This is a genomic window from Flavobacterium sp. 9 (assembly GCF_002754195.1).
GTDB lineage: Bacteria > Bacteroidota > Bacteroidia > Flavobacteriales > Flavobacteriaceae > Flavobacterium.
On the sequence record NZ_PEEU01000001.1, the window covers coordinates 3,805,003 to 3,862,673 of the forward strand.

At 33.6% G+C, this 57,671-nt stretch carries 55 protein-coding genes and 1 riboswitch (2 of these 56 only partly in view); of the genes, 30 read left to right on the forward strand and 25 right to left on the reverse strand.

Going from position 1 to position 57,671, the window contains the following annotated elements; all coding sequences use genetic code 11:
- The 10 genes from CLU81_RS15690 to bglX all read left to right on the forward strand — a co-directional run.
- On the forward strand, positions 1-2,949 hold the 3' portion of the coding sequence (locus tag CLU81_RS15690) for a TonB-dependent receptor (protein ID WP_099710664.1). The gene continues 162 nt to the left of window position 1, outside the view; the window shows 2,949 of its 3,111 coding nt (coding positions 163-3,111); its start codon lies off the left edge, out of view; the stop codon is at positions 2,947-2,949.
- A 13-nt stretch (positions 2,950-2,962) separates the two neighbouring features.
- Complete coding sequence (locus CLU81_RS15695) at positions 2,963-4,474, forward strand: RagB/SusD family nutrient uptake outer membrane protein (RefSeq protein WP_099710665.1); 1,512 nt, start codon at positions 2,963-2,965, stop codon at positions 4,472-4,474.
- A 25-nt stretch (positions 4,475-4,499) separates the two neighbouring features.
- A complete protein-coding gene (locus CLU81_RS15700) occupies positions 4,500-5,384 on the forward strand; it encodes a hypothetical protein (protein ID WP_144444510.1) in 885 nt (294 codons plus the stop codon).
- A gap of 153 nt (positions 5,385-5,537) precedes the next feature.
- A complete protein-coding gene (locus tag CLU81_RS15705; protein WP_099710667.1) occupies positions 5,538-6,992 on the forward strand; it encodes a glycoside hydrolase family 30 beta sandwich domain-containing protein in 1,455 nt (484 codons plus the stop codon).
- An 88-nt stretch (positions 6,993-7,080) separates the two neighbouring features.
- On the forward strand, positions 7,081-8,538 hold the full coding sequence (locus CLU81_RS15710) for a glycoside hydrolase family 30 beta sandwich domain-containing protein (protein ID WP_099710668.1): 1,458 nt from the start codon (positions 7,081-7,083) through the stop codon (positions 8,536-8,538).
- Between the two features lie 28 nt (positions 8,539-8,566).
- Positions 8,567-10,033, forward strand: a complete 1,467-nt coding sequence (locus CLU81_RS15715) for a glycoside hydrolase family 30 beta sandwich domain-containing protein (protein ID WP_099710669.1) — start codon at positions 8,567-8,569, stop codon at positions 10,031-10,033.
- Positions 10,034-10,071: 38 nt separating this feature from the next.
- The gene (locus tag CLU81_RS15720; protein WP_099710670.1) at positions 10,072-11,814 is read left to right on the forward strand and encodes a cellulase family glycosylhydrolase; all 1,743 of its coding nucleotides are present in this window, start codon (positions 10,072-10,074) and stop codon (positions 11,812-11,814) included.
- Between the two features lie 174 nt (positions 11,815-11,988).
- Positions 11,989-12,828 carry an endonuclease/exonuclease/phosphatase family protein gene (locus CLU81_RS15725; RefSeq protein ID WP_099710671.1) on the forward strand — a complete coding sequence of 280 codons (840 nt, stop codon included), beginning with the start codon at positions 11,989-11,991 and terminating at the stop codon, positions 12,826-12,828.
- Between the two features lie 2 nt (positions 12,829-12,830).
- A complete protein-coding gene (locus CLU81_RS15730; protein ID WP_099710672.1) occupies positions 12,831-14,255 on the forward strand; it encodes a glycoside hydrolase family 30 beta sandwich domain-containing protein in 1,425 nt (474 codons plus the stop codon).
- A gap of 16 nt (positions 14,256-14,271) precedes the next feature.
- Positions 14,272-16,497: a beta-glucosidase BglX gene (bglX, locus tag CLU81_RS15735; RefSeq protein WP_099710673.1), complete on the forward strand. Its 2,226-nt coding sequence runs from the start codon at positions 14,272-14,274 to the stop codon at positions 16,495-16,497.
- A gap of 269 nt (positions 16,498-16,766) precedes the next feature.
- Here bglX and CLU81_RS15740 read toward each other — a convergent pair whose 3' ends face one another.
- Entirely contained in the window at positions 16,767-18,788 is a 2,022-nt protein-coding gene (locus tag CLU81_RS15740; protein ID WP_099710674.1) for a DUF3857 domain-containing protein, read from the reverse strand.
- A 296-nt stretch (positions 18,789-19,084) separates the two neighbouring features.
- A complete protein-coding gene (locus CLU81_RS15745; RefSeq protein ID WP_233209723.1) occupies positions 19,085-19,303 on the reverse strand; it encodes a hypothetical protein in 219 nt (72 codons plus the stop codon).
- 318 nt (positions 19,304-19,621) lie between these two features.
- Here CLU81_RS15745 and CLU81_RS15750 point away from each other — a divergent pair, with 318 nt between their 5' ends.
- From CLU81_RS15750 to CLU81_RS15775, 6 genes are all read left to right on the forward strand, one after another.
- Positions 19,622-20,452, forward strand: coding sequence for an NUDIX domain-containing protein (locus tag CLU81_RS15750; RefSeq protein WP_369804797.1), 831 nt, complete (start codon positions 19,622-19,624; stop codon positions 20,450-20,452).
- A gap of 25 nt (positions 20,453-20,477) precedes the next feature.
- A complete protein-coding gene (locus CLU81_RS15755; protein WP_099710676.1) occupies positions 20,478-20,798 on the forward strand; it encodes an MmcQ/YjbR family DNA-binding protein in 321 nt (106 codons plus the stop codon).
- A 29-nt stretch (positions 20,799-20,827) separates the two neighbouring features.
- Complete coding sequence (locus CLU81_RS15760) at positions 20,828-21,754, forward strand: AraC family transcriptional regulator (RefSeq protein WP_099710677.1); 927 nt, start codon at positions 20,828-20,830, stop codon at positions 21,752-21,754.
- Positions 21,755-21,847: 93 nt separating this feature from the next.
- Positions 21,848-22,588: an SDR family oxidoreductase gene (locus CLU81_RS15765; RefSeq protein ID WP_099710678.1), complete on the forward strand. Its 741-nt coding sequence runs from the start codon at positions 21,848-21,850 to the stop codon at positions 22,586-22,588.
- 64 nt (positions 22,589-22,652) lie between these two features.
- The gene (locus CLU81_RS15770; RefSeq protein WP_099710679.1) at positions 22,653-23,405 is read left to right on the forward strand and encodes an SDR family oxidoreductase; all 753 of its coding nucleotides are present in this window, start codon (positions 22,653-22,655) and stop codon (positions 23,403-23,405) included.
- 67 nt (positions 23,406-23,472) lie between these two features.
- Positions 23,473-23,832, forward strand: coding sequence for a hypothetical protein (locus CLU81_RS15775; RefSeq protein WP_144444511.1), 360 nt, complete (start codon positions 23,473-23,475; stop codon positions 23,830-23,832).
- Between the two features lie 45 nt (positions 23,833-23,877).
- Here CLU81_RS15775 and CLU81_RS15780 read toward each other — a convergent pair whose 3' ends face one another.
- From CLU81_RS15780 to ahcY, 8 genes are all read right to left on the reverse strand, one after another.
- Positions 23,878-24,486, reverse strand: a complete 609-nt coding sequence (locus CLU81_RS15780; protein WP_099710681.1) for an alpha-ketoglutarate-dependent dioxygenase AlkB — start codon at positions 24,484-24,486, stop codon at positions 23,878-23,880.
- Positions 24,473-24,718 (reverse strand): Ada metal-binding domain-containing protein, encoded by a 246-nt coding sequence (locus CLU81_RS15785; RefSeq protein ID WP_099710682.1) that lies wholly within the window; start codon positions 24,716-24,718, stop codon positions 24,473-24,475. The genes CLU81_RS15780 and CLU81_RS15785 overlap by 14 nt, the downstream gene beginning before the upstream one ends.
- A gap of 264 nt (positions 24,719-24,982) precedes the next feature.
- Positions 24,983-25,696, reverse strand: coding sequence for a 2OG-Fe(II) oxygenase (locus CLU81_RS15790; RefSeq protein ID WP_099710683.1), 714 nt, complete (start codon positions 25,694-25,696; stop codon positions 24,983-24,985).
- Between the two features lie 102 nt (positions 25,697-25,798).
- On the reverse strand, positions 25,799-26,650 hold the full coding sequence (locus tag CLU81_RS15795) for a methylated-DNA--[protein]-cysteine S-methyltransferase (protein ID WP_099712784.1): 852 nt from the start codon (positions 26,648-26,650) through the stop codon (positions 25,799-25,801).
- A 217-nt stretch (positions 26,651-26,867) separates the two neighbouring features.
- Complete coding sequence (locus tag CLU81_RS15800) at positions 26,868-27,332, reverse strand: GNAT family N-acetyltransferase (RefSeq protein WP_099710684.1); 465 nt, start codon at positions 27,330-27,332, stop codon at positions 26,868-26,870.
- 18 nt (positions 27,333-27,350) lie between these two features.
- Positions 27,351-27,683, reverse strand: coding sequence for a multidrug efflux SMR transporter (locus tag CLU81_RS15805; RefSeq protein WP_099710685.1), 333 nt, complete (start codon positions 27,681-27,683; stop codon positions 27,351-27,353).
- Between the two features lie 70 nt (positions 27,684-27,753).
- A complete protein-coding gene (locus CLU81_RS15810; RefSeq protein ID WP_099710686.1) occupies positions 27,754-30,072 on the reverse strand; it encodes a patatin-like phospholipase family protein in 2,319 nt (772 codons plus the stop codon).
- Between the two features lie 399 nt (positions 30,073-30,471).
- Positions 30,472-31,788, reverse strand: coding sequence for an adenosylhomocysteinase (gene ahcY, locus CLU81_RS15815; protein WP_099710687.1), 1,317 nt, complete (start codon positions 31,786-31,788; stop codon positions 30,472-30,474).
- Positions 31,789-32,198: 410 nt separating this feature from the next.
- Here ahcY and CLU81_RS15820 point away from each other — a divergent pair, with 410 nt between their 5' ends.
- On the forward strand, positions 32,199-32,861 hold the full coding sequence (locus CLU81_RS15820; protein ID WP_099710688.1) for a 4'-phosphopantetheinyl transferase superfamily protein: 663 nt from the start codon (positions 32,199-32,201) through the stop codon (positions 32,859-32,861).
- Between the two features lie 218 nt (positions 32,862-33,079).
- Here CLU81_RS15820 and CLU81_RS15825 read toward each other — a convergent pair whose 3' ends face one another.
- From CLU81_RS15825 to CLU81_RS15835, 3 genes are all read right to left on the reverse strand, one after another.
- Positions 33,080-33,496 (reverse strand): group III truncated hemoglobin, encoded by a 417-nt coding sequence (locus tag CLU81_RS15825; RefSeq protein ID WP_099710689.1) that lies wholly within the window; start codon positions 33,494-33,496, stop codon positions 33,080-33,082.
- A complete protein-coding gene (locus tag CLU81_RS15830) occupies positions 33,493-33,780 on the reverse strand; it encodes a hypothetical protein (RefSeq protein WP_099710690.1) in 288 nt (95 codons plus the stop codon). The genes CLU81_RS15825 and CLU81_RS15830 overlap by 4 nt, the downstream gene beginning before the upstream one ends.
- Positions 33,781-33,861: 81 nt before the next feature.
- The gene (locus CLU81_RS15835) at positions 33,862-34,458 is read right to left on the reverse strand and encodes a Crp/Fnr family transcriptional regulator (RefSeq protein WP_099710691.1); all 597 of its coding nucleotides are present in this window, start codon (positions 34,456-34,458) and stop codon (positions 33,862-33,864) included.
- Positions 34,459-34,551: 93 nt separating this feature from the next.
- On the opposite strand from CLU81_RS15835, the gene CLU81_RS15840 reads away from it, so the two are divergent.
- From CLU81_RS15840 to CLU81_RS15865, 6 genes are all read left to right on the forward strand, one after another.
- Positions 34,552-35,283 (forward strand): geranylgeranylglyceryl/heptaprenylglyceryl phosphate synthase, encoded by a 732-nt coding sequence (locus tag CLU81_RS15840; RefSeq protein ID WP_099710692.1) that lies wholly within the window; start codon positions 34,552-34,554, stop codon positions 35,281-35,283.
- Positions 35,284-35,313: 30 nt separating this feature from the next.
- Entirely contained in the window at positions 35,314-35,937 is a 624-nt protein-coding gene (gene pnuC / locus CLU81_RS15845; RefSeq protein ID WP_099710693.1) for a nicotinamide riboside transporter PnuC, read from the forward strand.
- A complete protein-coding gene (locus CLU81_RS15850; protein ID WP_099710694.1) occupies positions 35,898-38,012 on the forward strand; it encodes a DUF4301 family protein in 2,115 nt (704 codons plus the stop codon). Before pnuC ends, CLU81_RS15850 begins: the two co-directional genes overlap by 40 nt.
- Positions 38,013-38,417, forward strand: a complete 405-nt coding sequence (gene arfB / locus CLU81_RS15855; RefSeq protein WP_099710695.1) for an alternative ribosome rescue aminoacyl-tRNA hydrolase ArfB — start codon at positions 38,013-38,015, stop codon at positions 38,415-38,417. It begins immediately after the preceding gene.
- 80 nt (positions 38,418-38,497) lie between these two features.
- Positions 38,498-39,094: a hypothetical protein gene (locus CLU81_RS15860; RefSeq protein ID WP_099710696.1), complete on the forward strand. Its 597-nt coding sequence runs from the start codon at positions 38,498-38,500 to the stop codon at positions 39,092-39,094.
- 289 nt (positions 39,095-39,383) lie between these two features.
- Entirely contained in the window at positions 39,384-41,573 is a 2,190-nt protein-coding gene (locus CLU81_RS15865) for a TonB-dependent receptor (protein WP_099710697.1), read from the forward strand.
- 55 nt (positions 41,574-41,628) lie between these two features.
- On the opposite strand, the gene CLU81_RS15870 is transcribed toward CLU81_RS15865, so the two are convergent.
- On the reverse strand, positions 41,629-42,042 hold the full coding sequence (locus CLU81_RS15870; RefSeq protein WP_099710698.1) for a hypothetical protein: 414 nt from the start codon (positions 42,040-42,042) through the stop codon (positions 41,629-41,631).
- Between the two features lie 155 nt (positions 42,043-42,197).
- On the opposite strand from CLU81_RS15870, the gene greA reads away from it, so the two are divergent.
- On the forward strand, positions 42,198-42,674 hold the full coding sequence (greA, locus tag CLU81_RS15875) for a transcription elongation factor GreA (RefSeq protein ID WP_065448058.1): 477 nt from the start codon (positions 42,198-42,200) through the stop codon (positions 42,672-42,674).
- Positions 42,675-42,759: 85 nt separating this feature from the next.
- Positions 42,760-43,149, forward strand: a complete 390-nt coding sequence (locus CLU81_RS15880; RefSeq protein WP_099710699.1) for an HIT family protein — start codon at positions 42,760-42,762, stop codon at positions 43,147-43,149.
- A 50-nt stretch (positions 43,150-43,199) separates the two neighbouring features.
- Here CLU81_RS15880 and CLU81_RS15885 read toward each other — a convergent pair whose 3' ends face one another.
- Positions 43,200-44,357 carry a PAS domain-containing sensor histidine kinase gene (locus tag CLU81_RS15885; RefSeq protein ID WP_099710700.1) on the reverse strand — a complete coding sequence of 386 codons (1,158 nt, stop codon included), beginning with the start codon at positions 44,355-44,357 and terminating at the stop codon, positions 43,200-43,202.
- A 164-nt stretch (positions 44,358-44,521) separates the two neighbouring features.
- Here CLU81_RS15885 and CLU81_RS15890 point away from each other — a divergent pair, with 164 nt between their 5' ends.
- The 4 genes from CLU81_RS15890 (at position 44,522) to CLU81_RS15905 (ending at position 47,527) form a co-directional block, all read left to right on the forward strand.
- Positions 44,522-45,397 carry a flavin reductase family protein gene (locus CLU81_RS15890; RefSeq protein ID WP_099710701.1) on the forward strand — a complete coding sequence of 292 codons (876 nt, stop codon included), beginning with the start codon at positions 44,522-44,524 and terminating at the stop codon, positions 45,395-45,397.
- A 30-nt stretch (positions 45,398-45,427) separates the two neighbouring features.
- The gene (locus tag CLU81_RS15895) at positions 45,428-45,799 is read left to right on the forward strand and encodes a DUF3127 domain-containing protein (RefSeq protein ID WP_026983757.1); all 372 of its coding nucleotides are present in this window, start codon (positions 45,428-45,430) and stop codon (positions 45,797-45,799) included.
- A gap of 292 nt (positions 45,800-46,091) precedes the next feature.
- A complete protein-coding gene (aat, locus tag CLU81_RS15900) occupies positions 46,092-46,730 on the forward strand; it encodes a leucyl/phenylalanyl-tRNA--protein transferase (protein WP_099710702.1) in 639 nt (212 codons plus the stop codon).
- 2 nt (positions 46,731-46,732) lie between these two features.
- The gene (locus tag CLU81_RS15905; RefSeq protein ID WP_099710703.1) at positions 46,733-47,527 is read left to right on the forward strand and encodes an MOSC domain-containing protein; all 795 of its coding nucleotides are present in this window, start codon (positions 46,733-46,735) and stop codon (positions 47,525-47,527) included.
- Here the strand turns inward: CLU81_RS15905 and CLU81_RS15910 are convergent.
- From CLU81_RS15910 to CLU81_RS15955, 10 genes are all read right to left on the reverse strand, one after another.
- Positions 47,524-48,234, reverse strand: coding sequence for a HesA/MoeB/ThiF family protein (locus CLU81_RS15910; RefSeq protein ID WP_099710704.1), 711 nt, complete (start codon positions 48,232-48,234; stop codon positions 47,524-47,526). The two genes, CLU81_RS15905 and CLU81_RS15910, sit on opposite strands and share 4 nt — an antisense overlap.
- Positions 48,235-48,315: 81 nt before the next feature.
- Complete coding sequence (gene thiH / locus CLU81_RS15915; RefSeq protein WP_099710705.1) at positions 48,316-49,452, reverse strand: 2-iminoacetate synthase ThiH; 1,137 nt, start codon at positions 49,450-49,452, stop codon at positions 48,316-48,318.
- A gap of 146 nt (positions 49,453-49,598) precedes the next feature.
- Positions 49,599-50,378, reverse strand: coding sequence for a thiazole synthase (locus tag CLU81_RS15920; RefSeq protein ID WP_099710706.1), 780 nt, complete (start codon positions 50,376-50,378; stop codon positions 49,599-49,601).
- Positions 50,359-50,997 carry a thiamine phosphate synthase gene (locus tag CLU81_RS15925; protein WP_099710707.1) on the reverse strand — a complete coding sequence of 213 codons (639 nt, stop codon included), beginning with the start codon at positions 50,995-50,997 and terminating at the stop codon, positions 50,359-50,361. Before CLU81_RS15925 ends, CLU81_RS15920 begins: the two co-directional genes overlap by 20 nt.
- On the reverse strand, positions 50,987-51,742 hold the full coding sequence (locus CLU81_RS15930; RefSeq protein WP_099710708.1) for a hydroxymethylpyrimidine/phosphomethylpyrimidine kinase: 756 nt from the start codon (positions 51,740-51,742) through the stop codon (positions 50,987-50,989). The genes CLU81_RS15925 and CLU81_RS15930 overlap by 11 nt, the downstream gene beginning before the upstream one ends.
- Positions 51,709-52,308, reverse strand: a complete 600-nt coding sequence (locus CLU81_RS15935) for a thiamine phosphate synthase (RefSeq protein WP_099710709.1) — start codon at positions 52,306-52,308, stop codon at positions 51,709-51,711. The genes CLU81_RS15930 and CLU81_RS15935 overlap by 34 nt, the downstream gene beginning before the upstream one ends.
- Positions 52,309-52,357: 49 nt before the next feature.
- The gene (thiC, locus tag CLU81_RS15940; RefSeq protein ID WP_099710710.1) at positions 52,358-54,181 is read right to left on the reverse strand and encodes a phosphomethylpyrimidine synthase ThiC; all 1,824 of its coding nucleotides are present in this window, start codon (positions 54,179-54,181) and stop codon (positions 52,358-52,360) included.
- Between the two features lie 310 nt (positions 54,182-54,491).
- The gene (gene thiS, locus CLU81_RS15945; RefSeq protein WP_099710711.1) at positions 54,492-54,698 is read right to left on the reverse strand and encodes a sulfur carrier protein ThiS; all 207 of its coding nucleotides are present in this window, start codon (positions 54,696-54,698) and stop codon (positions 54,492-54,494) included.
- A 64-nt stretch (positions 54,699-54,762) separates the two neighbouring features.
- Positions 54,763-54,860, reverse strand: a riboswitch (TPP riboswitch).
- Between the two features lie 87 nt (positions 54,861-54,947).
- Positions 54,948-55,517, reverse strand: coding sequence for a DNA-3-methyladenine glycosylase I (locus CLU81_RS15950; RefSeq protein WP_099710712.1), 570 nt, complete (start codon positions 55,515-55,517; stop codon positions 54,948-54,950).
- Positions 55,517-56,191 carry a queuosine precursor transporter gene (locus CLU81_RS15955; RefSeq protein WP_099710713.1) on the reverse strand — a complete coding sequence of 225 codons (675 nt, stop codon included), beginning with the start codon at positions 56,189-56,191 and terminating at the stop codon, positions 55,517-55,519. The genes CLU81_RS15950 and CLU81_RS15955 overlap by 1 nt, the downstream gene beginning before the upstream one ends.
- Positions 56,192-56,390: 199 nt before the next feature.
- Here CLU81_RS15955 and CLU81_RS15960 point away from each other — a divergent pair, with 199 nt between their 5' ends.
- Positions 56,391-57,671, forward strand: partial view of a M3 family metallopeptidase gene (locus tag CLU81_RS15960; protein ID WP_099710714.1) — the 5' portion only. The gene runs 807 nt beyond the window's last position; the window shows 1,281 of its 2,088 coding nt (coding positions 1-1,281); the start codon lies at positions 56,391-56,393; its stop codon lies beyond the right edge, outside the window.

Consider the following 57,671-nt stretch of genomic DNA (forward strand, 5'->3'; position numbering starts at 1 on the left):
TCAGATTTTGATGGAAAATTCCAAATTCAGTCACCTTCAAATGGTGTTTTAACAGTTACTTTTATTGGATATGCGCCAGTTAGTGAAGCTGTAAATGGGAGAACAAAAATTGCAATTCAATTAAAACCAGAATCACAATCATTAAATGAGGTTGTAGTTGTTGGATATGGTACTCAAAAGAAATCTGTAGTAACTGGAGCTATTTCCAGTGTAAAAGCTGCTGATCTTGAAAAAGTGCCAAATGGAAGAGTTGAACAAACATTACAAGGTAGAGTAGCGGGTGTATCTGTAGCTGCTGTTTCTGGACAACCTGGTGAAAAATCAAAGGTTCGTATTAGAGGTATAACTACTTTTAGAGAAGGTGGAAATGATCCTTTATGGGTTGTTGATGGTATTGCTGTAGACGCAAATGCTATTGGTTTCATCAATCAAAGTGATATCGAATCTATCGAGGTTCTTAAAGATGCTGCTTCTGCTGCAATCTATGGTACTCGTGCTGCAACTGGGGTTATCTTAGTTACAACTAAAAAAGGAAAATCAGGAAAAATCTCTGTAAACTACAACGGTTTTGCAGGTGTTTCTGGTCCAGCTAAAAAATTAGATTTGCTTAATGCTACGCAGTATGGAGCAATCATGAATGAGAAATCTTATGCTGATGGTGGTGGTACTAAATATGCAGACCCATCATTATTAGGAAAAGGTACAAATTGGCAAGATGCAATTTTTAATAATTCTGCTTTTAGATATACTCATGAATTAAGTATTAGTGGTGGTGGAGAAAAATCTACTTTTTATGCTTCTTTCGGAATACAAGATCAAGAAGGTATTGTTGCAACAGAAATTTCAAACTATACAAAGAAAAATTTCCGTTTAAACTCTACACACAAAATTTCTGACTATTTTACTTTCGGACAAACTTTTGGATATACACATCAAGTAACTAAAGGTATTGGAAATACAAACAGTGAATTTGGAGGACCTTTAAGTTCTGCAATTAACTTAGATCCAATTACTCCATTAGTTGTTACAGATCCTGCAGTTGCTAATACAGGTTTCTATACAAATCCAAATATTGTAAGAGATCCAAACGGAAATCCTTACGGAATTTCTTCTTTAGTTCAACAAGAGATGACAAATCCTTTAGCTTATACTCAAACTAGATTGGGTGGATATAGCTGGTCAGATGATTTTGTTGGGAACGCTTATTTAGAGGCTAACATTACTCCTCATTTAAAATTCAGAACTACACTTGGTGGTAAATTAGCTTATTGGGGAGACCAAGGCTTTACTCCGGTTTTCTTCTTAAATCCAAACATGAAAGCGGATAAAAATAACTATGGTCAGAATAATAATAAATCATTTTCATGGACTCTTGAAAACATTTTGACTTACTCTAATAAATTTGGTGATCACAGTATTAATGTTTTAGCAGGTCAAGGTGCTTATGTTGAAAACATTGGAGGTAAAATTGGAGTAACTATGTTTGGTCTGCCAATTACAAGCTACAAAGATGCTTCTTTTAATTTTGATATTCCTCAAGCTGACAGAGTAAACGTTTCAGAGGATTTTGTAGAACACAAATTAGCTTCATTGTTCTTACGTGCTAATTATGATTATATGGAGAAATATCTTTTCACAGGAATTGTTCGTCGTGATGGATCAACTCGTTTTGGTGAAAACAAAAAATTCGGAGTTTTCCCTTCATTCTCTTTAGGATGGGTAATTTCGAAAGAAGGATTTTGGAAAGAAAACAATGTAGTTAATACTTTAAAACTACGTGGAGGTTACGGAGTTGTTGGTAACGATAACATCGATGATTTCAAATACAGAGCTTTAGTTGTTGGTGGATATAATTATTCTGTTGGAAATACTGGTGGAATTACAACTGGTTATGGAAACTCTACTTTACCTAACGCAGATTTAGGATGGGAAGAAACATCACAAACTACAATTGGTCTTGATGCAAAACTTTTCAATGATTTCACTCTTGCATTAGATTACTACAAAAAAACAACAAAAGGAATCTTAAGAAACGTTGTAATTCCTGGATATGTAGGAGTTGTTGATGCACCGTCTGCGAACATTGCAGATATGGACAACAGTGGTTTTGAGGTTGAATTAGGTTACAAGAAAAGACTTGGAGATTTTAACTTAGGTGTTAATGCGAATGTTGCTTACTTGAAAAATGAGATTACTTATGTTGGTTCATCTACAAACTACATTGTTGGAGATGCTAGTTTCCAATCTATGGGACCTGTAACAAGAACACAAGTTGGTCACTCATTCAATGAATTCTATGGTTATAAAACAGCGGGTATTTTTCAAAATGAAGCTGAAGTTGCTGCATACAAAAATGCTGCTGGAGGTTTAATTCAGCCAAATGCTAAACCTGGAGATTTCCGTTGGACAGATTCAAATGGTGATGGTAAAATTACAGATGACGATAAACAATTCTTAGGAACAAATATTCCTAAATATACTTTTGGTCTTACTATTAACTTAGACTACAAAAACTTTGATTTCATGGCATTTACTCAAGGATCTGCAGGAAGTAAAATTTTCCAAGGTCTAAGAAGACTTGATATCCTGAATGCAAACTATCAAACAAAAGCTTTAGAGCGTTGGGTTGGAGAAGGAACATCAAACGATTATCCTAGATTGACTAATAACGATCCAAACAAAAACTTTAGTAATATGTCTGATTTTTATCTTGAAAATGGAAATTACTTACGTTTAAAAATTGTTCAGGTTGGATACACACTTCCAACTAACTTATCATCTAAAATTGGTTCAGATAAAATTCGTTTCTACTTAACAGGAGAGAATTTAATCACTTTTACAAAATACACAGGATATGATCCGGAAATTGGAGGTCAGGTTTACGGTGTAGATAAAGGAGTTTATCCACAAGCAAGATCTATTTTGTTAGGAGCTAACGTTCAATTTTAAAAATTAAAAAATTATGAAAACTATAAAACTTAAATACTTATACTGTGCTGTTGCATTGGCAGCTCTAGGCGGATCTTGTTCTGAAGATTTTGTCACCATTGACCCAAAAGGAAAATTTGACACTAGTACTTATTTTTCTAATGAGCAACAATGTTACTCAGCTTTAATTGGAGTTTATGATCCGTTGAGAAAGAATACTGGTGGTTTCGAAAACTTAGTAGCAATGCTAAATGCAGGATCAGATGATTTTTATGCAGGAGGAGGAAGTGCAACTGATGGAAACGGAATTCAGAATTTCTCTACGCACTCACTTAGTTCAATCAGTATTCCTGGTAGTTACTGGAATGATCACTATCAAGGTGTTTCAAGAGCAAATATCTTGTTAGAAAAACTTCCTGCAGCTTCTATGGATAATACTGTAAGAGCTAGATTTGCTGCTGAAGCTAAAGCATTACGTGCACTTTACTATTTTAATTTAGTAAGATTGTTTAAAAACATTCCATTGGTTTTAGTGCCTTTAAATACTCAGACTATTTATGATCCTGAGCAAGTTAAACCAGAGGTAGTTTATGCTCAAATAGAAAAAGATTTATTAGAAGCTATTCCTAGTTTACCAAATACTGTTGATGCAAAAACAGAATCTGGAAGACTTAACAAAGGAGCAGCACAAGCAATATTAGGAAAAGTATACTTGTTTGAAGGTAAAAATTCTGATGCAGCTACAGTTTTGGCTCAAGTAAATGGAACACCAGGTCAAACAAATCAATACGGAAATAAATTACTTCCTGCATTTAGCGATTTATGGGTGACTTCAAATAAATTTAATGCAGAATCATTATTAGAAGTATCTCATAGTAGTGCAGGTAATACTGACTGGACATTCTGGGGACAAGGTAAAGACGAAGGAAACTCTTTAAACCAAATGGTTGGACCAAGAGGATATTCAAGACCAAAAGACTCTGATGCACCGGATCTTCCTTCAGGATGGGCTTTTAACGTGGCAACTCAAAAATTGTATGATGCAATGGCAGGTGATCCAAGATTAGATGCTACAATTCTTAATATTAAAGCTTTAAAAGCAGCTGGTAAAGCAGATTATATTCCTGCTTATCAGGATACAGGTCTTTTCTTGAATAAATATCTTCCAAGACAATCAGACGTACGTACTGGTGGAGGTAATCAGGAATTGAACTACAAACAAAATTCTTATATCATCAGACTTGCTGATACTTACCTAATGGAAGCAGAAGCTTTAGGTTCAGGAGCAAGAGCACAAGCATTACTTGATGCAGTTAGAGCTAGAGTTGGATTAGCTTCTGTACCAGTAACATTGGCAGCTATCAAAAAAGAAAGAAGAATGGAGTTAGCTGGTGAAGGTCATAGATTTTTTGACTTAGTAAGATGGGGAGATGCTGCTGCAGCATTATCTGATAGAGGTTTTGATGCAGGTACAGACGAGATTTTCCCTATACCTTACACAGAGCTTAATGGTACTAAATTGAAACAAAATCCTAATTATCAGTAAACCTAACTAACCAAAAATAAAGAACATGAATTTAAATATAAATTTAAGAACAAGTAGTGTATACCTAATGTTATTTTTAGCATTAGGAGGGACACTAAATAGTTGTAGTGAGGATGTTAATCCTAATGTTTTAATTGCTTCTGGCGTTGATTCAGCATTCACTATTACTCCTGTTACCGGAGAAGTAAACACGTATATTTTAACATCTAAAGTACCAGGTATTATCGAATCTTACTGGGATATTGGATACGGACCTTATTTGGGTAAAATGACTGAGAAAATTGTATTGCCGGATGCTGGTACTTATACAGTTAAACATATCGCAGTTGCAGCAGGAGGAAAAACAGAAACTACTGCTCATGATATTGTTGTTGCAACTTCAGATCCTGCTAAACCTAATTTAGTAAGAGGAGGATTCTTTAGTACTCCAGCAGACGCTGCTCAATGGACATCTGCAAAGTTAAGCCCTACTGGAGCTGCCTTCTGGTCATTTGCAACAGGAAGTGCAACAATTCACGCAGGCGGTGGTGCACAAGAAGGTATTTACCAGGCAATTGATGTTGTAAAAGATAAAGAATATACAATCGATATGTTAGTTACATCTGCAAGTGGATCTGATGAAACATGGTTTGAAGTATATGCTGGTACAACAGTTCCTGTAGACGGTGTTGAATACAAAGACAACAAAGTAATGGGATTAAGCACTTGGGATGGTTGTGCTAAAAACCCATTCTTAGGTAGATTATCTATTGTTGGATGTGTTAAAAATGAAAAATCAGGTGACGTTTCGAATGTAGTTAAATTCAATACAACCGGTAAAATCTATTTACTTATCAGAAGTGGTGGTAATGGTAACAAATTTACAAAAGACGGAATTACAATCGGAAGGGTTGAAATGAGAGCAAAATAAGAAGATAAAGTTAAGTTTAAGTTTGGTTGTAAATAGCCCATAATCACTATGAGTATGGGCTATTTTTAAATCCTTAAACTACTGGAATGTGTTTTTATAGATAAAGAGTTTCTTTAAAAAAACTTCAATTAGAATTTAAAATAATAAGGAAGAATGAAAAAAAATAGTTCTAAAATTCTATGCTTTCTGTTTTCGCTGGCAGCTTTTGCACAACAGCCAAAGACAAAAAAAGAATTTACAACCAATGGAAAAAAAATAACAGTTTATACTACAGCCGAGAACTCAAATTTAAGATTAACATCTACAGATAATTTAACTTTCTCAGGATCAAAACAACCACTTGAAACAGAGTCGTCAGTTTTTGTAGAACCATCAAAAAAGTTCCAAACCTTTATGGGAATTGGAGGCGCTATTACCGATGCAAGTGCTGAAATTTTTGCTAAACTTTCAAAAGAAAAACAAACAGAATTTTTAAATGCCTACTATGATAAACAAAAAGGTATAGGCTATTCATTGCTAAGAACCACGATACAAAGTTCTGATTTTAGCAGTGGAAGCTATTCTTATATCGAAGAAGGAGACAAAGATTTAAAAACGTTTTCGATTGATCACGATAGACAATTTCGCATTCCATTAATAAAGCAAGCTATAAAAACAGCAGGAGGAAAATTAACCACTTATGTTGCTCCGTGGTCGCCAAATGCTTTTATGAAAAGTAATAAAAACGTCCTGAAAGGCGGAACATTATTACCGGAATATTATCAAACATGGGCAAATTTTTATGCCAAGTTTATAAAAGCATATGAGAAAGAAGGAATTCCAATTTGGGGAACTTCTACTCAAAATGAACCAATGGCAATTCAAACCTGGGAATCTTGTGTTTATACTGCAGAAGCAGAAAGAGATTTTATTAAAAATTTTCTTGGACCAACGCTGAAAAAAGAAAAACTAGGTAATGTAAAAATCATTGTATGGGATCATAACCGTGATTTAATGAACTACAGAGCCAATGTAATTTATTCTGATCCTGAAGCTTCAAAGTATGTTTGGGGAATGGGTTTTCACTGGTATGAAACTTGGTCTGGCGGCGCATCAATGTTTGATAACGTAGGCAAAGTACATGAAGCATATCCAGACAAAGGATTAATGTTTACCGAAGGATGTATCGAAAAATTTGATGCTGCAAAATATCAATTTTGGGGTAACGGAGAAAGATATGGTATTTCTATGATTAATGATTTTAATAATGGAACTGCTGCATGGACAGATTGGAACATTCTTTTAGATCAAAACGGAGGACCAAATCATGTTGGGAACTTCTGTTTTTCACCAATTCATGCTGATACAACTACAGGCGAATTAATTTACACGCCATCATATTATTATATCGGACATTTTTCAAAATTCATTCATTTGAATGCTGTAAGAGTAAGTACAGCAGTAAGCAGAAGCGCTTTATTAAGTACTTCATTTTTGAATACAGACGGAACAATGGCAACAATTGTCATGAACCAATCTGACAAAGAGATTACCTACAATTTAATTATAGCTGCTGAAAAAACAGTAGTAAAAATTCCTGCACATGCCATACAGACATTAGTGTATTAATATTTTGTAATTAGGTAGGAGGGTCGAATTGAATCATCCAATTTGACCCTCAATTTAATTTTAATTTTAAAAGTTTTTTGAAAGTACAATGAAAATCACAAATAGAATTTTAATAGCACCAATACTAGTTCTACAATTAAGTTGTTCTTCATCAAAAGTGGTGAATAATTCAGCGAATTCTGCATCCAAATCAAACAAAAAAGTTGAAGTTTATACTACCGCCGAAAACACAAATTTAAGATTATCGCTATCGAATAATTTAATTTCGAAAGCAACAAATTCAACAGTTTCTATTATTCTGGATCCTGAAAAAACAGATCAGACTTTCTTAGGAATTGGTGGTGCCATAACAGATGCAAGCGCAGAAGTTTTTGCCAAATTATCTCCTAAAAAACAACAAGAATTTCTGACTGCCTATTACGACAAAAACAAAGGAATTGGTTATTCATTAGCCAGAACCAATATACATAGCTGTGATTTTAGCAGCGACAGTTACACTTATGTTGCAGAAGGAGACAAAGATTTAAAAACCTTCAATATTGATCACGATAGGAAATATCGAATTCCATTAATAAAAAAAGCAATTGAAACAGCCGGCGGGAAATTAACCTTATTTGCCAGTCCTTGGAGTCCCCCAGCTTTCATGAAAGACAATAATGATATTTTGCACGGCGGCGTTCTCTTGCCGGAATTTGCACAATCATGGGCAAATTATTATGCTAAGTTTATAAAAGCATATGAAAAAGAAGGCATTCCAATTTGGGGATTAACCATCCAAAATGAGCCAATGGCAAAACAAAGATGGGAATCCTGCATTTATACTCCGGAAGCCGAAAGAGATTTTCTAAAAAACTTTCTTGAACCAACTTTAGAAAAAGAAGGACTTGGTTCTAAAAACATTATCATTTGGGATCACAATCGCGGAGATATGTTAGAAACAAGAGCCAAACTCGTTTTCTCAGATCCTGAAGTTTCAAAATATGCCTGGGGAATTGGATTTCATTGGTATGAAACATGGAATGGCGGAACTCCGAAATTTGAATCAGTAGGGAAAGTTCACGCCGAATTTCCAAACAAAAATTTACTTTTTACAGAAGGCTGCATCGAAAAATTTGACGCCACAAGATTTCAGTTTTGGGGAAATGCAGAACGATACGGAATCAATATGATTAACGATTTCAATAACGGAACTGTAGGCTGGACAGATTGGAATATTCTTCTGGACCAAAACGGAGGGCCAAATCATGTTGGTAATTTTTGCTTTGCACCAATTCATGCAGACACTACAAAAGACGAATTGATATACACTCCAATGTACTATTATATTGGTCATTTCTCAAAATTTATCCGACCTAATGCTAAGAGAATAATCGAAACCATTAGCGATAAAACATTAATAAGCACCTCTTTCAAAAACTCTGATAACAAGATAATTACCATTGTTATGAACCAGTCAGAAAAAGAAGTTGTTTACACGTTAATAAACCACGATACAAAAACCACGATCACTATTCCGGCGCATGCTATGCAAACTATTATAAACTAGCAGCCGCACTAACTAAAAAACTATAAAAATGAAACCTATCTTAAAAAATACCATAAAAGCATTATTTCTTGGAGTTGCGATTTTTGCTCAGGTTAAATGTTCCTCTTCAAATGATGCAGTAGAACAAGGACCGCCACCGGTAATTCCGCCAGTCGTAGTAACTAACGATGTCGATTTCTGGTTGACAAAATCAGATCAAAGCGCTTTATTGGCAAAACAATCCGGAAGTTTAGGGTTTAATACAACTTCTAATTCATATACAAATATTGAAGTAAATGCAAGTCAAAAATATCAAACAGTAGATGGTTTTGGATATACTTTAACAGGCGGAAGTGCAGAAGTAATCAATCAATTAACAGCGGCAAAGAAAAGTGCACTTTTAAAAGAATTATTCGGAACAGGAGACGGTTCTATAGGAATAAGTTATTTAAGAATAAGTATTGGAGCTTCAGATTTGAATGCAGCGCCTTTTACTTATAATGATCTTGCAACAGGAGAAACAGATTTAGCTCTTGCAAAATTTAGTTTAGACAAAGACAAAACCGGAGTAATTGCACTTTTGAAAGAAATTATAGCAATTAATCCTAAGATTTTAATTTTGGCAACACCTTGGTCAGCGCCACTTTGGATGAAAGACAAAGACAGCTTTATTGGCGGAAAACTACAAGCACAATATTATGATGTTTATGCGAAATATTTTGTGAAATACATTCAGCAAATGAAAGCCGAAGGAATTACAATTGACGCCATAACTCCTCAAAATGAACCTTTACACGACGGTAACGAGCCAAGTATGTATATGTCGGCTTTAGACCAGACTAACTTTATCAAAACGAATTTAGGACCGGCTTTTAAAGCAGCGAATATTTCGACAAAAATTATTGCTTACGATCATAATTGTGATAATCCAAACTATCCAAAAGCAATTTTGGCTGATGCCGATGCATTTCCTTATGTAGACGGATCAGCTTTCCATTTGTATTCTGGAGACATCAGTGCGCTTACGAATGTTTACAATTCTTATCCAACAAAAAATGTGTATTTCACAGAACAATGGACATCTTCAGAAGGTAGTTTTGAAGGAGATTTAAAATGGCATGTGCGAAATATAATCATTGGTTCTATGAGAAATTATAGTAAAAATGCATTAGAATGGAATCTGGCAAACAACGCTAATTATGGTCCGCATACTGCTGGTGGTTGTAATATGTGTAAAGGAGCTTTGACTGTAACGTCAAACGAAAGCTTCCAGCGTAATGTTGGTTATTATATTATTGCACACGCATCAAAATTTGTTCCGGCAGGTTCTATTAGAATTGCAAGTAATTCAGGTGGAGATTTACAAAATGTTGCTTTTATTACACCATCAGGTTCAAAAGTTCTTATTGTTGAAAATGATGGTTCAACCAGCATAACATTCAACATCAAATTCGACGGCAAATGGGTTACAAGTACATTAGCCGCAGGATCAGTAGGAACTTATACGTGGAAATAATTGCACAATTTAGAATCAAAAATTAATAGAGTTTTTAGATGAAAAAATTAATTATAACATTACAATTACTAGTTTCTATTACCACTTTTGGACAAGGTTTTTTGCACAGAGACGGACAAAAAATTGTTGATGGAAACGGAAAAAATATAGTTTTAAGAGGCTTAGGATTAGGCGGATGGATGGTGCAGGAAGGTTACATGATGCAAACCCAGCCTTTTGCAAGTCCGCAATATATAATCAAACAAAAAATTCAGGACGTTGTTGGAGAACAAGGAACAAAAGAATTTTATGCAGCTTATAAAGCAAACGGAATTACAAAACGTGATGTCGATTCATTAGCAGCTTGGGGATTCAATTCGATTCGTCTTCCAATGCATTATAATCTATACACGCCAGCAATTGAAGAAGAGAAAAATGGTGAAATCACCTGGATAGAAGAAGGTTTTACCATGACTGATAATTTAGTGAAATGGTGTGCTGAAAACAAAATTTACCTAATTCTTGATTTGCACGCAGCGCCTGGAGGACAAGGAAATGATGCAGCAATCTCTGATTATGACACAACCAAACCATCATTATGGCAAAGTGAAGCCAATCAGAAAAAAATGATTGCTTTATGGAAAAAACTCGCTTCCCGTTACAGAGATAATCCTTGGATTGGAGCTTATGATATTATCAATGAACCAAACTGGAATTTTACCGGAACCAATAAAAATGGTTGCGACGAAAACTCAAACGGACCTTTAAGAGATTTAATGGTTCAGGTTACCAAAGCAATTCGCGAAGTCGATACGAACCATTTAATTTTTATCGAAGGAAATTGTTGGGGAAATAACTACAACGGAATTTTCCCTTTATGGGATGAAAATGTGGCGCTAAGTTTCCATAAATACTGGAATTACAATACTACAGCATCAATTCAGAAAATGCTGGATTACAGAACACAATATAATGTGCCAATCTGGTTAGGAGAAAGCGGAGAAAACTCTAATGTTTGGTTTAAAGATGTATTGACTTTAGTTGAAAGCAATAATATTGGATGGGCTTTTTGGCCAATGAAAAAAATCGAAAATATTGCCGGAGTGACTTCAGTAACCAAAATTCCTGAATACGATGTTTTGTTGAAATACTGGAAAGACGGAGGTCAAAAACCAAGTGTTGATTTTGCTAAAAAGACATTAATGAAAATAGCAGACAATTACAAAATGGAAAACGTAACCGTTAAACCGGATGTAATTGACGCGATGTTCAGACAAGTACAAACCAACGATACAAAACCGTATAAAAAACATTTGATTCCGGGAAAAATTGCCGCGACGCAATATGATTTGGGAACAAATGGATATGCTTATTCAGATAAAGATTTTATAAACTACAGAGTAGAAACCGGAAAATTTGACGAGTGGAATAAAGGAAATACCATGAGAAATGATGGTGTTGATATTTTACCATGCAAAGATGCGGGATCAAATGGTTATCAGGTTTCTTTTATCGAAGATGGCGAATGGCTTCAGTTTACAACGCAAGTTGCAAAACAAAAAGCATACAAAGTTGCAATTCGTTATTCAAGTGAAAACTCAGAAGGAAAACTTCATTTAGAGACAGAAAATGGTAAAAAATCAGAAACGATTACACTTCCTGTAACTGGAGGAAACGACAAATTTAAAACAGTCGTTTTATCTGGAGTAAATTTAAATGCAGGAACAAATAAAATCAAAGTAGTCTTTGAAAAAGGAGGTTTCAATTTGAACTATTTAGATTTTTCAGACAAACTCCGTTAGGAGTTAAACGTTGGTAGAAAATACATTAAGTGAGTAGATAAAATTGTCCCGTAGGGACAAAACAATCATTTAAAATTGATTGCATACGGATCATTTAATTAACATAAGTTTTAAATTAATTTTTTTCAGTAAAGCCCTTGAAATACTAGCTTTACAAGATTAAAATTTTTTAACATGAAAAAGATAAATACAATTGTTTTAGTAGTAATGCTGCTTTTGGTAAGCGGTTCATTTTATGGTCAAAATTTAAAAATTATGACCTACAATATTCGTTTAGATGTTGCATCAGACGGAGAAAATGCATGGCCAAATCGGAAGGATTATTTTACTTCTCAAATACAATTTTATAGTCCGGATTTATTTGGAGTTCAGGAAGCAACACCAAATCAAGTTACAGCGATAGCTTCGGCTTTGCCTAATTACGACAGATTTGGAATTGGTCGAGAAGAAGGTGGAACAGGAGAAGCGTGTACGATTTATTATAAAAAAGGACGTTTTCAATTGTTGCAATCAAACACGTTTTGGTTGTCAGAAACACCAGAAAAAGTATCAAGAGGTTGGGACGCAGCTTGCAACAGAGTTTGTACGTATGGACTTTTTAAAGATTTAAAAACGAAAAAAGTATTTTGGGTTTTTAATCTTCATTTGGATCATATGGGAGAAGTGGCGAGAGTAAAAGGAGTTGAATTGGTTCTTTCGAAAATTGCAGCATTAAATACAAAAAAATACCCTGCTTTTTTAATGGGAGATTTTAATTCAGAACCGGATACAAAACAAATTGCCGAGATAAAAAAAGTAATGGACGATACCAAAGATGTTTCGATAGAAAAACCTTTTGGACCATCAGGAACATTCAATGATTTTGAACATGATAAACCTGTAACGTTGTTAATTGATTACATTTTTATCTCAAAAAATAGCGGATTAAAAATTCAAAAACACGCAGTACTAAGTGATTCTAAAGATTTAAAATATCCCTCGGATCATTTACCTGTCTTAATAGAAATAGATTAGAAATGAAAAACATCAACAAAAAACTTCAAATTTTACTTTTACTGCCTTTAATTGCAGTTCAAATAAAATGCGGAACTTCAAAAAATTCAGTTGCTACTTCTGGTAAAGCAGAATCGTGGATCACAACAACCGATGAGACATCAAAATTGCAAAAGCAAAATGATTTGGTTTTTAATTCAGAAACGAATTCAAATCAAACTATTTTGGTAGACGCTTCTCAGAAATTTCAAACTATCGAAGGCTTTGGATTTTCATTAACTGGAGGAAGTGCTCAGGCAATCTTAAAACTGGACAAAGCAAAGAAAGAAGCATTGCTTCAGGAATTGTTTTCAAGAAAAGATGATGCAATTGGGTTGAGTTATTTACGAATTAGTATTGGAGCTTCTGATTTGAATGAAACAGTTTTTTCGTATGATGATATGCCAGAAGGGCAAACAGATTTAAAACTGGAACACTTTAATCTTGGTCCGGATTTAAAAGATGTTGTGCCACTTTTAAAAGAGATTTTGGCAATAAATCCAAAGATAAAAATTATGGGTTCTCCGTGGTCGCCGCCAGTTTGGATGAAAGACAACGGAAGCTCAAAAGGCGGAAGTTTACAGCCTAAATATTATCAGGTTTATGCCGAATATTTTGTAAAATATATTCAGGCAATGAAAGCTCAGGGAATTGTAATTGATGCTATAACGCCTCAAAACGAACCTTTGCATCCTGGAAATAACCCAAGTTTATTGATGCTTGCAGAACAACAGGCAGAATTTATTAAAAACAATTTGGGTCCCGCTTTCGCGAAAGCAAAAATCAAAACCAAAATTGTAGTTTACGATCACAATTGTAATAAGCCGGAATATCCTTTGACAATATTAAATGATCCAAAAGCATTGCCATTTGTAGCAGGTTCAGCGTTTCATTTATACGAAGGAGATATCAGCGCTTTGTCTAAAGTTCACGATGCATATCCAAAAAAAGATTTGTATTTTACAGAACAATATACAGGATCAGGAAGTAGTTTTGAATCGGATTTGAAATGGAGTGTAAAAAATGTAGTAATTGGTTCGATGCGTAACTGGAGTGTAAATGCACTTTCCTGGGGATTGGCAAATGACGAATATTATAAACCATTTACGCCAGGCGGATGTTCTACTTGTAAAGGCGCATTAATGATCGATCAGGCTCAAAATATAAAAAGAGAAGTTGGTTATTACATTATTGGCCACGCTTCAAAATTTGTTCCTGAAGGATCTGTTAGAATCGGAAGTAATATTGCCGGTAATATATATAATGTTGCCTTTAAAACTCCAACAGGAAAAATCGTTTTAATTGTAGAAAACGACGGAACTTCTGCAGAATCATTCAATATCAAATACAACCAAAAACAAATTTCAACTACTTTAAACACTGGTGCAGTCGCAACTTACGTTTGGTAATCAAAATTAAAATAGAATGAAAAAATTAACCACATTTACCTTGTTGATGTTATCGCTTTTTGCAACAGCACAACAAGAAACAATCGATCAGAAAGTAAATGCTTTATTGAAAAAGATGACTATTGAAGAAAAAATAGGTCAGCTTAATCAATACACCGGAGACAATCAGGCAACGGGACCAATTACAATAAATCCCAACAAACAATCTGAAATCAAGCAAGGTTTAATTGGTTCGATGTTAAACATCATCGGAACAAAATACACCAGACAATATCAGGAATTAGCGATGCAATCACGTTTGAAAATTCCATTGTTATTTGGTCAGGATGTTATTCACGGATACAAAACGACATTTCCAATTCCGTTGGCAGAAGCCGCAAGTTGGGATTTAGCTGCGATTGAATTAGCCGCAAGAGTTGCTGCTACAGAAGCTGCAGCAAGCGGAATTCACTGGACATTTGCGCCAATGGTAGATATTAGCCGTGATCCGCGTTGGGGACGAGTTATGGAAGGTGCAGGAGAAGATACTTACTTAGGTTCTAAAATTGCTTATGCGAGAGTAAAAGGTTTTCAAGGAAATAAATTGGGCGATTTAAACTCAGTTATGGCATGCGTAAAACACTTTGCAGCTTATGGCGCAGGAGTTGGCGGAAGAGATTATAATTCAGTAGATATGAGCGAACGTATGTTGTTCGAAACGTATTTACCTCCATTTAAAGCAGCTCTTGATGCTGGTGCAGCAACTTTCATGAACTCATTCAATGATTTAAACGGAATTCCTGCTTCAGGAAATGCACACTTGCAACGTGATATTTTAAAAGGAAAATGGAACTTTCAGGGATTCGTAGTTTCTGATTGGGGTTCTATTGGAGAAATGGTTGCTCACGGATATTCAAAAGATCTTAAAGCAGCAGCACTTTCTGCAATTACAGCCGGAAGTGATATGGATATGGAAAGTAATGCTTACAGATATAATTTGGCAGAATTGGTTAAAGAAGGTAAAGTTTCTATCGACTTAATTGACGATGCTGTAAAACGTATTCTTCGTAAGAAATATGAATTAGGATTATTTGATGATCCATACAGATATTCAGATGAAAAAAGAGCTGAAAAAGCTTTAAATAATCCTGAAAATAGAAAAGCAGCACTTGAAGTAGCGCAAAAAAGTATTGTTTTATTAAAGAATGACAATCAGACTTTGCCAATTTCTAAAAGTGTAAAAACAATTGCATTTATTGGACCAATGGTAAAAGAATACAAAGCCAATATGGGATTTTGGTCAGTAGAATTACCGGAAGTTAATTATGATAAATGGGTAGTTTCGCAATGGGATGGTTTGCAAAATAAAGTTGGAAAAAACACCAAATTGCTTTACGCGAAAGGTTGTGAAGTAGACGGAGATAACAAAGATGGTTTTGCAGAAGCAGTTGCAACGGCACAACAAGCAGATGTTGTTATTTTAAGTATTGGTGAAAGACGCGATCAAAGTGGTGAAGCAAAAAGCCGCAGTAATCTTGGTTTACCGGGCGTTCAGGAAGATTTAGTAAAAGCGATTCAGGCAACAGGAAAACCAGTTGTAGTTTTGATAAATGCCGGAAGACCTCTTGTTTTTAACTGGACAGCAGACAATGTTCCTGCAATTGTATATACTTGGTGGTTAGGAACTGAGGCTGGAAATGCTATTGCAAATGTTTTATTTGGAGATTATAATCCTTCTGGAAAATTGCCAATGACATTTCCAAGAGAAGTTGGACAAGTGCCAATTTATTACAATCATTTCAGTACCGGAAGACCAGCAAAAGATGAAAACGCAACGAATTATGTTTCGGCATATATTGATTTAAAAAACTCACCTAAATTTCCTTTTGGATACGGTTTGAGTTATACACAATTTGGTTATTCTGATTTGAAATTATCTTCGACTAAAATAAAAAGCAATGAAACAATTAAAGTTTCTTTCCAATTATCAAACGTTGGAAAAGTTGCCGGAGAAGAAGTAGTGCAATTGTACTTAAAAGATAAATTTGGATCTGTAGTAAGACCAGTTTTAGAATTAAGAGATTTCCAAAAAGTAAAATTAAATGCAGGAGAAACTAAAACGATCGAATTTACAATTGACAAAGAGAAACTTTCTTTCTATAATGATAAATTAGAATGGGGAGCTGAACCAGGAGATTTTGAATTAATGATTGGAACTTCGTCAGCAGATATTAAGTTAAGATCAAATTTTGAATTACTATAAAATTACAATCTCCAAAAACTGTAATTAAATAAAAAAGCGGAGTTCCAGGACTCCGCTTTTTTTATGTAAATGCCAATCAGTAGTTGAAAATGTGCCGTTAGGCACTAAATATTGGTAGAAAACATGAATTGGAATAAATTTAGCGTGCCGTAGGTACGCAATACATATCATTTTGTTGCGTACCTACGGCACGCCAACGAATTTCAAACCGATATGACTACCGATATTTAGTGCCTAACGGCACTCTTGATTGGCATATATAAAGAATTTTAATTAAAGTGTTTTTTGAAATTGAATTTTATTTTATTCAAAATACCCTCTTCTATAATATCAATTCCAATTCCAGAATTGCTATCAGCCACTTCGTGATGTGCATTTCTGAAATCTTCAAAATCCTTCTCCGGAATTTCTAAGTTAATTAAAGGCTTAAAGTCTATCCAAATCGTTCCTCCGTTTTTGGTAATCTTTTTACGGCTGCTATAATCAAAATAAGGATTGCTGATCGTACTTTCCTGAATCGTATATTTTTCGGTCGTATCAATTTTTTGATCCGTCAAAAGTTTGATTTCATATCTTTCGCTGTCAAAATTATGCCAGAAAGTGATGTCTTTGTGCATAAAATCTCTTGCATTGTTTTTAGTAATATTAGGATCGAAATACATTAAAAAACGATTCTTTTTTTCATCAGTATAATACGGATTTTCAATTGTGGTTTTGTACTCAATTTTAAATTCGTTTAATTTTTTATCATCGCTTATAATTTCAATTGCAGCATCCTTAAATATATGTCTAAGGTCAGTTCCGTTTCTGTCGTTATTGTAGTTTAGCGTATAAAAAAGGAAATTATTCCAGCTGTCGATAATTTCTCTTTTGTTCGTTTTCTTGAAATATCTACGCATATTATTCGCGCGATTTCCTTTGTAAATTGTCGTTAACTTTAGCTTCCCAATATTATTTTCTACAATAACTTCTGATTTTTCATCAACAGCATAATAAGGAAAACGATGTGGTTGATTAATTTGCAATTCCAGATTTGGTTTCACTTCCAGATAATGCATAAAAAAGATAAAGCCACGATTTTCAATTAATCCAAATTCATCACGAAGCGTTACATCCGTAAAATAACTTTGGCTGTTGTAATTTATTTTTACAATTACATGGTTAAAAGTCAGTAACGAAGGCAAATAATATTTCATATAGAAATCAACATTGAAATTCACCAAAGCCATAGAAGAATCAACACCAATATAATCCAGAATAACCTTCAATAAAACAGATTTTGCCTTGCAATCTCCTTGTTTGTTTTCATAAGTAACTGCAGGTTCCTGAGGTTTATGACCATTCATTTCATCTGCATTGTAGATATAATTAATATGATTTTGCACATATTCTATCGCAAATTGCAGTTGCTCATCTTTGTTGTCGATTTTGTCTAGTTTATCAACTAAATCCGGCGCAAATTCGGGAAGAGAAGATTTCTCAAAAATAGTATCATAAATTGGGGAGATATAATTTGATAATTCGCTCCAATTTGTATCCGTTGCAAAATCAATATATGAAGAAACTTCTCTATTTGAGTCTACAAAATTGATATAGTTTTCTTCTTCGATTACATATTTCTCTCCTTTTTTCAAATAACTAATTTCCGGTCCAAGAACATTTCCGTCTTCATCCCTAAAAAAGGTTTTTTTATAGGCAATTGTTCTTTCGCGATCATTTTTGAAAGTAAACTTATATTTTCCATAAGCCCAATAAGTATCGGGACCTACCCAAACATATTTAGAAAACTCTTTGCGTAAAAAATCACGCTCCGTAAAAACTTTAATTCTGGAATCCTCCATAATCAAAATGTCATAAAGACGAAGATCTTTTATGGTGATATTTACTTTTTTATTGCTGCTAAGAACACCGCCGCTGCTTTGGTTTTCGCTGTCCAAAGTTTTGATTTTAGTGTCAGGAATTTTATCCACAAGAACACCATCTCTTAAAACGCTGATTCTGTGTATAACATAGGTTTCATTTTCTTCCAGAACAACATCGACCACAGAAGCTCTTTCTAAATTTGCAGGTTCATTTAGCGTGTAGGCCATACAAGCATATTCGCTATTTTCATTGTCATTTGTATAATATATTTTATCTAAAAAGTAGCAATAATCGCGTCCTTCATCTGCTTGTTTTTGAGAGAATTCAGATTCTTTGATATATTCAATAAGTTGCGCATCATTAATATCGCTTGCCCAATTTTCCGGCTTTTGAATTTTATAATTTTCTGATTGAATGGCTTGTTCCATAGTAAGGCTTTTAATTGAAGTAGGTAAAATCTTTCGTATAAAACAAAAATATAGAATTTTGCCAATATCTGATAGTAGCAAAATGATTATTGAGATAAGTTTGGTTTTCTTACAATAAAGGATTTATTATCTGATTTAATAGAAGTTTAATCTTAGATAATTTAATAAAATCCCGAAAGAATTGAGAAAGTTGTAAAGAGTATTATTACTAAAAAGCCCCGAAAGTAATGAGATGCAGTAACAATTGGCGAAAAATAAATGAGATAAAAATGAAGAAGTTTAATAAGAGATGAGAATTATTTCAAAACCGTATTTATAAAATCCATAGCGCCAATTCCTTTGTAAGAAGCGTATAAAGCTTTATCAAAAGCTTCGCGTTTTGCTTTTTTATCTTTAGCCTCAGTTTCAACAATCATCTGATTGAAAATTCTCTCTTGTTCTTCGCTATATTTTATAGAAGCTTCCAGAAGATCATTTTTTGATACTAATCCAAAAGAAGAGTATAGCTTTTTCATAAACTTCTTATTCAATTTTTCTAGGTTTGGAATGCTCATATTTAAACCAGTTTAATTTTCTTCTATATAAGAGACGTAATACTTTAACTTATGTTACAGAATTTCAGTTAAAATCGTCAATTACATATTTTCTTCTTGTAATTACTTTTTTTAATGCCTTTTTGTTGCAAAAACAAGAAGTTAAATGCTATATGTGTTATTATGACGCAATGTACTTATTTTTTCAATTTGTTTTTTTATTTTTAAGTTAAAATTGTGATTTTAACACGTGTTTTTTAGGAGTATTCAGGATTAGAATTTAGCTTGAATTTCGAAAAAATGGCTCCGTTTTATAAAAATGAATTAAATTGCAGTACCAATCCAAACTGGAAAGTTGTATTTAATAAAAAGCAGATGTTAAAAGACATTATAGAAAATAATCAAAATTATCAACCCGGACTTTCAATAGATTGTGTGATTTTTGGTTTTCATGATAATCAACTTAAGGTTTTATTAATCAAAATTCCGCATCGAGATACATGGTCATTGCCTGGCGGATTCATTCCAATTGATCAGGATATAGATACAGCCGCGGTGACTGTTTTGAATGAAAGAACTGGAGTTGAAGGAATATTTTTGAGACAATTTGCGACTTTTGGAAAAATAAAAAGAAACGACCAGCACTTTGGAAAAGAAGTTTTAGAATACTTAAAAATCGAAGAAGAAAAAGGGAAGTGGCTCACACAACGTTTTGTGACAATTGGTTATTATGCTTTGGTTGATTTTTTAAAAACAATTCCGAGATCTGCTAACAAAGAACAAATTATAGAATGGATTGATCATAAAGAAGTGCCGGAACTTATTTTGGATCACAAAGAAATTCTCGATAAAGCATTAGATACCTTGAGGATTGAGCTCAATTTAATGCCAGTTGGTTATAATTTATTACCGGAGAAATTTACGATTCCGGAACTTCAGAAATTGTATGAAACAATTCTGGATCGAAAACTTGACAGAAGAAATTTTCTAAGAAAAATAACCAACATTGGGATTCTGACCAAACTCGACGAAAAGAAAAGTAACGTAGCACATAAAGCGCCGAATTTATATTCGTTTGATAAAGACAAATACGAAGAAGTCCTTAAAAACGGATTAAATCAAGGTTGGTAAAATATTGTCAAAAAACACATTTAATATGGTCTCAATTGAAACATTTAGAAAATTAGCTTTAGCGTTTGAAAATGCAACCGAAGAACCACATTTCGAGAAGACCTCATTTCGTGTCAACAAGAAAATATTTGCCACTTTTGATGAAAAGAACAATCGGGCAGTTTTAAAATTTAACGAAATCGATCAATCTGTTTTTTGTGCGTCAAGCGAAATGATTTTTTATCCAATTCCTAATAAATGGGGCAAACAAGGCTGGACAATTGTAGAACTTTCAAAAGTAAGACCAGAAATGTTTGAAGATGCTTTAAAGCTTTCTTATCAAAATGTTACCTCAAAAAAGAAGTAGTTTCAAGCTTTGAAATTTAAAAATACCACATGAAAGAAAAAGAAATCATATCAAAAACATTGTATGATTTATATAGTGATTTAGGACTTCCTGTAGATTTGATTCATCAGGATTCAGGATTTACGATTCATAATTTGATCGATATTCCATTTGAATTGCCTTATCAATCGCCTGTTTTTCGACCTAATTATTTTTCTTTTGTTTTTGTAAAAAGGGGTTCCGGCCAATATACTATCGATGGGAATACTTTTGAAATCCTTCCAGGTTCTATTTATTTTACAAACCCAAGCAATTACAGAACTTTTAGATGGAATACGATCGAAGAAATCTACTTAATTACCTTTGATGAAACTTTTTTGAAAGAGAATTTACATCATGATATCTTCAATGAATTTTCTTTTTTATTGACCGAAACGATTCAGCCTAAAAAAATGGAAGTGGAGGCTTTCGCCGAAATGGAACGTTTGTATCTTCAGATTCATAAAGAATATCACGAAAATTCAATTTATAAATATAGAATTATTGGGAACTTATTTATTGTCATTCTTCTAAAAATAAAAGAGCATTTCTGGAAAGATTATGATCCGATATACGAAGGAAACCGAAGTTCTCAAATCGTAAAAACCTTCAAACAAAATATAGAAAACCATTATCGAGATTTAATAAATCATAAAACCGAAAGAATCTTTCGTGTAAACGATTATGCTGAACTCCAAAGTCTGCATCCTAATTATTTGAGTAATGTAATCAAAACCAAAACCGGAAAAAACATCATGACCTGGTTATCTGAGAAAACCATTGCCGAAGCCAAATCACTTCTTCAGAATTCGGAAATGAGTATCAAAGAAATTGCCTTTCTTTTAGGTTTTACAGAATCAGCTCATTTTAGCAATTACTTTAAAAAAAACACCCAAACGACACCTGCGAATTACAAAAAAGAGCACAAAAAAGCATAATCTTAGAAATTTGCATCTTTTGCTATAAAACGCGTACTTTTTCAGAAGCACCTCCATCGGATCTTTGTACTATAATTTTAAAACAAAGAAAAAATGGAAACTTTAAACGGAAAAGTAGTATTAGTTACAGGAGCTTCAAGAGGAATTGGAGCTACAATTGCCAATCAAATTTCAGAGGCTGGAGCCAAAGTAATCGTAAACTATTCAGGCAATAAAGAGGCTGCTGATAAAGTGGTTGAACAAATTATTGCAAAAGGCGGAGAAGCAATTGCAGTTCAGGCTGACGTAAGCAAAACAGACGAAGTAAAAAACTTGTTTGATATTGCAATCGCCCATTTTGGTAAAATAGATGTATTGGTAAATAATGCCGGAATCATGATTACCAAACTCATCAAAGACACTACCGACGAGGATTTTACCAGACAATTTGATATCAACGTAAAAGGAACTTTCAACACAATGCGCGAGGCTGCAACTCGTTTGGAAAACAACGGAAGTATTATCAATTTCTCCACTTCTGTAAATCGTATTATGTTGCCATCTTACGCCACTTATGTAGCTACCAAAGCTGCTGTAGAACAATTAACCCGAGTATTTTCTAAAGAAGTAGGAAGCAAAGGAATCAATGTAAACTCAGTTTCTCCAGGCCCAACCAACACCGAATTATTTACAACAGGAAAACCTCAGGAAGTTATAGATCGTTTGGCTTCACTTTCTGCCTTCAATCGTTTAGGCGAGCCAGATGATATTGCAAAAATAGTAGTTTTTTTGGCGAGTGATAATGCCAAATGGATTACAGCACAAAACATTGGTGTAAACGGAGGTATGGCGTAAGCAATGGCAATTTCAATTACAAAAAATCTAAAATCTAAATTCATAAATCTAAAATTAAATATCCATGAAAAATTTAAAAAATAAAGTAGCCCTTATTACAGGATCAGCAAGAGGATTAGGAAAAGCAATTGCAGAACGTTATGCCGCTTTAGGAGCAGATATCGTTATTAATTATTCAAGAGACAAGGCTTCAGCCGATGAAGTTTTGAGCAACGTTCTGGCGATGGGCGTAAAAGCAATTGCTGTAAAAGCCGATGTAAGCAAAGTAGCCGATTTAGAATATTTATTTGGCGAAGCTAAAAAAACATTCGGAAAAATAGATATTGTTGTGGCAAATGCCGGAATAGAAATGGTCGAAGTTCCCGTAACCGAATTTACCGAAGAACAATTCGATAAAGTATTTTCGATCAATACAAAAGGAACGTATTTCACGTTGCAACAAGCTGCAAAACATGTTGAAAATAACGGCAGAATTATCTACATCGCTTCAAGTACAACTTCTTTTCCGGTTCCGGGAATGGCAGTTTATGGCGGAAGTAAAACAACACCGAGATATTTGGTAGATATATTGTCTAAAGAAATTGGACATAAAGGTATCACGGTGAATTCTATTATTCCGTTTGCTGTAGATCATTCCGGGATTTTTGCAGAAGCAGATAGTTATCCGGAACTAAGAAAACAATTGTTAGACAGTTGTCCAATGCAACGTTTGGCAGAAGTTGAAGACGTTGCCAATGTAGCCGAATTTTTTGCCAGCGATTTATCTTCTTTCGTTAACGGACAACATTTATTGGTAAATGGGGGAGCAACAAACTAAGAATAAACACAGACTTAAAAGCAGTAAAATATCGATATGTTTTACTGCTTTTTTAAATTTTAAAAAGATGATTTTAAAAATAATACATCCGGGATTATTTCTATTTGTCGTTTTTATGGGAATAAAACAAGGGTATTCCATGATAAGCGGTTCGCCCGAAATAGTAAAAATGCTGGAAGATTTAAATTTCAATAACACTGAAATTCTGTTATTCGGAATAATTACTTTAATAAGCAGTTTTTTGATTTTTCATCCAAATACTTTTCTTTCTGGAAACTTAGTAATGGCGGTAACAATTTTGCTTTTAATCGTTTTACAAATCCAAAATTTAAATATAAAAGGAGCTTTGATCGAAATACCATTTTTATTAATGAATATTGTTTTGATGTATTGGAAATATCCTTTTTCTAAAGTTTTTTTGAATTGACAAACCTAACAGGTTTTTAAAACCTGTTAGGTTTACCAGTATTATTTATTCCACAATTGTTCTAAATGTCAAATTTACTCTCGGTTTTGATGTTGTTTTGGTTGGCGGTAAACGATGTAGCCAATGCGTTTGTGTTGTACCTTTCATTACCAATAAACTACCATGTTCCAGGATTAATGAAACGGTTTCTTTTGTTTCTTTATTTTTGAATGCAAACTTTCTTTCAGCACCAAAACTTACAGAACCAATCGCACCGTTTTTCTTTAAATCTTTCTCAGCATCGCTGTGCCACGCCATTCCTTCCTCGCCGGAATGATATAAATTCAATAAACAAGAATTGAAAGTTTCGCCTGTTTCTTGTTCAATAATAGTTTTTAATTCCAGAAGTTCCTTCGTCCATGGAAGTGCTTTTTTTGTAGTATTCGAATACGTATATTCAAAACCAGAATCTCCATACCAAGCTACTTTTCGTTTCGTAAGAATCAATTTCCCGAAGATAATAGCTTCGTCATTTTTCCATTCGATGGTATTCAAAAGCACATCCAGATAACGATTAGAATCTTCTCGGGAAAATAGTTTTCCATAGTAATTTACAGTTCCATCTTTAGGAAGTAAATTGGTCGTTTCGTCTGTATGCGGATTAAATAAGTCCATTTTTCCAGTTTTGATATTCGGTTTTCATGCAATGTCCACAAGGTCTGAAACCATTTTGTTTAGCTTCATTTTCTGATAAAAAGAAAACCCGATTTTCACGTTTCATTCTTTTTCCCGACGAACATTTTAAAGTTCCGTAGATTTTTAATTTTCGGTTTCCACCAAAGCAAATTTCCGCATTTTTAATTTTATTTCGTAGATCGCGGTCGAGAATTTTATTGTGTTCGATCATTTGTTTATCATTTTTTTGCCACAGATTACAGGATTAAAATGATTTAAAAAATCTGCTCAATCTGCCTAATCTGCGTGAAAAAATTATCGGTTTTTATATTGTAGAGGCGCACAGCAGTACGTCTAACGTTACGTGATTAAATCATTGAGGAGTTGCGATATCATGTCGTAAATCGTTGCGGAGACGCACTGCTGTGCGCCTCTACAGATATGCGTGTGTTTAAGCCTTTGTACCTCTGCACCTTTGCCTCTTTGTACCTTAAAATCAACTCAACGCATCATGAAAAATAATCCCCAATGTGTGTCGTTCACCAGAATGAATTTCGCTCACACCATGTTTCATATTTACACGATAATATCCTTTTGTTCCTTTTACAGGTCTGAAATTGGTTGTAAAAACTAATACATCACCTTTCTTAGGTTTCAAGACAATTGCCTTCGATTGTGCTCTTGGAGTTTGTTGTGTCAAAACAAATTCACCACCAGTAAAATCCTCGTCAGGTTCATTCAGAAAAAGGACAATTTGAATGGGAAAATAAACATCGCCATATAAATCCTGATGCAAAGTATTGAAACCGCTTTTGCCATATTTTAAAATCAAAACAGTTGCTTTTAGCTGATTATTCGCGTGACATTGTTCTAATAATTTTTCGTGCATTTCTGGAAAAACGGTATTTATATTTAAGACTTTCATCCAGGCATTTGCAATTGGAGCAAGTTTAGGATAAATACTAGTTCGAATACTTTGAATTAAATCTGGCAATGGATAATTGAAGTATTTGTATTCGCCTAAACCAAATCGGTAACGTTCCATAACAACCGTTTTTCGATATAAAGCAGGATTATCATAATCGAATTTTAAATCTTCGCATTGATCGTTATTGAGCACGTTTGGAATAATTGCAAATCCATTTTCGTGCATAGATTCGGTGATGCTTTCCCAATTAAGAGAAGCAATTTTTGATTGTATATTTTGCATAATAATTTTAGATAAGATTAAATTGCCCGAATGAAATATTCGCGCATTTTTTATCGTAGAGACGCACAGCAGTGCGTCTCTACGGATTTGCGTTGAGTATTTTTAGATTGTTGGATTTATCTGCGCACCTTCCCAGCCAATAATAGCCGTTTTTCGAGTGTTTCCCCACATATAACCACCAAAGGTTCCTGAAGATTGAATCACGCGATGACACGGAATTAAAAAGGCGACAGGATTGCTGCCAATCGCAGTTCCAACAGCTCTTGACGCATTTGGTTTCTCGATTTGTTGTGCAATCGATCCATACGTAGAAAGTTGTCCCATTGGGATTTTTAGTAATGTTTCCCAAACTTTCAATTGAAAATCAGTTCCTTTTAAATGCAATTTAATTTCAGATAATTTACTCCAGTCATTTTGAAAAATAAACAAAGCATTTTGTTGTACTAAATCTAATTTTCTGGAGAAACCTGCATTCGGGAATTTGTTTTTTAAATCATTAAAACCAGTTTCTTCATCTTCGGCGAAAGCCATAAAACAAACTCCTTTATTGGTCGAAGCAACGATGATATTCCCAAACGGACTTTCGGCAAAACTGAAATTAATTTCAAGGTTTTTACCGCCGTTTTTATATTCGGCTGGAGTCATTCCTTCAATGTTTACGAATAAGTCATGAAGTCGGCTAGTTCCTGATAATCCGGTATCAAAAGCGGCATCAAATAAAGTGGCGTTATTATTTTCTTTTAGGATTTTTTTGGCGTGTTCAACACTAATATATTGCAAAAACTTCTTCGGACTTGTTCCTGCCCATTCTGTAAACAAGCGCTGAAAGTGAAACGGACTTAAATGCACTCTCTCAGCAACCTCGTCTAAGTTGGGTTGCTCTTTAAAGTTGACCTTGATATAATCGATCGCTTCGGCAATTCGATTATAATTGATGTTTTCCTGTGTGTTCATTTTCATTCAATTTTATAAGGCAAAGATCGATAGGTTTCTGCGGGTATAAAATCCGAAACTTGCGGTGTTTTTTTCTTAACCGCTAAGGGCGCTAAGGTTTACGCAAAGTTCGCTATGTTTTTTCTCGCAAAGACGCGAAGGCGCAAAGTAACTCGACAAAGATTGACTTAAATTTTAAAATTAAACCTTTGCGACTCTGCGTCTTTGCGAGAGATTATTACAATAAATGCTTCTCCATTTTGTAATTGATCAGTTCAACGCCTAATCGAATGTTTTTTTGTTGAGCTTTTACAACGAATCCCTTTTTTTCAAAGAATGGTTTTGCTGTTATACTAATGTCTGATGTTATTATTTTTGAATGCTGTTTTTGTGCTTCCAATTCTAATTCAGCTAAGATTTTATCGGCAATTCCTTGTCTTTGAAAGTCTTTGTGAATGTAGAAGAAATCAATATAATTTCCGTCTTTTAGAGTTCCAAAACCTACGATTTGGTTTTGTATAATTGCCAATAAAACAAACTGTGTTTCGATAACTTCAGTCCAACGATTGATGTTTTTAACTCCCGAAATCCAAGCTTCAATTTGAGCGGAATTATAATCGTTTTTACAAACAGATTGTATGGTTTCGATATACAATTGCTGCATTTCTTGTAAATCTGAAATAGTTGCTATTCTAAAATTCATTTTTAATAAAATTTGGAATTAATGTGCTGTGGTTTTAGAAAAAACATTGATTACTATAACTCCAATCATAATTAAAGCTAATCCAATTATGGCAGGTAAATCCGGAATTTGTTTGAAGAATACAGCACCAATAATCGTAATTAAAACAATCCCAACTCCAGACCAAATCGCATAAGCAATCCCAACAGGAATAGTTCTGATTGCAAAACTCAAAAAGTAAAACGCAGCAAAATATCCCACAATCGTTACGATGCTGGGAATAAGTTGTGTAAACTGTTCTGATTTTTTTAATGCCGAAGTCGCAATGATTTCGAATATAATGGCAATTCCTAAAAAGAAGAAGTTTTTCATGTTTTACTTTTTTTACAAAGTTAGGCTTTCTAATAGAAGTAAACTTGATTAAAGTATTAGGCTGTTTTTATTATGGATTAAGTGATAGTCCAACGCTAAAAAACAATCTCACTTTATCAATATTATTGATCCACGAAGTATCAAAATGAATAGGACCTAAAATTGATTGATAAGAAATCGCTGCGCCTCCAGAAATTACAAGACTGGGATCAAAGCCATCATCCCAATTTCCTTTTGGACTAAATGCCTTTTTTATGTATTTATCAAAAGATTCAAACCCAACAGTTGCCATATTAAAATGAGGCGTTAGATAGATTTTTCCCATAAGATTTATTTGAGAGGCAAGTCTTAGACCCATATATTGCGAAACATTAAGTTCGTCTTCATGTAGTCCGGCAAAAGAAAAACGATTACTACCGGAACTTGGTATGATTCCGCCTAAGAAATATTTTGAAGCATAGCCAAAATCCGAATAGGGGATTTGATGGTCTTTAAGTTTATCTTCAAATATAAAATAAGAATCGAATCCAATAATTCCTGTAATTTTCTTTTTTAAGAGTGCTCTTTTTTGATAACTGAAACCAAATTTTGTATAACCATTGGTTGCGCCAGATATGCTTGAATGATCAGGGTCGTTAAAAGAGGTGTAGACGTCCGTTAACAACGATCGGGTTACATTTGCTTTTATAATTGTTCCATTTTCAGCAAAGAAAACCTTATCCATATCGTTATAGGAATAATGCATGTTTAATTCTATATTGTTTAAGGAATAATTCTTGATGTCAATCGCGTTAGGATTGTATTCTCTCTCATATTTTGGTTTTAGATTAGAGTATTGATAATGTAAACCATAACCAAAATAGCTTTTAAGAGAGTTTATATTTCTGTTGATTTCATTAGTAAATTCGAGAGAATTATAAAGTACATTATCTGAAGCTTTGCCATTAAAGAAAATTTCTTGCCTTAATAATGCTCCATAAAGTTCAGATGACCACCACCAATCACGGTTTTTTCCAAAATTTTTCTGATAATTGATTCTTGCTTTTGGCTGTTCTGCAATATCTACTGTTACCAGAAGACGGGATGCTCTAGCAAGAACATTTCTGGCGGTGTAATTAAAAATGATTCCAACGCCTCTGTAAGTGTCATAATGCACAGATGTGTTCAGTTGGTTTTTGGCACGTTCATGTCCAAATATTGTAACTCCTAGTTTATCACCATCTTTGATGAAATAGTTGTATGTAATCTCATCAAAAAGGTTAGTACCCATGGCTCTGTTAATACCATCAATTAAATCTTTTGTGGTATATTTTACATGTGTTTTGAGATTTATTCTTCCTAATACGAGCGCAAGGTTTTCCGGACTTATTTTTTTGTAAACAATTGTATCGAGAATAATTTCTGAGGGCATGTGTGGCAATTCGTGAATTCGTTGTGGATACTCTTTTAATTTTTCGGATAATGTTATTAAAGCTGGAAGATTTTGGTTCGTTGCGATTTTACCGTCTTTGTAGATTTCTTGGCTATCTGCAAAATCAGCAGTAGAAAAGCGTAGGTTTGGCAGGTGATCTACTAAAATATCACAGAGTTTTCGGTTTGCCGGATTCTTAATATTACTCGGAAACATGCTGGTTTGCGTCAATATAGTGATAACATTGTTCAGTTTGTTTATTGGCTCTAATCCGCCTCCAACATCACTACCAATAATAATGTCGGCACCCATTTGTTTGGCAACATCTGTGGGGAAATTATTCAAAACACCACCATCAACTAATACTGTTTTTTCATAAGACATAGGTTTAAAAATAGCCGGTAGCGACATACTTGCTCTCATGGCATAAGCTAAACTTCCTTTGCTTAGAATAACTTCTTTCCCTTCGGACAAATCGGTAGCCATGGCTCTAAACGGAATAGGCAGACTGTCAAAATCTCTAATATTATATACAGGGTAGGTTAATACGGAAAGATATTCTCTTAAATTTTGATCATTTAAAAGGGAACCAATACTGTTTAGTCTTTTGTCTTTAACTCCTATTCCAACTAAATATCTCTGAAATTCTCTTTTTTCTTCTACACTTACAGATTTTAATGACTGGCCTCCGCCAAGTAATTTATCCCAATTAATACTTTTGGTTAATTTTTCAATGCTATCACCAGAATATCCCATTGCGTACAAACCGCCTATAACGCTTCCCATACTATTTCCAACAATAAGATCGGGGACAATGTGCAATGAATCGAGTTTTTGCAATAACGGGATATGTGCAATTCCTTTTGCTCCACCACCGCTTAAAACTAATACGACTTTAGGTTTTTTCTCCTGTGAAAAAATAATCTGCGGGAGACTTAATAAAAATAAGAAGACGATTAAACAAGTTATTTTTTTCAAGTTTGTACTGTTTAAGTGTTTGATAAATAGATTCTTATTTTGATTCTTAAATGTAAGTAGATATTTGTAATCGTGCAATTTTTTGAGATAAATGTTTTCTATGTAACAAACCCGACAAGTTAAAAAAACCTGTCAGATTTGTTGGAACGTTTGCGTGAGGGATAGGAGTATGCTACCGAAGTAGCGCGTATAGCCCGACAGTATTTAAGAAAAGGCCTCCTGTGCGTAAAGTATATTAAGGACTTTTTTAAAATACTGTCACGCCCAGATTATAAAAATTTTAGATTTTTTGAGTTTAGATTTTAGATTAAAAAACAAAACCCGATAGATTTTTAAAATCTATCGGGTTTGAAGTATGTATTAAAAATCTAAGATCTACAATCTTAAATCTAAAATTTACTAGTATCTGTAGTATTCTGGTTTGAATGGACCTTCAACTGGAACACCAATGTAAGCAGCTTGATCGTCACGTAAAGTTTCCAATTCAACTCCTAATTTAGCTAAATGCAAAGCAGCAACTTTTTCATCTAAATGTTTTGGTAACATATAAACGTCATTGTTGTAAGCAGCGCTGTTTTTCCATAATTCGATTTGTGCCAAAGTTTGGTTTGTAAATGAGTTACTCATTACAAAACTTGGGTGACCTGTAGCACAACCAAGGTTTACTAAACGACCTTCAGCAAGGATGATAATATCTTTTCCAGCGATAGTATATTTGTCAACTTGTGGTTTGATTTCGATTTTTGATGCACCGTGGTTTTTGTTCAACCAAGCCATATCAATTTCGTTATCAAAGTGTCCAATGTTACAAACAACAGTTTTGTCTTTCATTTGTTCGAAATGAGATCCAAGAACGATATCTTTATTTCCTGTAGTTGTAATGATGATATCAGCATTAGAAATTACAGTATTTAATTTTTTAACTTCGTAACCGTCCATTGCAGCTTGTAAAGCACAAATTGGGTCAATTTCAGTAACAGTTACAATAGATCCTGCACCTCTAAAAGAAGCAGCAGTTCCTTTTCCAACATCACCGTATCCACAAACGATAACTCTTTTTCCAGCTAACATTAAGTCAGTTGCACGACGTACAGCATCTACAGCAGATTCTTTACATCCGTATTTGTTATCAAATTTAGATTTAGTAACAGAGTCATTAATGTTGATTGCAGGCATTGGTAAAGTTCCGGCTTTTACTCTTTCGTAAAGTCTGTGAACTCCAGTTGTAGTTTCTTCAGACAATCCTTTGATTCCAGGAACCAATTCAGGGAAGCGGTCAATAACCATGTTAGTTAAATCTCCACCATCATCAAGAATCATGTTCAATGGTTTTCTGTCTTCACCAAAGAATAAAGTTTGCTCAATACACCAGTCAAATGATTGCTCATCAAGACCTTTCCAGGCATAAACCTGAATTCCTGCAGCAGCAATAGCAGCAGCAGCCTGATCCTGAGTAGAGAAAATGTTACAAGAAGACCAAGTAACTTCTGCACCAAGAGCAATTAAAGTTTCGATCAAAACAGCAGTTTGAATCGTCATGTGTAAACATCCTGCGATACGAGCACCTTTAAGAGGTTGTTCGTCTTTATATTCAGCACGAAGCGCCATTAAACCTGGCATTTCAGCTTCAGCTAATTCAATTTCTTTTCTTCCCCAAGCCGCTAGAGAAATGTCTTTTACTTTGAAAGCCACATAAGGCGTAGTTGTAGTACTCATTTATAGTGTATATTTGTATATTGTAAAATTTTTGCAAATTTACGGAATAGGTTTTTAATTTAGACTACTTTCTGTAAGATTTGTGAAATGTTTAATTTCTTAATTTATAGAGTATTAGTTCAATAGTGATTTTTAGAAGCTAATCCTGCTGTCCACTATATCTTTTGTGGTGAACCCCACCACAAAAGGATGCCGTTTCCATCAGGGCTAAAAAGAACAGACTTTATATTTGAAACATATAAGCGATATAAGTTCATTTAAAAAGATTTTTAATATTTTAAATTGCTTCTTTAAATACACTTAATTGCGTAAATTTATAATACCAATTTTCAATACAACCATATTATATTTGCTTACATTACTCATATGGTTTAAAACAACAACAACACCATAATTCATAATTAAAAATAATGCCTTTATTTCAAACCATACAATTCAACGAAACTACCAAAATCTTAGTTTGGCAAATAACCGAATCTTTCGAAGAGTTATTGAGCAAGGTAGTTTTGAAAGAAAAAACACAGTTTCGCCTAAACGGAATGAAGTCACAAATGCACCAGCGTGCTTTTTTGAGTGTTCGTATGTTGATACAAGAAATGGGGTTTACAGATCATGAATTGCATTATGACGAGTTTGGGAAACCTTATTTTGATTGTCATAATTATATTTCGATTACACATTCGCATGATTTTGCAGCGATTATAATAAGTGACGAAACCGTAGGAATCGACATGGAATTACAACGCGAAAAAATCCTAAGAATCGCGGATAAATTTGTCGATACAGAAAATAGTTATTTATCCAAAAACTCCAAAACTCAAAATATAGCCGATTACATCAGAGAGCTTACCGTAATCTGGGGCGCAAAAGAAGCTATCTTTAAAATCAGAAACGAAAAAGGAATCAGCTTTAAAGATCACATTCGGATCGATGCTTTTTCATTAGATGAAAATCAGACTGAAGCCAGTCTTCATTTTAATGATTTGGTAATAGAATTTGATGTGCATTATGAAGAAATAAAATCGAGTACTTCCGGACAAGATTTTACATTGGTTTATGCTTTTGAGAAGTAGTTTTTTTTGATTAAAATTCTAATATAAAAATTCCAAGGTTTGATCTTAATTTTGTCATTTACAGAAATGACAAGATTCAGCGGATAAAATCCGTTTTAATCTGTGTTTTCGCAAAGCGAATCCGCGTCATCCGCGTTCTATATTCTCGCCTATCTTTATCGAGCTTCTAGTGTGATTTCTCTCCCGAATCTTCGGGATCGAAATGACAAAAAATGAGCTTAATTTAAACTATCTGTAGAAGCTTCACTCATTTTCTTACGATGTTCAAACATACTCATAAATAAAAACGTACTCATTTTTCTGGCGCGACGTTTTAGTGTATCGGCATTTTCGCCTTCAAAATGTTCGTCTATGGTTTGAAACCAATGATTAAGCCAGATTCCAAATACTTCTGCTGTAATAATGCTTCCAAAATGAGCATCAACTTCATTGTGTACGGCATGTGGATTGCCTTTGTATTTTTTTACTGCAAACAAATTGGTTTCCCAAAAATCTGTTAGTTTTTCAAGATGTGCGTCCCAATCTTTAATCATGGTATTAAAATAGAAACCAATTTCTTCATCGGCTCTTATTTTAGTATAGAACTGATGCACTAAAAAAGAAACATCAGCTCTATTTTCTATTTGTTTTCTCATAATACAAAACTATTCAGAAATATAAGTAAAAGGCTTAATAAAGCACTTAAAATAATAAGGTTAAAAACCACTTTATGTTTCATTTGTGCTAGAATTGAAGTATTGGCAAAAACACAAGCCAAAACAATAATTGCTAATTGAATCATTTGGCCAATAGAGGTTCCGTGTGAAAGAATATACATTGCAGCAGCGCCACCTAAACAGCTTTGACCAATTACAGCCATTGCTGCAGAACCCATATAATTTTTATTGAAATTTTCGAATGTTGTTTGATATAGTGTCATGATATTGTGAATTTTATACTACAAAGGTACATTCACAATACAACTCCATTTTATGACTAAAATCATAAAACAAGAACTTTTTTATCGGTATACTTTCCTGTTTATAATCTTCAAAATACCTTTTTTCTCCAAAGCTTTTATGGTTCTAATTACGGTTTCGACACGTAAACCAGTCAAATCGCCAATTTGTTGTCTCGTAAAACTGATGAGGTAGCCGTTTGGGTCTTTTTTAAAATTAAAATAAGCAATTCCGTGATCTATTAATTTCAAAACACGATGTTCAGGTTCTTGTGTAGACATTTCGGCTGCCATAACCGATTTATAATACAAGCGTTGAGCTAAATTTTCGATTATTTTAAGGCTGATTGCTGAGTTTTCTTCTAATAATTTCATGAAACTATTTTTAGGAAGAAGAAGAACTTCAGAATCTTCAACGGCAATAGCATTTGCGGGATATTTTTGATTTAAGAACAAAGGCGGTTCACCAAAAGATTGTTCTTTATAAAAGATTCCCTGAATAAACTCGCGGGCATCATCATTATAATTACTCATTTTTACTTCACCGGAAATAATTTGATAATAATGCGTTGGAAGATTGCCTTCTTCAAAAATAGTTTCATTTTTAGCGAAAATTTTTTTCAGCGCGCCATATTTTTCCAATAAATCAATTGCAATCATAATTTTATTTCTTGGTTATCAAAAGAGATAACACAAATATAATTATTCAAAATAGTTCTACTACATTAAAAAACTTTTACTTTTACGCCGATTATGCAGCAGAAATTACTCAATATACATCAGCAAATTTTAGAAGCTAAAAGAGATGGGCAAAAATTATTGGCCATACTTTTGGATCCCGATAAAATTGTTTTGGAAAATTTAGGACATTTATTACAGAAGATAAATCAATCTCCTGCAACACATATTTTTGTTGGAGGAAGCATTGTTGAGTCAACAATTTTAGAAGATTTAATTGCACAATTAAAACAAAATACAAATCTGCCCGTTGTTATATTTCCGGGAAATCCGTCGCAGATTTCACCTCAGGCCGATGCTATTTTGTTCTTGTCTTTATTGTCTGGTCGTAATCCGGATTATTTAATAGAATATCAGGTTCAGGCAGCGCCAATTCTTAAAAAGACAAATCTGGAAGTTATTTCGACAGGTTATATTTTAATCGAAAGCGGAAATGAAACCGCCGTTGCGCGTGTAAGTAAAACGAAACCATTAAATAGAGAAAATTTCGATTTGGCTCTGGCAACTGCACAAGCCGGCGAAATGTTAGGAAATAAATTAATCTATTTAGAAGCAGGAAGCGGAGCAAAGAATGCAGTTCCGCTGAAAATGATAGAGTTAATTACGCAAAACATTAAAATTCCTGTAATTGTTGGAGGAGGAATTGTAGATTTGCACGGAATTCAAAATGCATACAACGCTGGTGCAGATTTAGTAGTTATTGGAACTGCTTTTGAAAACGACAGTCATTTTTTTGAATCAAAATAAAACACCAGAAACGACCAAAACAAACCCAAAATGATTGATTTTTTTCTAGATAGTTATAAAAATGCTCCATTGTGGCACATTGCTTTAGAATTTTTGGTTTTTGTTTGCGGAATTTTAAGCGTTTGGTTTGCTAAAAAAGAAAATATCTGGGTGTATCCAACAGGTTTAATCGCCACAGTAATTTCCGTATATCTCTTATATATTGCGGGTTATATTGGAGATATGATTATCAATGGATATTTCTCGATTATGAGCATTTATGGTTGGTATGTTTGGGCAAAAGGGGGAACAACTGAGGATAACTTACCGATTACAAGAACTAATTTTAATGAAAAAATAATTGGAATATTACTTTTCTTTGTAACTGTTTTCGTAGTTTTCGGGATTTATAAATACTTCGATTACGAAATCAAAAAAGATAATTATGTCGATATGATTTCGTCAGGAATATTTTTTGCAGGAATGTGGTACATGGCCAGGAAAAAGATCGAAAACTGGACACTTTGGATCATTGGCGACATTATTGTGGTGCCCCTTTATGCTTATCGCGGCTTAGGGATGTTGTCTCTGCAATATTTAATTTTTACAATTTTGGCTATTTCAGCTTATTTAGAATGGAGAAAAATCTTAGACAGCAAAAAACAGCTATCATAAAAATTGCTTTATTTGGACCTGAAAGTACAGGAAAAACTACATTAGCAAAACAACTTGCAGAATATTATGAAACCGAATGGGTTCCTGAATTTGCACGTGACTATTTGCAGGAAAAATGGGAAGAGAATCAACATATTTGTGTTGCAGATGATATGTTGCCTATCGCATACGGACAAGTTGCATTAGAAAATGAAAAACTTGCATCAGCAAAAAAGTATTTGTTTTCTGATACTAATTTAATGGTTACCAAAGTTTTTTCTGAAATGTATTATGGTTTCTGTGATCCGCTTTTAAACGAAGCTGCATTAGAGCATGAATACGATTTGTTTTTTCTTACCGATATCGATGTTCCTTGGGAAAAAGACGATATTAGAGATACTGCAGATGGTAGAGAAACTGTTTTTTCAGTTTTCAAGCAATCCTTAATTGATGCTAAAAAGCCCTTTATAACACTTTCCGGAAATAAAGAAAGTCGTTTGGCAAAAGCCATTGCTATTATCGATGATTTATCGGTTGCAAAACAACATGATGTTTCGTCTGATGATTTTGTTCAGATATACAATCATGAAATTCCTTTTGAGAAGATTTTACAACAATTGAAGATTTTTAAAAACGGAATTCTAAAAAGTAACTTAATTAGCCCAGCTAAAATTAAAAACGGAATTTTAGGTTTATCAGAAGAAGAATTTGAAGAAAAAGCTGCTTTTTTTGATTTGAAAAAAGAAAATTTAAAATTAAAGAAGTTTGTTCCAGCCTCGGGTGCGGCAAGTAGAATGTTTAAGTTTTTAAGTGCTTTTTTGAATGATTTTGACATTACAAGAGAAACTATAAATGCTTATATCAATAGAAAAAAAGACAGTGATTTGTCTATTTTTATTGTTGCAATGGATAAGTTTCCTTTTTTTGAAGCTCTGGATAAAAAGCTCAGAGAAATTTACCCTGATTTTGAAGTATTAGATAGAGATTATAAAAATTACTATTTTATAAAAACACTATTGTCTTCTGATTATTTTGATTTTGCCAATAAGCCAAAAGCAGTATTACCATTTCATCAATATAAAGCACATATAGCAAATCCAATCGAGGAACATTTGAATGAATGTGTACATTATGCTTCATCAAATGAGGTTTCGAATTTGCATTTTACAGTTTCAGAAGCACATCAGAATTTGTTTGAAAATGAAGTTGAGGTTCTCAAGGAAAAAGTAGAGAAAGAATCCGGAATTGAAATTAATATTAGTTATTCTTATCAAAATAAAAGCACTGATTCAATTACGGTAAATGATCAAAATGAATTTGTTAGGGATAAAAACAACAATTTAATTTTTAGGCCTGGAGGACACGGAGCATTAATTGAGAATTTAAATGAACTTGATGCAGATGTTATCTTTGTAAAAAACATTGATAATGTAATTCAAAATCATATTGATAAAATTGCTTTATATAAAAAAGCTTTAGCTGGCGTTTTAATCAAAGTACAGCAAAAAGTTTTTGGCTATTTAGAAATAATAGAAAAGCAAGAAATCAAAGAAAGTAATCTTGAAGAAATCGTTGTCTTTTTATCGAAGAAGTTAAACATCGAATTAGGGAATGATTTTAATAAATTTACTTTTGAAAATAAAGTCAATAAAATTAAAGATCTGTTAGATAGACCAATTCGTGTTTGCGGAATGGTGAAAAATGAAGGAGAACCTGGAGGAGGACCATTCTGGGTAATGAATGATAAAGGATTAATTTCATTGCAAATTGTAGAAACTTCGCAAGTAGATTTAACGAATAAAAAGCAACAGGAAATTCTGGCGGTAGCAACTCATTTTAATCCCGTTGATTTAGTTTGCGGAATCAAAAATTATAAGAACGAAAAGTTTGATTTACTAAAGTTTGTGGATCAAAAAGCAGGTTTTATTGTCGAAAAAAGCGTTGATGGAAAATTAGTAAAAAGCTATGAATTGCCAGGATTGTGGAATGGTGCAATGGCTAATTGGTTAACTATTTTTGTAGCAGTTCCATTAATTACTTTTAATCCGGTAAAAACCGTAAACGATTTATTAAAACCAGCTCATCAGCCACAATAAATGGATATCGAAAAAATAATATCGGAGTTAACTTTTAAAGCTGTTAGAAGTAGTGGTGCAGGCGGGCAAAACGTGAACAAAGTATCATCGAAAGTAGTTTTGACTTTTGATTTGAATGTTTCACAAGCTTTGTCTGAAGAAGAGAAATTACTTTTATTAACTAATATTTCGTCTCGTTTAACAACTGAAAATATTCTGATTTTAAATTGTGATGAAGACAGAAGTCAGCTTAAAAACAAAGATATTGTTGTAAAACGTTTTTTAGAAATCATCAAAAAAGGATTGTTTGTTCCTAAAGTTCGTAAAGCGACTAAGATTCCGAAATCTGTTATTAAAAAACGAATCAAAGACAAAAAGAATATTTCTGAGAGAAAGCAATCCCGCAGAAAACCAGATTTAGAATAAAATTCTAATTTATAAATTCCAAAAAGCTCATCTCATGGATTTTCAATTGGAATTTAATTCTTCACATATAACTTTGTAAAATGAAATTATTTAAAAATATTCAATTTTCAATTTTAGTGCTTTTTATTATTTTTATAAGTTGTACTCGCATAAATGCTGATGAAATTAGTATTGAATATTTAGGTCATGATGTCTATTTAAAAATGAATCCAAATGTAGATGCAGAGCTCCCTCCAATTTATCATCTTCATTTCAAAATAAAAAATGTTTCAAATGAAACTAAAGTCTTTATTGCGCGTTCTAATTCTTTTGATAATAAATTATCTCAACTTTTTTTAATAGATACATTGCAAAAAATAAAAATGCCTATATATACTGGGAGTATTCATATTATGAAACCTAATAAAGAGTATGATATTGACGCAGCTATAAACATAAAAGATTTTAAACATTATTTTAAGTTGTCGAATGATTTTTTTGATAATAAAATTGATTTTTCAAATGATAAAATATTATTAGACAGGCTTTTAATTAATATGGTAAATTCATCGGTAATTAATTATAAACAAGATACTTCAGATGTATTTCAATATAGATTATTGGATAAAGATGTAGAGAAACTAAAAAATGAAAATTTAATATTAGTTAAAAAATCTCCACAGATCAAACTAAATTAAATAACGGCGATGTTTATGTAAATTTGTTCGTTTTGTGAAAATCTAAAATTCAAAATCTGAAATTTGATTTTTGCAATTGCCATTGATTTTTGTAATTTTTAACACTACATTTGCACTGTCTCAAAGGGGTGCTCTAAATAACGAGCTGAGATCATACCCAAAGAACCTGAGCGAGTAATGTTGCTAAGGGAAAAAACGACAAGTTTATCGTGCGAACTATATTTTGTCGTGAAACATTTATTAATTTTAACAAAGAATAATTCCCCCTTTTATTCGTAATTCTTTACGAATGAAAACTATTTTTAAAGGTACTGAGGTACTAAGTTACAAAGGTTCTAAGGTTCAAAACATAACCAGAATCAAATCTATTTTCTTTATTCTATTTTCTTTCCTCTATTCTCTTTCCTCTATTGCTCAGGAACAAGATTCTACCAAAGTTAACAAGCTTGACGATGTATTAGTTTCGGCGGTTCGTGTTACTACAAAAACTCCGGTTACATTTAGTAACATGGATAAAAAAGAAATAAAATTTAGAAACTTAGGACAAGATATTCCAGTTTTAATGAATTATTTGCCATCTGTTGTTACGACTTCTGATGCAGGAGGCGGAATAGGTTACACCGGAATCAGAGTCCGCGGAAGCGATGCTACAAGAGTAAACGTAACCATCAACGGAATTCCTTATAATGATGCTGAAAGTCAGGGAACTTTTTGGGTTAATATGCCTGATTTTGCTTCGTCTGTAGAAAGTTTACAATTACAACGCGGCGTAGGAACTTCTACGAATGGTTCAGGAGCTTTTGGTGCGAGTTTAAATATGCTTACAGATAGTTATGCTTCGAAACCAACAGGAGAAATTTCGAGTTCTTACGGAAGCTTTAATTCCAATAAAAATACTGTAAAATTTAGTACAGGTTTATTAAATGATCATTTTGAACTTGCCGGACGTTTGTCTACAATTAAATCTGATGGTTATATAGATCGCGGTAGTTCAGATCTTAAATCATATTTTCTTCAGGGAACTTATGTTGGAAAAACAACTTTAATCAAAGCGTTAGTTTTTGGAGGAACGGAGAAAACATACCAATCCTGGAACGGAATTGATGCTGAGACATTAAATTCAGACCGAACTTATAATTCGGCTGGAAAGTATATAGATGAAGCAGGAAATGTTCGTTTCTATGATAACGAAACGGATAATTATAATCAAAATCATTATCAATTGCATTGGAGCGAGTCATGGTCTGATAAATGGAGCAGCAACTTAGCTGTTCATTATACTAAAGGATTAGGGTATTATGAAAATTATAAATATAATGAACCAATTGAAGGATATGGACCAATTAATCCGACTAAAATGGTTGAAAATGACTTAGGAGAATTAGTTCCGGGAACTGATTTAATTCGTCAGAAATGGTTAGACAATGATTTTTACGGAACAACTTTTTCAGCAAAATACAAAGAAGAAAAGTTAGATGTAATTATTGGCGGAGGCTGGAATAAATATGAAGGAGATCATTATGGTAAAGTAATCTGGGCAAGAAATTCTGGTCCGTCGGAATTAGGAGATCATTATTATGATGATTTCTCAACAAAAACCGATGGAAATATTTTCGCGAAAGCAAATTATCAGTTTACGGAGAGATTAAGTTTCTATGGCGATTTACAATACAGAAATGTAAAGTATAAAGCCAATTCTAAAGAAACAGGAGTTGTTGATGATAACTTCAATTTCTTTAATCCAAAAGCAGGTTTAAATTACGAAATCAATCAAAAAAATACACTTTATTTTTCTTATGCAAGAGCAAATCGTGAACCAAACAGAACAGATTACGAAGGTGGAAATGCAAAACCGGAAAAATTAAATGATTTTGAATTGGGTTGGAGATTCAATTCAGAAAAGTTTCAATTAAATTCTAATTTCTATTATATGGCCTATAAAGATCAATTGATTTTAACCGGTAGATTGGATGATGTTGGAGCGCCAATTCGTGCAAACACTGAAAAAAGTTATCGTTTAGGTTTTGAGGTAGATGCGACAATCAAACTTTCGGAGAAATTTATTCTTAGACCAAACTTTACTTTAAGCAGTAATAAAAACGTTGATTTAGCGGTTGAAGGACAATATTACGGAACAACAAATATTGCTTATTCACCAAATGTTATTGCAGGGAATATCATTGTTTATAGCCCGATTCAAAGTTTGCATATTTCGTTATTACAAAAATATGTTGGCGAGCAATATATGAACAATATCGAATTACCGGCAGCAAAACTGGCAGATTATTTTGTAAACGATCTAAATGTTTCTTACGAAATTAAACCCAAATCGATCTTTAAATCAATTATGATTACTGGTTTGGTAAATAATATTCTGGATAAAAAATATGTTTCAAACGGATATATGTGGGATGTTTATCCGTATTATTATCCTCAGGCAGGAATTAATTTCCTTGCTGGATTGACTTTGAAATTCTAGAAAATTTCTGAAAATAAAAAAGCCTGAAAATTTAAAACTTTCAGGCTTTTTTATTTTAGTTGTAAACGTGAATTACAGTTCCGGAAACTTCAACACGATATTGCTTTAAGGGATATTCTTTGCCTCCAAGTCCGGTAAATAAACTGTAAGAAGATTTATCGCAAGAACAAACAGCATTAATGCCATCAATTGTCATCGCGGTACACGCAGTTATGGCTTGATTTGGGCATGCTGCATCAAATGCATTATAGCCGCTTCCTGCATTAAAAACAATAATTCCTTTTGCTCCATAGTTAGGAACGATAACGGCATTGCTCGCAAATTTAAGATTGGAGTAAGACGGAAGGTTCATATCTATCGATAGATTAACGGAATAATTAGGGATATTAGGGTTTTTATTGCTTTTGTTATTATCACTACAAGAGAAGAGCACAGAAACAAAGACGATTATAAGACAGATTTTTTTCATTATTTTAATAAGAATTGGTGAAACAAAAATAAATTATTTAGGTTTGAAATTTATATGATTAACATATAATTATGTACTATTAAAAATAATAGTATATTTGTAATACAAAATCCCGTCCCGATGGGATTTTTTGTATTTATATAAACGATGAAGTTATGAGTAAAGTATCTTATTATACCGCAGAAGGATTAAAAAAGTTGAAAGATGAGTTGGAGCATTTAAAAAGTGTAATGCGTCCTAAGGCATCTCAAGATATAGCAGAAGCAAGAGACAAAGGTGATTTATCTGAAAACGCCGAGTATGATGCAGCAAAAGAAGCACAAGGATTGCTGGAAATGAGAATTTCTAAATTGGAGGAAGTATATTCTAATGCAAGATTAATTGACGAATCACAATTAGATGTTTCAAAAGCATTGGTTCTTTCTAATGTAAAAATTAAGAATCAAGGCAACGGAATGGAAATGAAATATACGCTTGTTGCTGAAAGTGAAGCGGACCTGAAAACTGGCAAAATCTCAGTAACTTCTCCTATTGGAAAAGGCTTACTTGGAAAATCAGTTGGTGAAGTTGCAGAAATCACTGTGCCAAATGGAGTTTTGAAATTCGAAATATTAGAAATTACAAGAGACTAAGTCCTTGCGAGGAACGAAGCAATCTCATTATTAAGATTTTAATAGTTAAGTCGGTTAAACGATTAACCAAATAAACGAATAAACAATGTCATCAATATTTACCAAAATAGTAAACGGAGAAATTCCTGCATATAAAATTACTGAAGACGATAATTATTTGGCTTTTTTAGATGTAAATCCAAATGCTAAAGGACATACACTTTGTATTCCGAAACAAGAAATCGATAAGATTTTTGAAATGGATGATGAATTGTATTTAGGGTTAATGAAATTTTCTAAGAAAGTTGCAATAGCTTTAGAGAAAACAGTTTCATGCAAAAGAGTAGGAATGGCAGTTGTTGGTTTAGAAGTGCCACATGCACACGTTCACTTGATTCCATTAAACGAAATGGATGAAATGCGTTTTCATAATAAAGTAAAACTTTCTAAAGAAGAATTTGAAGCTTTGGCTAAAAGTATTCAGGCGAATTTGTAAACTATAAAAGGTTTCGACTTCGCTCAACCTGACAAAAAAAGTGCCGTAAATTATTTTACGGCACTTTTTTTATTTAGAGAAATTTGAAATGTAGTTCCCTTTCCAATTTCAGAATGTAAGACCTTTATTTTTCCACGATGATATTCTTCGACAATCCTTTTGGTAAGTGAAAGTCCCAATCCCCAACCGCGTTTTTTAGTAGTGAAACCAGGTTCGAAAATAGTTTTGAATTGATTTTTAGAAATTCCCGTTCCGGAATCTTTTACGTTTATTTTTACATGATGTGTATCTTGTTCAATCTGAAGGTCTAACGTTCCTTTGCCTTTCATGGCATCGATTGCATTTTTTACTAAGTTTTCGATAGTCCAACTATGCAAAGTTGGATTAATCATAGTCAAAATAGGATCTTTGGGAGCGTTATAGGAAAATGCAACTTGCTTAGAAAAACGAGATTGCAAATATTCATAAGTATGTAATGTTTCTGCAATAATATCATGTTCTTCTAAAACGGGAACAGATCCAATTTTAGAAAAACGATCCGTAATAGTTTGCAATCGTTCAATATCTTTTTCTATTTCTACTGTAATCGATTGGTCAATTTCCTCTGTTTTTAAAATTTCAACCCAACCAATTAACGAAGATAAAGGTGTTCCGATTTGGTGTGCAGTTTCCTTTGCCATTCCTGCCCAAAGTTTATTTTGAGTTGCCATTTTAGTGCTTCGGTAGAAGTTATAAATCAAAGCACCAAACAAAAATATAATCAATAATAAAGCAATCGGATAGTATTTGAGTTTATTTAATAATGCCGAATTTCCATAATATACTTCCTGACGTCTTCCGGGAGCAAAATCAATAATAATAGGTTCGTTTTCGCTTTTTAGATTTTTTAAATATGACATTGATTTATTATCGTCAGCCAGGATTTCTTCGGGAACATTTACAGAACTAATAACTTTATCATACATCGTTAACATAACCGGAACAGTAGTGTTGTTGTTCAAGATATCGAGTGGAAGATCTAAGTCTGTATTTTCGTCTGCATTAACTAATGTTTTTTGAGCATTTGCCCAAAGATTCATTTTAAGACGTTCCTCATTTTTGAAAATTTGGAAAAAGGTATAAGTATTCCAAAGAATCAAAGAGATGATTAAAAAGGAAATAGAAACAATGATCCAACGGGTTGTATTTCTTCTTTCGGAAAAAAGCATAAATTATTTTTTGAGGTATAAATATAACGAAATAAACACATTTAATATTTTATGATTCTTTAAAGATTTTTTTTGCTTTTATGTCCAAAAGTATTTCTTTGGGATAAACGATTTCTCTACTTTTGTAGTTGCCGAAACGAGATTCGGTTAAAAAGTGAAATTCTATGATTAGCATCGATCCAAAAGAAGTTACAACGGCAAAATTGCATGGTTATTTACAAAGTGCTGTCGGACCCAGACCAATTGCATTTGCAAGTACGATTAGTACAAAAGGAATCCCGAATTTGTCGCCATTTAGTTTCTTTAATGTGTTTAGTGCCAATCCTCCAATTTTAGTTTTTTCTCCGGCACGTCGTGTACGCGATAATACTATAAAACACACTTTGATTAATGCCGAAGCAACCCGCGAGGTAGTAATTAATGTAGTTAATTATGATTTGGTACAACAAACATCATTAGCCAGTACTGAATATGCTGAAGGTGTAAATGAATTTATAAAAGCAGGATTAACCCAAATACCGTCAGATTTGGTAAAACCATATCGGGTAAAAGAGTCTCCGGTGCAGTTTGAATGCAAAATCACGCAGATAATTCCGTTAGGAACAGAAGGCGGAGCAGGAAATTTGATTCTATGTGAAGTGGTTAAAATGCATATTCATGAAGCTATTTTAGATGAAAACGGAGCAATCGATCAGCATAAAATAGATTTGGTTTCAAGATTGGGAAGTAATTGGTATTCAAGGTCAAATCAAGGACTTTTTGAAGTGCCAAAACCGCTTACAACTTTAGGAGTAGGCGTAGACGTGATTCCTAATTATATCAAGGAAAGTCCCGTATTTGATGGAAATGATCTTGGAAAATTAGGCAATATAGAAGCCTTGCCTACGACGGAAGAAGTTAGTATATTTGTGAAGGAAAATTTTTCTGTGAAAGGAGTTCTAAGCTCGGATGATCAGGAAAAAGTACATTTAGAAGCCAAAAAATACCTGAATAAAGATGATATTTCATCTGCATGGAAAGTGCTTTTAGCAAAGAAATAAGAAAAGAAACAATAATTAATATAGAAGAAGATGGAAGTTACAGGAAAAGTAAAAGTGGTTAACCCAGAGCAACAAGTTAGTGCTGCATTCAAAAAAAGAGAGTTGGTTGTTACCACAGATGAGCAGTATCCACAGCATATTTTGATCGAATTTACACAAGATAAATGCGATTTATTAAGTAGCTACAAACAAGGAGAGGCAGTAAAAGTTTCTATCAATTTAAGAGGAAGAGAATGGGTTAATCCACAAGGAGAAACCAGATATTTCAATAGTATTCAAGGTTGGAGAATCGAAAGATTAGCGCCAGAAGGTCCTGCACAAACGGCTCCAATGCCTGCAGCAGAAGCTTTTGCTCCGGCAACTAATTTAAACGAAGACGAACCGGACGATTTACCTTTCTAAGAAGTAAATTTTAAAGTTATAAATTCCAAATTCCAATTCATATAATATGTAATTGGGGTTTGGAATTTTGTTTTTTATTCTCAGTTTTTTGTCAAAGACCAAGGTTGTAAGGAACTTTAGTATTACACAAAACAACCATAATAATTGTCATTTCGACGAAGGAGAAATCTTCGCGAGGAGCTCGACAAAGATTGGATTTTCGTTGCGGAGTTTCTTATGGAGATTTCTCCTTCGTCGAAATGACAATATTGAACATAGTTTGGAATTTAAAAATTGGAATTTTATTTAAAAGATGCATTATATATTTGAAGAACTATTTTTCCCTCCGGTTTCAGAAGCTGACGAAGAAGGAATTCTGGCAGTTGGCGGCGATTTAAATCCGGAGAGATTAGAGTTGGCTTACAAAAGCGGAATTTTTCCTTGGTTTAATGAAGGCGAACCTATACTTTGGTGGGCGCCGGATCCCAGAATGGTTTTGTTTTTGGATGAATTAATTATCTCCAAAAGCATGAGAAATGTATTGAATAGAAATCAGTTTAAAGTTACTCTTAATGCAAGTTTTAAAGACGTGATTTTGAATTGCCAAAAAATAGAACGCGAAGGTCAAAACGGAACATGGATTTCAGATGAAATGATTGATGCTTATTGCAAATTGAACGAAAAAGGAATTGCAAAATCTATTGAGGTTTGGCAAGATGAGGTTCTAGTTGGAGGTTTGTACGGTATTGATTTAGGACACGTTTTTTGTGGTGAAAGTATGTTTTCAAAAGTATCAAATGCATCAAAAGTGGCTTTTATAGCTTTGGTTAATTATTTAGAAAAAAAGAATTACAAACTTTTAGATTGTCAGGTTTATAATTCGCATTTAGAGAGTTTAGGCTGTCGCGAAATTGATCGTGATGAATTTATGTCTATTTTAAAAAGTAAATAAAAATGAGTGCAATTCATGTTGTAAAAGAAATCTATATCTATCCGATAAAAAGCTTAGCCGGAATTAGTTGTAAAAATGCTTTGGCTGAAGAAATGGGATTCGAAAATGATCGCAGATGGATGTTAATCGATGCAGATAATCAAATGATAACGCAGCGAGAACATCGTATTATGAGTCAGTTTTATCCGCAGATTTCAGATGGAAAAATCAGTATTACTTTTCAGGATCAAAAACATGAATTCTCTATTGATGAACATTTAGAAAATTCGATAAAAGTTAACGTTTGGGATGATAAAAGTGAAGTAATAGAAGTGAATCCTGCAACTTCTAAATGGTTCAGCGAACGTTTAGGATTTGAATGTAAATTGGTAAAAATAATCAAAAGTGGAGATCGTAAACATGAAAGTTCAAGATTAAAAGAAACTTTCAATGTAAGTCTGGCCGATGGTTATCCGTATTTAATGATAGGAAGTCAAAGTTTAGATTTTCTAAATGAAAAACTAACAGATAAAATCACCGTTTTGAGATTTCGTCCAAATATTGTCATAAGCAGTCAAAATCCTCATGAAGAAGATGATTTTGATACTTTTAAAATAGGAGAAGTTGATTTTAAAAACATAAAACCTTGCGGAAGATGTATCATGGTAAATAATGATCCGGACAATGGTAAATTAAAAAAAGAACCTCTAAAAACCTTAAGTAAATATCGAGTAGTAAATAATTCTGTTTTATTCGGAACTAATATTGTGAGCTTAAATTCAGGGATTATTAACGTTGGAGATGAACTTGTTTTCTAGAAATTCAGTTTTGTAAAACTCCAATTTAGCGTACTAAAAAGGACTAATTCGTTTTTTAAAGTAGGTAATTCCAGAATTAGTTTTAAGGTTTCGTGCGCCATCATTGTGCCAATAATTCCGGGTAAAGTTCCTAAAACTCCGTTCAAATTACAATTCGGAAGCTCTTTAGGATCTGGCATTTCAGGAAATAAATCACGTAAATTTTTGCTTCCATTGTGATTAAAAACTGTAACCTGACCTTCAAATTTTAAAATACTTCCGTAAACCAATGGTTTTTGTAAAACAACACAAGTATCATTAACCAAATAACGTGTCGCAAAATTATCAGAACCATCAACAATAATATCATATTGTTGAATAATTTGACTTGCATTTTCAGTGGTTAATTTCTCGTTTATGGCTTTAACTTCAATTAAAGGATTTAGTTTTGAAACAACGTCTTTTGCAACAAGTGATTTGCTTTGACCAATTTCATTTTCGGTATATAAAATTTGTCTGTGGAGATTATGAATTTCAATAGTATCAAAATCCATTATGCCAATAAAACCGATACCAGCCGTTGCAATATATTGCAAAATGGGACAGCCTAAACCTCCGGCGCCAATAACTAAAACCTTTGCTTTTTTTAATTTTTCTTGTCCTTCGTCACCAATTTCAGGTAATATAGTTTGTCTGTTATAACGCAGGAATTCTTGTATAATGCTCATTTAATTTAAGTCTTAAAGTTGTAAAGTCGAAGGTCAAAAGTCGAAATTGAAAGCTGGAATTGAAGTAAAAAGCATTTTACTTTAGACTTTAAGACTTTCCTCTTTATGACTGTATATTTTGTCCCAGTCTTTCCAAACGGGTTCGTAACCTGAGTTTTTTATAATTTCAGCAATTTCTTTTGCAGAACGTTCATCGCTAATTTCAAATTGTTCTAATGATTGTGGATCAACAACATAACCACCCGGATTTGTTTTAGATCCAGCGCTCATACTTGTAACACCAATTGGAATAATGTTGTTTCTGAATTTCTCATTTTCACGAGTCGAAATGGAGATTTCAAGATCTTCATTCCATAAACGATAAGCACAAATAAGTTGAGTTAAATCTTTATCATCCATAATAAAATTAGGCTCAATAATTCCTTCCGCAGGACGCAATCTCGGAAATGAAACGGAATATTTAGTTTGCCAATATTTTTTCTGAAGATAATCCAGATGCAAAGCATTAAAAAAACTATCTGTTCGCCAATCTTCCAAACCAAGTAAAACGCCTAAACCAATTTTATGAATTCCTGCAGTGCCAATTCGGTCAGGAGTTTCTAATCGATAATCGAAATTTGATTTTTTACCCTTCGTATGGTATTTTTTATAGACTTCCTGATGATAAGTTTCTTGATATACCAAAACGGAATATACTCCGGCTTCATGCAAACGTTCATAATCTTCCGTCGATAACGGTTGAACTTCAACGGAAATAATCGAAAACTGCTTTCGTATTAAAGCAATCGCGTTCAGGAAATAATTAATATTTACAGTATAATTTGCTTCGCCTGTAACCAATAAAACATGATCAAAACCAGTGTTTTTTAATGCTTCAACTTCAAGTTTAATTTCGGTATCAGAAAGTGTTTTTCGTTTGATTTTATTGTCTAAACTAAAACCACAATAGGTACAAATGTTCTGGCATTCGTTGCTTAAATAAAGCGGGGCATACATTTGAATTGTTTTTCCAAAACGTTTTTTGGTGATTTCATGGCATTGTTGCGCCATTTGTTCCAAGTAATTTTGTGCAACAGGAGAAATCAAAATCAAAAAGTCATCAAGATTTCGTTTGGTTTTAGACAAAGAGCGTTCAACATCTTTTGATGATGTTTGGTATATTTTAGATTGAATGGAATCCCAGTTATATTGTTCAAAAACTGATTTAAATGTTTTCATTGGATTGTGTTTTAACTGCGAGTATTTTTTTACCGCAGAGTACGCTAAGATTTACGCAAAGTTCGCTAAGCTTTGTGTTCTTTATATTTGTCTAAAAGTTCGCAAAGCTTAGCGAACTTTGCGAAAAAACCTTGCGAACTTTGCGGTTAAATCTCATAAAGAAAAGATGTCAAAGGACTAGAAGCTACAGCAAAATTGTGTTGGTTTGCAATTTTTGCTTCGAATGCTTTTCGGCCTGCAATAACAGCTTCTTTAAACGCCTCAGCCATTAATTTTGGATTTCCGGCCACAGCAATTGCGGTATTTACTAAAACAGCATCGGCACCAATTTCCATTGCTTTTGCCGCGTCAGAAGGAGCGCCAATTCCGGCATCTACAATTACAGGAACATTGCTTTGTTCAATAATAATCTCTAAGAAATCTATTGTTTTAAGACCTTTATTACTGCCAATTGGTGAACCTAAAGGCATAACGGCCGTTGTTCCTGCGCTTTCTAAATGCTTGCATAAAACTGGATCTGCATGAATATAAGGCAAAACGAAGAAACCAAGTTTAGCAAGTTCTTCGGTTGCTTTTAAAGTTTCGATTGGATCCGGCATTAAGTATTTTGGATCAGGATGAATCTCTAATTTTATCCAATTTGTTTCTAAGGCTTCACGTGCTAATTGAGCCGCGAAAACAGCTTCTTTGGCATTTCGGGCACCCGAAGTATTAGGTAATAAGTTGATATTTGGATGTTTTAAATGTGATAAAATAACATCCGTTTCTGTTTCGAGATCGATACGTTTTAAGGCAACGGTAACCAATTCGCTTTCAGAAGCCAGAATAGCTTCTTCCATTTCAAGGTTTGAACCAAATTTTCCCGTTCCTAAAAACAAACGAGATTTAAAGGTTTTATCTCCAATGTTAAACAATGACGTTTGCATATAACTTTTCGTTTAATTGTTGAATTAATTTTTTCTTTTCGTCGCTTTCCGTGATCATTCCGGAAACGGCAATTCCGTGGATTCCAGTTTCCATTAACGGATTTATATCTTTTAAATTGATTCCGCCAATGGCATAAACCGGAATTGAAATTTTATTTTTTTTCATTTTTTGAAGAATCTCAAAATAACCGGATAAGCCTAAAATCGGACTTAATTTTTCTTTTGTGGCAGTAAATCTAAAAGGACCTAAACCAATATAATCACAGCCATTTTTTACGTGATTTTCAATATCTTCAAAAGTATTTGCGGTTCCTCCAATGATTTTTGTGTTTCCCAGAATTGCTCTGGCTTCGGCAATATTCATATCGGTTAAGCCTAAATGAACTCCGTCTGCTGCAATTTGTTGCGCGAGATAGAGATTGTCGTTTACGATAAAATTGGTTAGATATTCTTCGCATAAAAATTTTACCGCTTCCGCTAAAGCAAAAGTGTCTTTGGCAGTTTGATCTTTGAAACGCATTTGCACCCAATCACATCCGGCATCGAGAGCCTGATGAATATTATACAATTGTTCTTCGATTGTTTTTCCCTGTGAGATATATTGCAATTTATTGTACATAATGATATCCGATTAAATGGTTAGTTGAACTCAGGTATTTTTCTATGTAGGTTTTAGCATTTTTACAAGCCTCTTTTGGAGTTTGATTCAATGCCAGATTTGCGGCGATTGCTGATGATAAAACACAGCCGGAACCATGTTTTTCGAAGCATTTTTTTTCTGAGGGTAATAAATCAATAATTTCATTTTTCAAGAACAAACGATCAGTGCCAATTTCAGCTGAATTATGTCCTCCTTTTAGCAAAACATTAGTTGGTATTTCATTTTGTAACCAAAGTTTTTCTGAAACAAAACCGGGGAATAAAATTTCTATTTCATTATAGTTTGGCGTTATCAAATCGATTTTGGATAGAATTTTGTTCAAGTCTAAACGATCTTCAATTTTAATGAATTCAAATTCTGTTGTTGATTTTAAAACCGGATCCCAAACAATTTGAGTAGTTGGAGATACTAATTTTACTGTCGAAAGAATTCGGTTTAAATAATGTAAAGAAGGTACGATTCCAATTTTTACAGTACTGATTTTATAATTGTGGAATAAGGTTTCAATAGAACGAATTACAAAATTTATATTTGTCCATTCAATGTCAAAAAACTCATTTTCAGTCTGAATTGTGTTTGCAGTTGTAATCGCAAAACCAGTTACCTGATGCTGTTCAAATGTCTTGATATCAGCCAAAACACCAGCGCCGCCAGTTGGGTCAAAACCTGCTATAGTGAGTGCGAAAGGACGATTTTCTGACATAATTTGAATTGTTTTATTGGATTTTTATGATTCCAAATTGTTCCTAAAAGCGCTACATCGTCAAAACCGTTTTCAAGTGTTTTTTTGATGTTTTCAGAATTAATTCCGCTCAAAGCGATGACTTTTGTTTTTTTATTTGTTCTTGATTTTAATGCTTCAAAAAGGTCTTCTTTCGGATGATAATCTTCCTTGGAAATACTTGAAAAAACAGGACTTAAAAAAGCGTAATCAAAATTTTCCAATGAATTGAAATCTTCAATTGAATGTGTTGATGTTGAATTATACCTACAAGGTTTTAGAAACCTTGCAGGAAAATCTGGATCGTGTTTTCTTTCTTTTTGGGAAAAATGAATTCTATTGATTCCAAAATTTTCTGCCAATTGATGATGATTGTGTAACACCAATTTAGATCGATATTCTAATTTTATCTGATTAATAAATTCCACCATTTCAATCTCAGAAAAATCAGGTTTCCGAACATGAAGTAAAGACAATCCTTCTTCAAATAAAGAATCAATTAAGCTGATTTCATTTGCGATAGCAGAAGGATTTGTAATTACAATCATAGTCTTTCCTCTATAGTCTTTTTTCTTTATTCTTTGCTCTTTCTTCTGCTTAAATATAAATCTCTTTCCCTTGCTCAATGAACTCTTCTGACTTTTCCTGCATACCTTTTTCGGCTGCTGCAACATCTCTAATTTCCTGAGATATTTTCATAGAACAGAATTTTGGTCCGCACATCGAACAGAAATGTGCCACTTTTGCACCATCTGCAGGAAGAGTTTCATCGTGAAATTCTCTTGCTGTATCAGGATCTAATGATAAATTAAACTGATCTTCCCAACGGAATTCAAAACGTGCTTTACTTAAGGCATTGTCACGATATTGTGCTCCTGGATGACCTTTGGCCAAATCAGCAGCATGAGCGGATATTTTATAAGTTATAACACCATCTTTTACGTCTTTTTTATTGGGCAATCCAAGATGTTCTTTTGGCGTTACATAACACAACATTGCGCAGCCATACCAACCAATCATAGCAGCTCCAATTGCTGATGTGATATGATCGTAACCCGGCGCAATATCAGTTGTTAAAGGCCCAAGAGTATAAAATGGAGCTTCACTGCAATGTTCTAATTGTTTGTCCATATTCTCTTTAATCATGTGCATTGGCACGTGACCAGGACCTTCAATGAAAACTTGTACATCGTGTTTCCAGGCGATTTTTGTTAGCTCGCCTAAAGTTTCTAATTCGGCAAATTGAGCGGCATCATTGGCATCTGCAATGGAACCTGGACGTAGACCATCGCCTAATGAAAAAGCTACATCATATTGTTTCATGATTTCGCAGATTTCCTCGAAATGTGTGTATAAAAAGTTTTCTTTATGATGGAATAAACACCATTTCGCCATGATTGATCCGCCACGGGAAACAATTCCGGTAACGCGATCTGCGGTTAAATGAATGTAACGCAATAAAACACCAGCGTGAATGGTAAAATACGAAACGCCTTGTTCTGCCTGCTCGATTAAAGTATCGCGGAAAACTTCCCAAGTTAAATCTTCGGCAATTCCTTTTACTTTTTCTAGTGCTTGATAAATTGGAACTGTTCCAATTGGAACTGGTGAATTACGAATAATCCATTCTCTGGTTTCGTGAATATTTTTACCGGTTGATAAATCCATGATAGTATCGGCGCCCCAACGGCAAGCCCAAACTGCTTTTTCAACTTCTTCTTCGATGCTTGAAGTTACAGCACTGTTTCCGATATTGGCATTTATTTTTACGAGGAAGTTGCGTCCAACAATCATAGGTTCGCTCTCAGGATGATTGATGTTATTTGGAATTATGGCTCTTCCGCAAGCTACTTCACTTCGAACAAATTCGGGGGTTATTTTGCTTTTTGGAGTATTAGCTCCAAAACTATGTCCTGAATGCTGACATTGCATTGCTTTGGTTTGTTCGTTCAAAAGCTCGATTCGTTGATTTTCACGAATGGCAATATATTCCATTTCGGGAGTTATGATACCTTGTTTTGCGTAGTATAATTGTGTTACGTTTGCGCCTTTTTTTGCTCTTTTTGGCTGATGCAAATATTCGAATCGAAGATGATTCAGACTTTCGTCTTTCAATCGGGTTTGTCCGTAATCAGAAGTGATTTCGTTCAGGATTTCGACATCATTTCGTTCTAAAATCCAATTTTCGCGTAAGCGAGGTAATCCTTTTCGAATATCAATTTCGATGTTTGGATCAGTATAAGCTCCGGAAGTGTCGTAAATAGTCACAGGCGGATTTTTCTCAATTCCTCCATTTGAAAGTTTTGTATCACTTAAAATAACTTCGCGCATAGCGACTTTTATAGGGTGAATTTCTCCGTTTACATATATTTTTTTGGAGTTGGGGAAAGGAGTTCTGGAAATTTGTTCTTCTGTAGTCATAGTTTTTTTGTTTCAGGTTTCAAGTTGATCTTGATTGTGTTTTTATGTTTATTTTTCCGTAGAGGCGCACAGCAGTGCGTCTTTTTATGTTGTTCTTTTATATGTTTTTTTAATTGGAATTTGGTCCCGAAGCATCGGGATAATTCTTGGAATTTGTTTTTCTGCCAGGGATAGAAGTGGAAAGCCCGTAAAGAAGGAAACCGTAAAAAAATAAGGATTAGGAAAGCGACCAGCGGAAGCTTTGCTAAGACTATATTTTTTTGGTTGACGACTGCGGACTTGAAACGGATAGCCCGTTTAGGCAGCCATATTATCCTCCTTGTGTTGCTGAAATAATTAAAATTTCGTCGGTTTCTTGTACGAGATATTGGTTCCAATTGAGTTTTGGAACGACAGTATTATTTACGGCAACAGCAATTCCGTTTTGTTTATTGGGAATTTCGAGATCGAGCAATGATTGAACGCTTAGCGATTCAGCATTGAATTGTTTGATTTGTTGGTTGATTTTTAGTTCCATTCCTTTTAGTTTAGTATGCAGTTATACTTTAGGAATGGCTACAATTGCGCATAAAAATGCGCGCAGAAGTCATCTTACTTTTCCCTACGCTAGTATGAACTAGATCAGGTTCAGAGGGTAAAATCTCAGCCTACAAAGTTGTAGACACCCCTAAAGTGTGAAGCAAATATATGTAATTTTTGTTTAAAAGTTTCAGGTTTCAAGTTTCAGGTTCAAAAAAAACTGAAAATTGTGACTGAATACTTAAGACTATTTCTTTCTTTTCCAGCAATCTTCAACGTGATCGTTGACCATTCCGGTGGCTTGAATGTGTGCGTAAATTACGGTGGAACCTACAAATTTAAATCCTCTTTTCTTTAAATCTTTGCTAATTTCATCTGAAAGTGGAGTAGTAGCCGGAACATCTTTTAATGTTTTTGGGTTGTTGTTGATGGGTTTTCCGTTGGTGAATTTCCAGATATAGGTAGAGAAACTGCCAAATTCTTCCTGAATTTTCATGAAGGCCTGAGCGTTTGAAACTGCTGATTTTACTTTGAGTTTATTACGGATGATTCCTGTATTCTGTAATAATTCTTCAATTTTATCTTCAGAATAATTGGCTATTTTTTTATAATCGAAATGATCGAATGCTGCTCTGAAATTTTCTCTTTTGTTTAAAATTGTAATCCAGCTTAAACCTGCCTGAAAGGTTTCCAGAATTAAAAACTCGAATAAAGTTGGATCGTCATAAACCGGAACGCCCCATTCTTCGTCATGGTATTTTTTGTATAAATCGCTTGCTGAACACCAGCCGCATCTTATTTGTTCTTCTGTTGCCATTATTTTGGGTTCTTATTTTCTGGATTAGGATCATTTTCTAAATATTTTTTTATCAAATGATGTCCGGCATAAATCGCAGGGGTTAATACAACGGCAACGGTAAGCTTAAATATATATCCGGTTAAACCTGATGAAATAAAGGTATCAAAATCGATTTTTCCCGGAAGCCAGAATGCAATTCCAAGCACTATAAAAGAATCAAATAACTGTGAGATTACTGTTGATCCGGTGGTTCTAAGCCATATTTTTCTTTCTCCGGTTCGTCTTTTGAAAAACCAAAATATCCAAACGTCAATTAATTGAGAAGCCATAAAAGCAATTAAACTTCCGACAATAATCCACATACTTTGTCCAAAAACGGCTTGAAATTGTTCATCATTTACGGGACTTATTCCTTTTGCAGCCGGAATAACGATTGCCATAAATAATATTAAAAAAGCGTAGGCAATTAAACAAGCGGTTATAAAAGAGAGTTTCTTTACTCCTTTTTCTCCAAAATATTCATTTATTAAATCTGTTGTAAGAAATACAATTGGCCAAGGCAAAATGCCTATACTCATTACAAATGGTCCAATTTGGATAAGTTTTCCCCCAATTAGTTCGGCTACAACGGCATTGGTGATAAAGATTCCTGCTAGAATTACAAAAACAATTTCTCTTCTGGTTTTAAACATATTTTTGGCATAAAAGATGATTCAAATTTAAGTTATTTCTTTTGAAGTTGAAGTATGTGTTTGCGAATTGTGTGTTGCACGATTTATAAATATGGTTTGTTAAACTTTATTTTGATTTCTAATTTTTTGGGTACTTTTGGGTAAAGGAGAACTTGTTTTTCTTTTTTAAATTAAACACAAAATAAATATCAATTATATCATGAGTGAGACTTCATTAACTGTTGATGAAAAAATAAATGCTAATAATCCATTACTTGAAAAATGGAATGGGCCATATGGCGGAGTTCCGGCTTTTGACGAATATAAGATTGCGGATTTTAAACCTGCAATTGAAATCGCAATTGAGGAAAATCTAAATGAATTTGATGCTATTGCAGATAATCCGGAGGCGCCAACATTTGAAAATACAATTGCTGCATTAGAGAATTCAGGGAAAAAGATTGCGCGAATTCATACCGCTTTTGGAATTTATAGCTCAAATATATTTACTTCTGAATTTGGAATTGTAGAAACAGAAATGTCTCCAAAACTATCAGCTTTAAATGATAAAATGTATCAGAATAAAAAGCTTTTTTCTCGAATTGAGACTTTATATAATTCGAAGGAAAAAGAGAAATTGAACAGCGAGCAGCAACGTTTAATTTGGTTGTATTATACTGATTTTGTTCGTGAAGGTGCTGAATTGGATGATTTGAATAAAGAGAAAGTTGGGAAGATTAATCAGGAATTGGCAACGCTTTTTACAAGATTTAGTCAAAATTTATTAGCGGAAGAAAATAATCAGTTTATTGAACTGAAAGTTGAAGGTGATTTTGATGGTTTGCCTTTAGAAATAAAAAATGCTGCGATTGCTGAAGCAAAAAGCCGCAAGCTTGATGCTTTGGGATGTATCGTTAATACTCGTTCTTCGATAGAACCTTTTTTAACTTTTTCTGATCGTAGGGATTTACGAGAAAAAGCTTTTGAAATTTTTGTAAAACGTGGTGATAATGGTAATGAAAATGATACCAAAGAAACGCTTATTGCGATTTTTAAATTGCGAAGTCAAAAAGCAAAGTTACTTGGTTTTCCTTCTTTTGCACATTGGAGTTTGTCGAATAAAATGGCAAAAGATCCTGCAAAAACTTTAGAATTAATGGAATCCGTTTGGAAACCTGCTGTCGAAAAAGTACATCAGGATGTTGCCGAAATGCAGAAAATAGTAAATGTCGAAGGCGGTAATTTTAAAATTGAGCCGTGGGATTATCGTTATTATACTGAGAAAGTAAGAAAGGCGAAATATAGTTTGGATCAAAATGAGATTAAGCAATACTTACAGCTTGAGAATTTACGTGAAGGAATGTTTTGGGTTGCGGGAGAATTATTTGGTTTAAGTTTTGAACAAATTACAAATGTTCCTGTATATCATAAAGATGTGCGTGTTTGGGAAGTAAGTGATAAAGCATTGGGTAAAACAATTGGTTTGTGGTATTTTGATCCT

Coding starts and splice junctions, on each gene's coding strand:
- CLU81_RS15695 (WP_099710665.1), top strand. CDS start 2,963: ATGAAAACTATAAAACTTAAATACTTATACTGTGCTGTTGCATTGGCA.
- CLU81_RS15700 (WP_144444510.1), top strand. CDS start 4,500: ATGAATTTAAATATAAATTTAAGAACAAGTAGTGTATACCTAATGTTA.
- CLU81_RS15705 (WP_099710667.1), top strand. CDS start 5,538: ATGAAAAAAAATAGTTCTAAAATTCTATGCTTTCTGTTTTCGCTGGCA.
- CLU81_RS15710 (WP_099710668.1), top strand. CDS start 7,081: ATGAAAATCACAAATAGAATTTTAATAGCACCAATACTAGTTCTACAA.
- CLU81_RS15715 (WP_099710669.1), top strand. CDS start 8,567: ATGAAACCTATCTTAAAAAATACCATAAAAGCATTATTTCTTGGAGTT.
- CLU81_RS15720 (WP_099710670.1), top strand. CDS start 10,072: ATGAAAAAATTAATTATAACATTACAATTACTAGTTTCTATTACCACT.
- CLU81_RS15725 (WP_099710671.1), top strand. CDS start 11,989: ATGAAAAAGATAAATACAATTGTTTTAGTAGTAATGCTGCTTTTGGTA.
- CLU81_RS15730 (WP_099710672.1), top strand. CDS start 12,831: ATGAAAAACATCAACAAAAAACTTCAAATTTTACTTTTACTGCCTTTA.
- bglX (WP_099710673.1), top strand. CDS start 14,272: ATGAAAAAATTAACCACATTTACCTTGTTGATGTTATCGCTTTTTGCA.
- CLU81_RS15740 (WP_099710674.1), bottom strand. CDS start 18,788: ATGGAACAAGCCATTCAATCAGAAAATTATAAAATTCAAAAGCCGGAA.
- CLU81_RS15745 (WP_233209723.1), bottom strand. CDS start 19,303: ATGAAAAAGCTATACTCTTCTTTTGGATTAGTATCAAAAAATGATCTT.
- CLU81_RS15750 (WP_369804797.1), top strand. CDS start 19,622: ATGGCTCCGTTTTATAAAAATGAATTAAATTGCAGTACCAATCCAAAC.
- CLU81_RS15755 (WP_099710676.1), top strand. CDS start 20,478: ATGGTCTCAATTGAAACATTTAGAAAATTAGCTTTAGCGTTTGAAAAT.
- CLU81_RS15760 (WP_099710677.1), top strand. CDS start 20,828: ATGAAAGAAAAAGAAATCATATCAAAAACATTGTATGATTTATATAGT.
- CLU81_RS15765 (WP_099710678.1), top strand. CDS start 21,848: ATGGAAACTTTAAACGGAAAAGTAGTATTAGTTACAGGAGCTTCAAGA.
- CLU81_RS15770 (WP_099710679.1), top strand. CDS start 22,653: ATGAAAAATTTAAAAAATAAAGTAGCCCTTATTACAGGATCAGCAAGA.
- CLU81_RS15775 (WP_144444511.1), top strand. CDS start 23,473: ATGATTTTAAAAATAATACATCCGGGATTATTTCTATTTGTCGTTTTT.
- CLU81_RS15780 (WP_099710681.1), bottom strand. CDS start 24,486: ATGGACTTATTTAATCCGCATACAGACGAAACGACCAATTTACTTCCT.
- CLU81_RS15785 (WP_099710682.1), bottom strand. CDS start 24,718: ATGATCGAACACAATAAAATTCTCGACCGCGATCTACGAAATAAAATT.
- CLU81_RS15790 (WP_099710683.1), bottom strand. CDS start 25,696: ATGCAAAATATACAATCAAAAATTGCTTCTCTTAATTGGGAAAGCATC.
- CLU81_RS15795 (WP_099712784.1), bottom strand. CDS start 26,650: ATGAACACACAGGAAAACATCAATTATAATCGAATTGCCGAAGCGATC.
- CLU81_RS15800 (WP_099710684.1), bottom strand. CDS start 27,332: ATGAATTTTAGAATAGCAACTATTTCAGATTTACAAGAAATGCAGCAA.
- CLU81_RS15805 (WP_099710685.1), bottom strand. CDS start 27,683: ATGAAAAACTTCTTCTTTTTAGGAATTGCCATTATATTCGAAATCATT.
- ahcY (WP_099710687.1), bottom strand. CDS start 31,788: ATGAGTACTACAACTACGCCTTATGTGGCTTTCAAAGTAAAAGACATT.
- CLU81_RS15820 (WP_099710688.1), top strand. CDS start 32,199: ATGCCTTTATTTCAAACCATACAATTCAACGAAACTACCAAAATCTTA.
- CLU81_RS15825 (WP_099710689.1), bottom strand. CDS start 33,496: ATGAGAAAACAAATAGAAAATAGAGCTGATGTTTCTTTTTTAGTGCAT.
- CLU81_RS15830 (WP_099710690.1), bottom strand. CDS start 33,780: ATGACACTATATCAAACAACATTCGAAAATTTCAATAAAAATTATATG.
- CLU81_RS15835 (WP_099710691.1), bottom strand. CDS start 34,458: ATGATTGCAATTGATTTATTGGAAAAATATGGCGCGCTGAAAAAAATT.
- CLU81_RS15840 (WP_099710692.1), top strand. CDS start 34,552: ATGCAGCAGAAATTACTCAATATACATCAGCAAATTTTAGAAGCTAAA.
- pnuC (WP_099710693.1), top strand. CDS start 35,314: ATGATTGATTTTTTTCTAGATAGTTATAAAAATGCTCCATTGTGGCAC.
- CLU81_RS15850 (WP_099710694.1), top strand. CDS start 35,898: ATGGAGAAAAATCTTAGACAGCAAAAAACAGCTATCATAAAAATTGCT.
- arfB (WP_099710695.1), top strand. CDS start 38,013: ATGGATATCGAAAAAATAATATCGGAGTTAACTTTTAAAGCTGTTAGA.
- CLU81_RS15860 (WP_099710696.1), top strand. CDS start 38,498: ATGAAATTATTTAAAAATATTCAATTTTCAATTTTAGTGCTTTTTATT.
- CLU81_RS15865 (WP_099710697.1), top strand. CDS start 39,384: ATGAAAACTATTTTTAAAGGTACTGAGGTACTAAGTTACAAAGGTTCT.
- CLU81_RS15870 (WP_099710698.1), bottom strand. CDS start 42,042: ATGAAAAAAATCTGTCTTATAATCGTCTTTGTTTCTGTGCTCTTCTCT.
- greA (WP_065448058.1), top strand. CDS start 42,198: ATGAGTAAAGTATCTTATTATACCGCAGAAGGATTAAAAAAGTTGAAA.
- CLU81_RS15880 (WP_099710699.1), top strand. CDS start 42,760: ATGTCATCAATATTTACCAAAATAGTAAACGGAGAAATTCCTGCATAT.
- CLU81_RS15885 (WP_099710700.1), bottom strand. CDS start 44,357: ATGCTTTTTTCCGAAAGAAGAAATACAACCCGTTGGATCATTGTTTCT.
- CLU81_RS15890 (WP_099710701.1), top strand. CDS start 44,522: ATGATTAGCATCGATCCAAAAGAAGTTACAACGGCAAAATTGCATGGT.
- CLU81_RS15895 (WP_026983757.1), top strand. CDS start 45,428: ATGGAAGTTACAGGAAAAGTAAAAGTGGTTAACCCAGAGCAACAAGTT.
- aat (WP_099710702.1), top strand. CDS start 46,092: ATGCATTATATATTTGAAGAACTATTTTTCCCTCCGGTTTCAGAAGCT.
- CLU81_RS15905 (WP_099710703.1), top strand. CDS start 46,733: ATGAGTGCAATTCATGTTGTAAAAGAAATCTATATCTATCCGATAAAA.
- CLU81_RS15910 (WP_099710704.1), bottom strand. CDS start 48,234: ATGAGCATTATACAAGAATTCCTGCGTTATAACAGACAAACTATATTA.
- thiH (WP_099710705.1), bottom strand. CDS start 49,452: ATGAAAACATTTAAATCAGTTTTTGAACAATATAACTGGGATTCCATT.
- CLU81_RS15920 (WP_099710706.1), bottom strand. CDS start 50,378: ATGCAAACGTCATTGTTTAACATTGGAGATAAAACCTTTAAATCTCGT.
- CLU81_RS15925 (WP_099710707.1), bottom strand. CDS start 50,997: ATGTACAATAAATTGCAATATATCTCACAGGGAAAAACAATCGAAGAA.
- CLU81_RS15930 (WP_099710708.1), bottom strand. CDS start 51,742: ATGTCAGAAAATCGTCCTTTCGCACTCACTATAGCAGGTTTTGACCCA.
- CLU81_RS15935 (WP_099710709.1), bottom strand. CDS start 52,308: ATGATTGTAATTACAAATCCTTCTGCTATCGCAAATGAAATCAGCTTA.
- thiC (WP_099710710.1), bottom strand. CDS start 54,181: ATGACTACAGAAGAACAAATTTCCAGAACTCCTTTCCCCAACTCCAAA.
- thiS (WP_099710711.1), bottom strand. CDS start 54,698: ATGGAACTAAAAATCAACCAACAAATCAAACAATTCAATGCTGAATCG.
- CLU81_RS15950 (WP_099710712.1), bottom strand. CDS start 55,517: ATGGCAACAGAAGAACAAATAAGATGCGGCTGGTGTTCAGCAAGCGAT.
- CLU81_RS15955 (WP_099710713.1), bottom strand. CDS start 56,191: ATGTTTAAAACCAGAAGAGAAATTGTTTTTGTAATTCTAGCAGGAATC.